The sequence below is a fragment of the Pseudoalteromonas sp. TAE56 genome (assembly GCF_000497955.1).
GTDB lineage: Bacteria > Pseudomonadota > Gammaproteobacteria > Enterobacterales > Alteromonadaceae > Pseudoalteromonas.
In genome coordinates this window covers 1-57,671 of sequence record NZ_AUTN01000078.1, presented here as the reverse complement: position 1 = coordinate 57,671, position 57,671 = coordinate 1, and the positions used below count along the sequence as shown (strand labels likewise).

Annotated in this window: 52 protein-coding genes, 1 tRNA gene and 2 pseudogenes (1 of these 55 running past the window's edge); 41 read left to right on the top strand and 14 right to left on the bottom strand. The window is 38.6% G+C overall.

Annotation, left to right across the window (positions count from 1 at the left end; translation table 11 throughout):
- A protein-coding gene (locus L656_RS0107760; RefSeq protein WP_024598763.1) for a crotonase/enoyl-CoA hydratase family protein crosses the window boundary here: on the bottom strand, positions 1 to 267 show its 5' end (the start). 525 nt of this gene lie to the left of the window's left edge; 267 of the gene's 792 nt are visible here — the first part of the coding sequence; the start codon lies at positions 265 to 267; its stop codon lies off the left edge, out of view.
- 368 nt (positions 268 to 635) lie between these two features.
- On the opposite strand from L656_RS0107760, the gene L656_RS0107755 reads away from it, so the two are divergent.
- The 3 genes from L656_RS0107755 to L656_RS0107745 are packed head-to-tail and all read left to right on the top strand — an operon-like array spanning position 636 to position 2,319.
- Positions 636 to 956, top strand: coding sequence for an HI1450 family dsDNA-mimic protein (locus L656_RS0107755; RefSeq protein ID WP_007581697.1), 321 nt, complete (start codon positions 636 to 638; stop codon positions 954 to 956).
- A gap of 42 nt (positions 957 to 998) precedes the next feature.
- A complete protein-coding gene (locus L656_RS0107750; protein WP_024598762.1) occupies positions 999 to 1,811 on the top strand; it encodes a DUF481 domain-containing protein in 813 nt (270 codons plus the stop codon).
- A 25-nt stretch (positions 1,812 to 1,836) separates the two neighbouring features.
- Positions 1,837 to 2,319 (top strand): hypothetical protein, encoded by a 483-nt coding sequence (locus tag L656_RS0107745; RefSeq protein ID WP_024598761.1) that lies wholly within the window; start codon positions 1,837 to 1,839, stop codon positions 2,317 to 2,319.
- Positions 2,320 to 2,362: 43 nt separating this feature from the next.
- Here L656_RS0107745 and L656_RS0107740 read toward each other — a convergent pair whose 3' ends face one another.
- Positions 2,363 to 2,848 carry an FKBP-type peptidyl-prolyl cis-trans isomerase gene (locus L656_RS0107740; RefSeq protein ID WP_007581704.1) on the bottom strand — a complete coding sequence of 162 codons (486 nt, stop codon included), beginning with the start codon at positions 2,846 to 2,848 and terminating at the stop codon, positions 2,363 to 2,365.
- Positions 2,849 to 2,860: 12 nt separating this feature from the next.
- The gene (gene ygfZ / locus L656_RS0107735) at positions 2,861 to 3,772 is read right to left on the bottom strand and encodes a CAF17-like 4Fe-4S cluster assembly/insertion protein YgfZ (protein ID WP_024598760.1); all 912 of its coding nucleotides are present in this window, start codon (positions 3,770 to 3,772) and stop codon (positions 2,861 to 2,863) included.
- A gap of 164 nt (positions 3,773 to 3,936) precedes the next feature.
- On the opposite strand from ygfZ, the gene L656_RS0107730 reads away from it, so the two are divergent.
- Positions 3,937 to 4,188 (top strand): FAD assembly factor SdhE, encoded by a 252-nt coding sequence (locus tag L656_RS0107730; RefSeq protein WP_024598759.1) that lies wholly within the window; start codon positions 3,937 to 3,939, stop codon positions 4,186 to 4,188.
- Between the two features lie 55 nt (positions 4,189 to 4,243).
- Entirely contained in the window at positions 4,244 to 4,600 is a 357-nt protein-coding gene (locus L656_RS0107725; RefSeq protein ID WP_024598758.1) for a hypothetical protein, read from the top strand.
- Here the strand turns inward: L656_RS0107725 and nadB are convergent.
- Positions 4,575 to 6,185, bottom strand: coding sequence for an L-aspartate oxidase (gene nadB / locus L656_RS0107720; protein WP_024598757.1), 1,611 nt, complete (start codon positions 6,183 to 6,185; stop codon positions 4,575 to 4,577). The two genes, L656_RS0107725 and nadB, sit on opposite strands and share 26 nt — an antisense overlap.
- Positions 6,186 to 6,431: 246 nt before the next feature.
- Here nadB and rpoE point away from each other — a divergent pair, with 246 nt between their 5' ends.
- The 10 genes from rpoE to pdxJ all read left to right on the top strand — a co-directional run bounded on the left by rpoE (position 6,432) and on the right by pdxJ (position 15,140).
- On the top strand, positions 6,432 to 7,013 hold the full coding sequence (rpoE, locus tag L656_RS0107715; protein ID WP_002958721.1) for an RNA polymerase sigma factor RpoE: 582 nt from the start codon (positions 6,432 to 6,434) through the stop codon (positions 7,011 to 7,013).
- Between the two features lies 1 nt (position 7,014).
- Entirely contained in the window at positions 7,015 to 7,632 is a 618-nt protein-coding gene (locus tag L656_RS0107710; RefSeq protein ID WP_024598756.1) for a sigma-E factor negative regulatory protein, read from the top strand.
- 4 nt (positions 7,633 to 7,636) lie between these two features.
- Entirely contained in the window at positions 7,637 to 8,587 is a 951-nt protein-coding gene (locus L656_RS0107705) for a MucB/RseB C-terminal domain-containing protein (RefSeq protein WP_024598755.1), read from the top strand.
- 19 nt (positions 8,588 to 8,606) lie between these two features.
- Positions 8,607 to 9,056 (top strand): SoxR reducing system RseC family protein, encoded by a 450-nt coding sequence (locus L656_RS0107700; RefSeq protein ID WP_024598754.1) that lies wholly within the window; start codon positions 8,607 to 8,609, stop codon positions 9,054 to 9,056.
- A gap of 275 nt (positions 9,057 to 9,331) precedes the next feature.
- Positions 9,332 to 11,119, top strand: a complete 1,788-nt coding sequence (lepA, locus tag L656_RS0107695) for a translation elongation factor 4 (RefSeq protein WP_024598753.1) — start codon at positions 9,332 to 9,334, stop codon at positions 11,117 to 11,119.
- A 16-nt stretch (positions 11,120 to 11,135) separates the two neighbouring features.
- Positions 11,136 to 12,071 carry a signal peptidase I gene (gene lepB / locus L656_RS0107690; RefSeq protein WP_007581726.1) on the top strand — a complete coding sequence of 312 codons (936 nt, stop codon included), beginning with the start codon at positions 11,136 to 11,138 and terminating at the stop codon, positions 12,069 to 12,071.
- Positions 12,072 to 12,073: 2 nt separating this feature from the next.
- Positions 12,074 to 12,751 (top strand): ribonuclease III, encoded by a 678-nt coding sequence (gene rnc / locus L656_RS0107685; RefSeq protein ID WP_024598752.1) that lies wholly within the window; start codon positions 12,074 to 12,076, stop codon positions 12,749 to 12,751.
- Positions 12,741 to 13,673: a GTPase Era gene (gene era / locus L656_RS0107680; RefSeq protein ID WP_024598751.1), complete on the top strand. Its 933-nt coding sequence runs from the start codon at positions 12,741 to 12,743 to the stop codon at positions 13,671 to 13,673. The genes rnc and era overlap by 11 nt, the downstream gene beginning before the upstream one ends.
- 20 nt (positions 13,674 to 13,693) lie before the next feature.
- Complete coding sequence (gene recO, locus L656_RS0107675; protein ID WP_024598750.1) at positions 13,694 to 14,386, top strand: DNA repair protein RecO; 693 nt, start codon at positions 13,694 to 13,696, stop codon at positions 14,384 to 14,386.
- 22 nt (positions 14,387 to 14,408) lie between these two features.
- Positions 14,409 to 15,140 (top strand): pyridoxine 5'-phosphate synthase, encoded by a 732-nt coding sequence (gene pdxJ, locus L656_RS0107670; RefSeq protein WP_024592969.1) that lies wholly within the window; start codon positions 14,409 to 14,411, stop codon positions 15,138 to 15,140.
- A 79-nt stretch (positions 15,141 to 15,219) separates the two neighbouring features.
- Here pdxJ and barA read toward each other — a convergent pair.
- Positions 15,220 to 17,998: pseudogene (gene barA / locus L656_RS01000000122045) on the bottom strand (two-component sensor histidine kinase BarA).
- A gap of 109 nt (positions 17,999 to 18,107) precedes the next feature.
- Here barA and rlmD point away from each other — a divergent pair.
- From rlmD to eno, 5 genes and pseudogenes are all read left to right on the top strand, one after another.
- Positions 18,108 to 19,433, top strand: coding sequence for a 23S rRNA (uracil(1939)-C(5))-methyltransferase RlmD (gene rlmD, locus L656_RS0107660; protein WP_024598749.1), 1,326 nt, complete (start codon positions 18,108 to 18,110; stop codon positions 19,431 to 19,433).
- Positions 19,434 to 19,441: 8 nt separating this feature from the next.
- Positions 19,442 to 21,598 (top strand): GTP diphosphokinase, encoded by a 2,157-nt coding sequence (relA, locus tag L656_RS0107655; protein WP_024598748.1) that lies wholly within the window; start codon positions 19,442 to 19,444, stop codon positions 21,596 to 21,598.
- A 2-nt stretch (positions 21,599 to 21,600) separates the two neighbouring features.
- Positions 21,601 to 22,398 carry a nucleoside triphosphate pyrophosphohydrolase gene (gene mazG, locus L656_RS0107650; protein ID WP_024598747.1) on the top strand — a complete coding sequence of 266 codons (798 nt, stop codon included), beginning with the start codon at positions 21,601 to 21,603 and terminating at the stop codon, positions 22,396 to 22,398.
- 162 nt (positions 22,399 to 22,560) lie between these two features.
- Positions 22,561 to 24,155, top strand: a pseudogene (locus L656_RS0107645) (CTP synthase).
- Positions 24,156 to 24,430: 275 nt separating this feature from the next.
- Positions 24,431 to 25,729: a phosphopyruvate hydratase gene (gene eno, locus L656_RS0107640; RefSeq protein ID WP_024589994.1), complete on the top strand. Its 1,299-nt coding sequence runs from the start codon at positions 24,431 to 24,433 to the stop codon at positions 25,727 to 25,729.
- 276 nt (positions 25,730 to 26,005) lie between these two features.
- Here eno and mutH read toward each other — a convergent pair whose 3' ends face one another.
- Positions 26,006 to 26,677 carry a DNA mismatch repair endonuclease MutH gene (gene mutH, locus L656_RS0107635; protein ID WP_024598746.1) on the bottom strand — a complete coding sequence of 224 codons (672 nt, stop codon included), beginning with the start codon at positions 26,675 to 26,677 and terminating at the stop codon, positions 26,006 to 26,008.
- A gap of 530 nt (positions 26,678 to 27,207) precedes the next feature.
- Between mutH and rppH the strand changes: the two genes are divergently transcribed.
- From rppH to L656_RS0107550, 17 genes are all read left to right on the top strand, one after another.
- Positions 27,208 to 27,726 carry an RNA pyrophosphohydrolase gene (gene rppH / locus L656_RS0107630; RefSeq protein WP_002958704.1) on the top strand — a complete coding sequence of 173 codons (519 nt, stop codon included), beginning with the start codon at positions 27,208 to 27,210 and terminating at the stop codon, positions 27,724 to 27,726.
- A gap of 30 nt (positions 27,727 to 27,756) precedes the next feature.
- Positions 27,757 to 30,021, top strand: coding sequence for a phosphoenolpyruvate--protein phosphotransferase (ptsP, locus tag L656_RS0107625; protein ID WP_024598745.1), 2,265 nt, complete (start codon positions 27,757 to 27,759; stop codon positions 30,019 to 30,021).
- A gap of 90 nt (positions 30,022 to 30,111) precedes the next feature.
- Positions 30,112 to 30,921 carry a sulfite exporter TauE/SafE family protein gene (locus L656_RS0107620; protein WP_024598744.1) on the top strand — a complete coding sequence of 270 codons (810 nt, stop codon included), beginning with the start codon at positions 30,112 to 30,114 and terminating at the stop codon, positions 30,919 to 30,921.
- A gap of 13 nt (positions 30,922 to 30,934) precedes the next feature.
- Complete coding sequence (gene lgt / locus L656_RS0107615) at positions 30,935 to 31,738, top strand: prolipoprotein diacylglyceryl transferase (RefSeq protein WP_024598743.1); 804 nt, start codon at positions 30,935 to 30,937, stop codon at positions 31,736 to 31,738.
- A 10-nt stretch (positions 31,739 to 31,748) separates the two neighbouring features.
- Positions 31,749 to 32,600, top strand: a complete 852-nt coding sequence (locus L656_RS0107610; protein ID WP_024598742.1) for a thymidylate synthase — start codon at positions 31,749 to 31,751, stop codon at positions 32,598 to 32,600.
- A 21-nt stretch (positions 32,601 to 32,621) separates the two neighbouring features.
- The gene (gene galU, locus L656_RS0107605) at positions 32,622 to 33,500 is read left to right on the top strand and encodes a UTP--glucose-1-phosphate uridylyltransferase GalU (RefSeq protein WP_024598741.1); all 879 of its coding nucleotides are present in this window, start codon (positions 32,622 to 32,624) and stop codon (positions 33,498 to 33,500) included.
- Positions 33,501 to 34,198: 698 nt separating this feature from the next.
- Positions 34,199 to 34,882, top strand: coding sequence for an SPOR domain-containing protein (locus L656_RS0107600; protein WP_024598740.1), 684 nt, complete (start codon positions 34,199 to 34,201; stop codon positions 34,880 to 34,882).
- Positions 34,883 to 35,002: 120 nt separating this feature from the next.
- Positions 35,003 to 35,551, top strand: a complete 549-nt coding sequence (locus L656_RS0107595; protein WP_241763424.1) for an SPOR domain-containing protein — start codon at positions 35,003 to 35,005, stop codon at positions 35,549 to 35,551.
- A gap of 127 nt (positions 35,552 to 35,678) precedes the next feature.
- Positions 35,679 to 36,308 (top strand): DUF4402 domain-containing protein, encoded by a 630-nt coding sequence (locus tag L656_RS0107590; protein ID WP_024598738.1) that lies wholly within the window; start codon positions 35,679 to 35,681, stop codon positions 36,306 to 36,308.
- A gap of 24 nt (positions 36,309 to 36,332) precedes the next feature.
- Positions 36,333 to 36,782: a hypothetical protein gene (locus L656_RS0107585; RefSeq protein WP_024598737.1), complete on the top strand. Its 450-nt coding sequence runs from the start codon at positions 36,333 to 36,335 to the stop codon at positions 36,780 to 36,782.
- Positions 36,783 to 36,808: 26 nt separating this feature from the next.
- Positions 36,809 to 37,651 carry a fimbrial biogenesis chaperone gene (locus tag L656_RS0107580; protein ID WP_024598736.1) on the top strand — a complete coding sequence of 281 codons (843 nt, stop codon included), beginning with the start codon at positions 36,809 to 36,811 and terminating at the stop codon, positions 37,649 to 37,651.
- 14 nt (positions 37,652 to 37,665) lie between these two features.
- Positions 37,666 to 40,668, top strand: coding sequence for a carboxypeptidase-like regulatory domain-containing protein (locus tag L656_RS0107575; protein WP_139016063.1), 3,003 nt, complete (start codon positions 37,666 to 37,668; stop codon positions 40,666 to 40,668).
- Positions 40,669 to 40,686: 18 nt separating this feature from the next.
- Complete coding sequence (locus L656_RS0107570; RefSeq protein ID WP_024598734.1) at positions 40,687 to 41,466, top strand: SPOR domain-containing protein; 780 nt, start codon at positions 40,687 to 40,689, stop codon at positions 41,464 to 41,466.
- Positions 41,467 to 41,514: 48 nt separating this feature from the next.
- The gene (locus L656_RS0107565) at positions 41,515 to 42,108 is read left to right on the top strand and encodes a FlgO family outer membrane protein (protein ID WP_007583140.1); all 594 of its coding nucleotides are present in this window, start codon (positions 41,515 to 41,517) and stop codon (positions 42,106 to 42,108) included.
- A gap of 13 nt (positions 42,109 to 42,121) precedes the next feature.
- On the top strand, positions 42,122 to 42,814 hold the full coding sequence (locus L656_RS0107560) for a FlgO family outer membrane protein (protein WP_024598733.1): 693 nt from the start codon (positions 42,122 to 42,124) through the stop codon (positions 42,812 to 42,814).
- Between the two features lie 7 nt (positions 42,815 to 42,821).
- Entirely contained in the window at positions 42,822 to 43,490 is a 669-nt protein-coding gene (locus L656_RS0107555; protein ID WP_024598732.1) for a FlgO family outer membrane protein, read from the top strand.
- A gap of 72 nt (positions 43,491 to 43,562) precedes the next feature.
- A tRNA-Arg gene (locus tag L656_RS0107550) sits at positions 43,563 to 43,637 on the top strand.
- 77 nt (positions 43,638 to 43,714) lie between these two features.
- On the opposite strand, the gene L656_RS0107545 is transcribed toward L656_RS0107550, so the two are convergent.
- The 4 genes from L656_RS0107545 to L656_RS0107530 form a co-directional block, all read right to left on the bottom strand.
- Positions 43,715 to 44,308, bottom strand: a complete 594-nt coding sequence (locus L656_RS0107545) for a DUF4303 domain-containing protein (protein WP_024598731.1) — start codon at positions 44,306 to 44,308, stop codon at positions 43,715 to 43,717.
- A 120-nt stretch (positions 44,309 to 44,428) separates the two neighbouring features.
- On the bottom strand, positions 44,429 to 45,361 hold the full coding sequence (locus L656_RS0107540; RefSeq protein ID WP_024598730.1) for an exopolyphosphatase: 933 nt from the start codon (positions 45,359 to 45,361) through the stop codon (positions 44,429 to 44,431).
- Between the two features lie 146 nt (positions 45,362 to 45,507).
- Entirely contained in the window at positions 45,508 to 46,956 is a 1,449-nt protein-coding gene (locus L656_RS0107535; protein ID WP_024598729.1) for a dihydrolipoyl dehydrogenase, read from the bottom strand.
- An 82-nt stretch (positions 46,957 to 47,038) separates the two neighbouring features.
- Complete coding sequence (locus L656_RS0107530) at positions 47,039 to 47,767, bottom strand: glutathione peroxidase (RefSeq protein ID WP_024598728.1); 729 nt, start codon at positions 47,765 to 47,767, stop codon at positions 47,039 to 47,041.
- 112 nt (positions 47,768 to 47,879) lie between these two features.
- Between L656_RS0107530 and L656_RS0107525 the strand changes: the two genes are divergently transcribed.
- The gene (locus tag L656_RS0107525; RefSeq protein ID WP_010553232.1) at positions 47,880 to 48,779 is read left to right on the top strand and encodes a LysR substrate-binding domain-containing protein; all 900 of its coding nucleotides are present in this window, start codon (positions 47,880 to 47,882) and stop codon (positions 48,777 to 48,779) included.
- Here L656_RS0107525 and L656_RS0107520 read toward each other — a convergent pair.
- Entirely contained in the window at positions 48,776 to 49,969 is a 1,194-nt protein-coding gene (locus L656_RS0107520) for a flagellar assembly protein FlgT (RefSeq protein ID WP_024598727.1), read from the bottom strand. The two genes, L656_RS0107525 and L656_RS0107520, sit on opposite strands and share 4 nt — an antisense overlap.
- Before the next feature lie 130 nt (positions 49,970 to 50,099).
- Between L656_RS0107520 and L656_RS0107515 the strand changes: the two genes are divergently transcribed.
- From L656_RS0107515 to L656_RS0107505, 3 genes are all read left to right on the top strand, one after another.
- A complete protein-coding gene (locus L656_RS0107515) occupies positions 50,100 to 50,558 on the top strand; it encodes an LPP20 family lipoprotein (protein ID WP_008168853.1) in 459 nt (152 codons plus the stop codon).
- Between the two features lie 130 nt (positions 50,559 to 50,688).
- Positions 50,689 to 51,396, top strand: coding sequence for a transglutaminase-like cysteine peptidase (locus tag L656_RS0107510; protein WP_024589974.1), 708 nt, complete (start codon positions 50,689 to 50,691; stop codon positions 51,394 to 51,396).
- Positions 51,396 to 53,354 carry a bifunctional diguanylate cyclase/phosphodiesterase gene (locus L656_RS0107505; RefSeq protein WP_024598726.1) on the top strand — a complete coding sequence of 653 codons (1,959 nt, stop codon included), beginning with the start codon at positions 51,396 to 51,398 and terminating at the stop codon, positions 53,352 to 53,354. The genes L656_RS0107510 and L656_RS0107505 overlap by 1 nt, the downstream gene beginning before the upstream one ends.
- A 22-nt stretch (positions 53,355 to 53,376) precedes the next feature.
- On the opposite strand, the gene L656_RS0107500 is transcribed toward L656_RS0107505, so the two are convergent.
- The 3 genes from L656_RS0107500 to L656_RS0107490 are packed head-to-tail and all read right to left on the bottom strand — an operon-like array spanning position 53,377 to position 57,544.
- Positions 53,377 to 53,964, bottom strand: a complete 588-nt coding sequence (locus tag L656_RS0107500; RefSeq protein ID WP_024598725.1) for a response regulator transcription factor — start codon at positions 53,962 to 53,964, stop codon at positions 53,377 to 53,379.
- Positions 53,965 to 53,987: 23 nt separating this feature from the next.
- Complete coding sequence (locus tag L656_RS0107495) at positions 53,988 to 55,409, bottom strand: HlyD family type I secretion periplasmic adaptor subunit (RefSeq protein ID WP_024598724.1); 1,422 nt, start codon at positions 55,407 to 55,409, stop codon at positions 53,988 to 53,990.
- Positions 55,406 to 57,544, bottom strand: coding sequence for a type I secretion system permease/ATPase (locus L656_RS0107490; protein WP_024598723.1), 2,139 nt, complete (start codon positions 57,542 to 57,544; stop codon positions 55,406 to 55,408). Before L656_RS0107490 ends, L656_RS0107495 begins: the two co-directional genes overlap by 4 nt.
- Between the last annotated feature and the right edge of the window lie 127 nt (positions 57,545 to 57,671).

Here is a 57,671-nt window from a genome sequence, read left to right as displayed (position 1 = left end):
TTGCGCTAAATTTTGATTGCCAGGTAACCATTTAAGCAATAATTTCACTATGTTCATTGGTGTAGCCATTACTGCAGATATATCAAGGCCTGCACAAAAATGCTCGCCATCGCCTTTTATTACCACAGCACGAATACTGCGATCTCTTTTTATATTTTTAATGGCTTTGTTTAGCTCTACAAACATTTCAAAGCTTAATGCATTTTGTTTTTTTGCTCTGCTAAGCGTGACAGTTGCAATGCCATTTTGTTTTTCTAGTTTTATCATTACACACTCCTCTGACCTGTTGCTTGAGCTTATGTTGTTATAGGAATTAAGTAAAGTGACGGTATTTCTTAAATAAATGGAATTTATTGCTAAAGCTGTAGTCTTAATAAATTGGTTTTAGATGAGAAAAAGCTAAATAATTAGAACTTGAGATAATAAAATTCTTCACGTTGTTATTTTAAACTTAAATTATAAAAAGTAATCTTTATATTCAATAGGTTAGATAAATTGTTATTTGTTGTTTTAGTTGTATGCTGAATAAAGCATGACTCGGTTACAAAAAAGTCAGTGTTTTAGGCTTTTTTTTATCAAAATGATGATGAGATTTGATAATATAGTCCAACTTAAAAGCTTAAGGTTAAGCACATATGTCGGGTCCACGTTTATATACGGTAGAAGAAGCAACTCACCAAGCTTATGATATTTTTTTAGAGTTAGCGCCAAATAACTTGAGTGAAAAAGATGTTGAAGACTTTAATGAGTTTAGAGAAGACCTAGGCTTCATTGAAGAAGACGAGCCAGATGATCAGTGGCAAGACTTTGTAGCCCTTGAAATAGAGCCAGAGCACTTTATTCAGGTCTTGGTTGGTTTAGAATTTGAAAATGATGATGTTTTGTTTGCTAAAATTTTGATTAGTCGTGATAAAGATGCTCCGTTTTGTCATATTTTATGGAAAGAAACTGAATAAGCAATACTGCTTATTTTTATAATTGTGTGCAGAGAGAGTGTTGTGCGTAAGTATTTATTTTTAATTTTTTTAATAATTAGCTGCCCAAGTTGGGCCGTTGATCCATTTGAAGATTTTCATGAATATGGCAAGCTCTCTGATGAAGAAATTCATGAGTTACACAAAGGTGAAATGTTTTACGGCGATACCGAATTTGGCTTTATTCTAAGCAAAGGTAACACCAATTCGACCAGTTTTAAGCTCAAAGGTAATTTATATCAAGACTTTGAAAAGTGGCGTAACCAATTCAAAATAGACTCTCTTTATAAGCGCGATGAGAACGACGAAAGCGGTGGCACTGATGTGACAGCTAATCGTATTTTTGTATCAGCGCAAGGTAACTATAAAGTAGGTGTTAAAAACTCTTCATTTTTTATTTACGGCGATTACGAAGAAGATGAGTTTAGTGGACTTGATTTTAAAAGTACGGTGGCGACAGGCTACGGTGCGCGTGTATATCAAGGTTCTAAAAACAAAGTAGATATTGATATAGGACCTGGTTTATATCGTTCAGTAGCTGATGAAGATTCGGATGTGAGCGAAGATGAAATCAATAAAACCGGTTATTTAGTACGTGTTGCAATGCAGTGGGAACGTTTGGTTTCTAAGCGTACTCGTTTTAATCAAGATGTGAGTATAGAGCAGTCGCTTTCAGGTCTTAATTCTCGCTTAAAATCGGAAACCGCACTGATAAGCCAAGTGATTGGCGCGGTATCACTCAAATTTACCTATATGTATCGTTATAATTCAAAACCCGAAGATGATAAACTCAAGTTTGACTCAGAGCTGAGTGCTACATTGGTGTACAGCTTTTAAGTATTTATTTAATTTAGAGAATATTATGTATCAGCATAAACAGTATGCGGTGTTTATCTTTTTTGTATTAGCGTGGATAGGCAGTTTTGTAGCGCTTGCATGGAACTTGTTAGGCGCTGATGGACCTTTAATGATATTTACTGGGATTTTAGTGCTGGTGGGCTTTTTGTTCCATGGTCTAACAGTAAAAGTAGATGATAAAAAAATTAGCTGGGCGTTTGGCCCAGGCGTTGCAGGGCAAAGCATTGAGCTTGGCGAAGTAGTAGAAGCTAAGGCAGTTCAAAACTCTTACAGACATGGTATTGGTATGCGAATTACTCACGATGGTTGGGTGTATACAGTATCTGGCTTTAGTGCAATACAGCTAACGCTTAAAGATGGCACTTTGTATCGAGTTGGCACAAACGATCAAAAAGGTTTACTAGCCGCTTTAAAAGAAAAGAATGTATCAATCGCGCTGCCTAGTAAGGCAAAAACTGAAACAGTTAAGCGCAACAATATGATATAAAAAAAGCGCCTTAGGCGCTTTTTTTAATTGGTATAACAGTGTATTAGTGGTCGTGACCACACCCACCTTCACCATGTACATGACCATGAGTAAGTTCTTCTTCGGTTGCATCACGTACTTCTAGTATCTCTACATCAAAGTTAAGTGTTATGCCTGCAAGTGGGTTATTACCATCTACAATAACTTCTTCATCTTGGATATCGATGATCATTACTGATTGGTCACCATCGTCTGTTGATGCACGAAATTGCATGCCGACTTCAATTTCCATACCTTCAAACATCGACTTAGGTACAGCTTGCATTAGGTTATCGTGGCGTTCGCCATAACCTTCATCAGGTTCAACTTTTACGCTAAGTGTGTCGCCTGGTTGTTTGCCTTGCAAAGCATTTTCTAGGCCTGAAATTAAGTAGCCTGTGCCAATGATAAAGTGTAGTGGCTCACCACCGAACGAATTATCAATGCTATTGCCATCATTATCCATTACCGAATAATGCATTTTTACCACTTTGTTTGCCGCAACGATCATAGTCATTCCTATTTATTCATCTTCAAGAGAGTAGGGTAGAGGCAGAATGCTTAGCTCCACCTGAGGTGTGTGTTTTGCACGAAGTACCTGAGTTACATCAGTATCGTTTGGCAACACAACAAGGCCGGTTAATTTTTTTGTTTGTTCATTAAAGCTTTGTGCAATAAGTTTACCCGCACGGCGCCAGTTTTCGCCTAATTGGGTTTCCAAATCAGGCTCTGAAAGTATCCCTTCGCTTTGACCTGAGACTATATACATTGCACGCTTATTTTTACCTAGGTACTTCATGCGAGCCACAGTTTCTTGACCGGTATAACACCCTTTTTTAAAGCTTATACCGCCAATAGCATGTAGGTTTACCATTTGAGGAACATACTCGCCAATTGCATCTGCACTTAACTGAGGTTCACCTGCAAGCATAGATGCTTGTTGCCAAGGAGCTTCGTTATCAAGTGTAGATACGTCATCAGGCATACTAAACTGACTATCAACCATTAATAAAACACGGTTATCAGCTAATTTTAGTGCTTTCCCGTTTTCAAAGTCACACGCGCTCGCATCACCTTCAAAGTTAATATCAAGTTGTGCGAGTACATCCGATAAATCATCACCAATGAGACCAATTAATCGCTTTGTGCATGCACTAATGTCAACTTTTGCAAATACGGCATACTTTTTTAGCTCGGCTAACGATTTTTCTACTTCGTTTTCGCTGCCTGTAAGGTAGTAGCTGTCTTGATAAGAAAATAATTTAAATACGCCCCAAAGTTTACCTTTAGCGCTGCAATGGCCAGCCCACAAATAATTACTGCTGGTTAATTTATTTAGATCTTGAGTGATTTGCCCGTGTAAATAAGATAATTTATCAGCGCCTGAGAGGCTAATAAGTTGATGAGATAACGGACATGCATAAACGCTCGACATAAAAACCTTCTTTGCAATATAAATGAAGTGACATAATAACGCAGTTGTTACGTATGGTACAGACAAGCGCTTATTGGTGCGGGTTTATTGTTTAATAAGAGATTAATAGCTGCTAAATAGGCTTGTGTTTGTTAAACTTAAGTCAATTAAGTATGAGGTTTAAAATGGTTGAAATTCATAGTAAAGCACGTATTCGTTGGGCCTGTCGTCGTGGCATGTTAGAGCTAGATGTTTTGTTTATGCCGTTTGTAGAAGAAGCATACGACTCTTTAAACGCAGAGCAGCAAGCTATCTTTCAGCGTTTGCTCACAGAAGAAGATCCTGATTTATTTGCATGGTTTATGGGCCATCAAGAGTGTAAAGATGAGCAACTAAATAGCATGGTTCAGCTTATCTTAGACCGAGTTCGTGTATAGGTTTACGGTTACAAATAATAAAGCTGACCACAAACCTATTGTGGTCTTTTTTTGTATGCTCGGTTTAATATTATGCCTATTTTTAAGTTCAGTATTAGCCATTATTTTTTGCTTAGTAATGAATGTGACCGCTGGTTTTGTAGTTTGGCAAAAAGTGTTAGCGATTCATCCAACCGATGGCGTTATAATATTAGAGCCTAAGCTATTTAGGTTTGAGGGCGGGAGCTTAAAAATCCAGGGTGAAATTAGTAAAAAAAGCCGCTTTTATGGCAATAGCATTTGGCTGCATATTAAGGGTTTTAGTGACAACCATTGGCTAATAATTTCAGCCAATGGTGTTAACAAACAAAGCTATGCGCGTTTAAAACGTGCTACTTTAAGCGCGATTAGTTGCGCTGAGGAGTCAAAATAGTCGGTGTTGGGTTTTCATTTTGTTCTGGGTAATCAATAGTATAATGTAGGCCTCTGCTTTCTTTTCGCTCCATTGCACTTCTGATAATGAGTTCTGACACTTGTACTAAGTTACGAAGCTCAAGCAAGTTATTACTTACTCTAAAGTTTGCATAATAATCGTGTATTTCTTGCTGTAGCAACTCAACTCTATGCAGTGCACGTTCTAAGCGTTTAGTAGAGCGTACAATACCTACATAATCCCACATAAATAAACGTAGTTCATGCCAGTTATGGGTAATAACTATTTCTTCATCAGAGTTACTAACACGGCTTTCATCCCAATGAGGTAGAGCCATTGGCTCTGGTGCTTGTTCAATTTTACTTAAAATATCTTTAGCTGCGGCGTGGGCAAACACAATACATTCTAATAGAGAATTACTTGCCATACGGTTTGCACCATGTAGGCCTGTGTAAGCGACTTCGCCAACTGCATATAAGTTATCGAGATCAGTTTTACCGTTAAAGTCGGTCATTACGCCACCACAAGTGTAATGTGCAGCAGGTACAACTGGGATTGCTTCTTTTGTTATATCAAGCCCTACACTTAGGCATTTTGCGTAAATAGTAGGAAAGTGCTCAATAATAAAGTCTTTATCTTTGTGGCTAATATCTAAATAAACACAATTAGCACCTAAACGCTTCATTTCAAAATCGATTGCGCGTGCCACTATATCGCGTGGAGCGAGTTCTTCACGGCTGTCAAAGTCTTTCATAAAACGAGTACCATCAGGTCGTTTTAAATAAGCCCCTTCACCGCGCATAGCTTCTGTAATTAAAAAGTTTTGTAGCTCTGGATGATAAAGGCTTGTTGGATGAAATTGATTAAACTCCATATTGGCAACTTTACAGCCAGCTCGCCATGCCATTGCAATGCCATCACCACTTGATACATCCGGGTTAGATGTATACAAATACACTTTGCTCGCGCCACCAGTGGCAAGGGCAACAAATTTAGCTGAAATGGTTTCTACCTTTTTAGCTTTTTTGTTCCACACATACATACCTTCAATATGTGAGCCTGTTTTTCCGGCGCTTTTATCTGTAATTAAATCAATGGCATTGTATTGTTCTAGGAGCGTTATGTTCTTATGAATTTTAACTTGGCTAATAAGTGTGGTCTGCACCGCTTTACCAGTAGCATCGGCTGCATGCAAAATACGACGATGGCTGTGACCGCCTTCACGTGTTAAATGAAAACGCTCTTTTCCTTTGCTATCAAACTCCATATCAAAGGGAACACCTTGGTCGATTAACCACTGTAGGCAATCGTGAGCATTGCTGGCAGTATAATGAACAGCGTCTCTGTCACATAAACCGCCGCCCGCATCGAGTGTATCTTCAACATGAGATTCTATGCTGTCGTTTTGTTTATCAAATACAGCTGCTATACCACCTTGAGCATATAAAGTAGAACCTTCTGTAAGCGCTCCTTTACTGATCACGGTAACGTTACAATAATTAGCGAGAGATAATGCAAGTGATAAGCCTGCTGCGCCGCTACCTATAATAGCGACATCTGCAATGTGATGTTTATTTTGGTTCATGTCAGAGGTACTTTGCGGTTACAATGCTCATATAGAGCAATATTTGTTTTTAATATCTGTAGTTGTACCATATTTGTCATACTACTACGTAGTGATTTTAAAGGCTTAGCGCCGTTATTTATCATCTATTTTATAAAAAAATAATATTAAGCAGAACTTTTTATTCATAAAGAGGTCAGAGTATTTGTGAACAATGACGACAATATGAATAACAAGCAAAAATCAGACATAGGAGTACCGGCTCGAATGAGCGAGCAGGAATTAGATTTAGTGCTAGTAAAAAGGGTCCAGCAAGGAGATAAAAACGCCTTCAACCTATTAGTAAAGAAGTATCAAAACAAAATTGCAGGTTTGATCTCACGTTATGTATCAAACCAAGGCGATATTGCTGATGTAGCACAAGAGGCTTTTATTAAAGCTTACCGTGCACTTCCTAACTTTAGAGGTGACAGCGCCTTTTACACGTGGTTATACCGTATTGCCGTTAATTGTGCTAAAAATTACTTAGTAGCCCAGGGGCGTAAGCCGCCAGCAAATGATATAGACGCCGAAGATGCCGAGTTTTATGATTGTGCAGATTCAATGCGATCTAATGCATCTCCTGAAAACCTACTTTTAAGCGAAGAAGTACGCGCTGTTATTTTTAATACGATTGATAGTTTGCCTGAAGATCTTAAAACCGCAATCACCCTTAGAGAAATTGAAGGGATGAGCTATGAAGAAATAGCAGTGGTAATGGATTGCCCGGTCGGGACTGTGCGTTCGCGTATATTTCGTGCCCGTGAAGCAATAGATAACAAATTAAACCCATTAATAGGCGAGTCTTAGTATGACAAAAGCACACCTTAACAAGTTAGATAACGAAGCGTTATCGGCATTACTTGATGGCGAGCAACATCTGACTGATGCAAAAATTGCAGAGCAAGATGTAACTACGTTTGGCCGTTATGCGTTAATTGGTGATGCGATGCGTGCTCAAAAAAATAATAACGACATACATATTGATATTAGCGATCGCGTTGCATTAGCACTAGAAAGCGAGCCTGTTTATGCTGACTTTAGTCAGTCAAAAACACAGCCTCAAGCAATCACTGAAACGGTACAAGATAGTAAAGTAGTGGCTTTTAATTGGCGCAAGCCAGTTGCTCAACTAGCAATTGCAGCCAGTGTGGCAATGTTTGCTATTGTAGGCGTTAATACGTTACCTCAAAGTAACAACGAGCAACAAAGCGAAATTCCATTACTACAAACCACACCGCTGACAGGTATGGCATCGCCAGTAAGTTACTCATCTGAGCCTGCGCTTGAAAATGCAGAGCAAGGTTTACGTGAATTACAGCAACAACGTATCGGTGCATTAGTTCTTGAGCATCAACGCCAAGCACGAGTTGCGAATTCTTTAGAAACAGCGCAAACTAATACCAAAGCGTCTGAGGAAAAAAACTAATTAAATGAAAGTAATCACTTTTGTTCTGTCGTTGGTAGTAAGCTTTAATGCATTTGCTAACGACACAAATCCTGCCAAAGATTTATTACTAAAAATGGCTAATGCCGTTCACACCCGTAATTTTGACGCTTCGTTTGTGGTTGTCAAAGGTAAAACAATGGAACCCTACCGATGGGTGCATGCTTTACAAGGTGACACAGAACTTGAGCATTTAAGTTTACTTAACGGTGCTGGGCTTGAAATGGTCCGTATTGACAACCAAGTTACTTATTTTGAACCTCAGTCAGAACCATATTCCCTAAAAACAGATTCAATAGCTGGTCCAATCCCTGAAGTACTTTTTAAAGATATAGATCGCTTAAGCGCGCACTATGATTTTGTACTAGGTGGTAAAGGTCGTATTGCAGGGCGTGCTGCACAACTAGTTCGCATAGAATCTAAAGACGAGTATAAATATAATTATTGGATTTGGCTGGATATGGAATCGTCGTTGTTACTAAAAGCCGCTTACGTTAACCACGAAGGTGAAGCTTTAGAGCAGTTACAGCTTACTCATATTAGTGTGACAGAGCAGCCAGCAGGTATGTTACTTGAAGTGCTCAATCGAAACTTTCCAACGCCGTTACCAAACGATGCACTTGTAAATGAAGATAGTACTGCTACTAATTGGCAAATCAGTTGGTTACCAGATGGCTTTGAATTACTAAAATCAGACAGACATAAGCTCGATTTAAATAACGAATTAACAGACTATTACTTGTTCTCTGATGGTTTTGTTGAAATTTCGGTATTTATTCAGCGTCCATTGCCGGGTAAGCGTTTAAGTGGTGCACTAACCTCTGGTGCAACGACAGTATATGTGCATAATGGCGGTAATTTTGATGTATCGGTTGTTGGTAATGTACCGAGTATGACCGCAAAAGCGATTGCTGAGTCAGTTACCCGCGCATTATAAACGATTCGTAAGGATTGTTATGATTGAACAAACCCTCACTGTTGTGGCCCTCGATGGCCACATTGCTCATTTAGAAGCACAACAAAAACAAGCATGTGAAGGCTGCAATGGTCGTTGCGGCTCACAAGTGTTTGGTAAGCTGTTTGGCACTGCAAAAAAAACCTTCCCTTATAAATTTGAATCCTCTGTTGAAGTAGGACAAAAGGTAACCTTGTCACTTGACGATAGTCACGTCGTTAAGCATGCATTTGCGGTATACATGCTTCCGCTCCTTCTAAGTTTGGTTTTTGCACTGATTGCAGCGCAATTGTTTATGGCTTCCGAAGCTTGGCAAATTTTAGCTGCAGCTTTAGGTGGTGTTACTGGCTTTTTTATAGCTAAAACTCGCGTGAGATCGCTAAAGCACGATATAAAAGTTATAAAAATTCACCCAATTAGTATCCCTTTAACTCAAATAGATGGTGATTGACGCCAATTAAATGTAAAATTGCCGTTTTATACCAAAGTAACTTGGAAATACAGGGAATAGTGGTTTTTAAAATTATTTTATCTAGTTGGGTTATTTAAGTTAAGAAAGCATAACTTATTGTTATTTAATAAATAAAATAATTGTAACCGATCTTAAAAAGCGTGAGTGAAGTCTGTAATTTACAAGCTGAGCTTATGGCATCCTAAAGTAAGTATTTTCAAGTCACTTAGGTATTCATATTTAGTCCATTAAAATAGAAGTATAGAATCCAGTTTATGAAGCATATCCGTAATTTTTCGATCATCGCCCATATTGACCATGGTAAATCGACCCTTTCAGATCGTTTGATCCAAGTTTGTGGCGGTTTAACCGACCGTGAAATGCAAAAACAAGTTTTGGATTCAATGGATATTGAGCGCGAACGTGGTATTACCATTAAAGCGCAAAGTGTAACGTTGAATTACAAAGCGAACGATGGTGAAACTTATCAACTTAATTTCATCGATACTCCAGGGCACGTTGATTTTACGTATGAAGTATCGCGTTCTTTAGCCGCATGTGAAGGTGCGCTACTCGTTGTTGATGCAGGCCAAGGCGTTGAAGCACAAACATTAGCTAACTGTTACACCGCTATTGAAATGGAATTAGAAGTAATTCCAGTACTTAACAAAATCGATTTACCGCAAGCAGATCCTTTGCGCGTTGCAGAAGAAATTGAAGAAATTATTGGTATTGATGCCCTTGATGCAGTGCAATGTAGCGCTAAAACGGGTGTAGGTATTGCCGAAGTACTCGAAATGATTGTTAGAGATGTTCCACCGCCAGTAGGCGACAAAGACGCACCTTTACAAGCGCTTATTATCGATTCTTGGTTTGACCCATACCAAGGTGTTGTATCACTTGTGCGTATTAAACACGGTGAGTTACGCACAGGCGACAAAATAAAAATAATGTCGAACGAGCATATACATACAGCTGACCAAGTAGGTGTGTTTACACCTAAGCAAACTAATACCGGTATTTTAAGAACAGGTGAAGTAGGCTTTGTTATTGCTGGCATTAAAGAGATACATGGTGCACCAGTTGGCGATACTATTACTCATCAAAAAAATGCTGCTCCACTTCGTTTACCTGGTTTTCAAAAAATTAAGCCACAGGTTTATGCAGGTATGTTTCCAATTGCATCAGATGAGTATGAATCGTTCCGTGATGCACTTAATAAATTAAGCTTAAACGATGCGTCGTTATTCTTTGAACCAGAGAATTCAACTGCACTAGGTTTTGGTTTCCGCTGTGGCTTTTTAGGTATGCTACACATGGAAATCATTCAAGAGCGTTTAGAGCGTGAATACGATATTGATTTAATTACAACGGCACCTACGGTAATCTATGAGATAGTTACTAAAGAAGGTACATTCCAGATTGATAACCCGTCTGATTTACCTGCAGTAAACGATATTTTAGAAATTCGTGAGCCGATTGTTGAAGCTAATATTTTGGTACCACAAGAATACTTAGGTAATGTTATTACTTTGTGTATTGAAAAACGCGGTAGCCAAACAAAAATGACTTATCACGGAAAGCAAGTAGCTGTTACGTACGAGCTACCTATGGCTGAAGTGGTAATGGACTTTTTTGATAAATTAAAATCAACAAGCCGTGGTTTTGCATCGCTTGATTATAACTTTAAACACTTTCAAACATCAGATATGGTGCGTGTTGATATTTTAATCAATAGTGAGCGTGTTGATGCACTTGCGATTATTGTTCATAGAGATGGTGCGCAGTCTCGTGGTCGCCAGTTAGCTGATGCATTAAAAGAGCTTATTCCACGTCAAATGTTTGATATTGCGATTCAAGCAGCGATTGGACAACACGTTATTGCACGTACTACGGTAAAACAGTTACGTAAAAACGTAATTGCTAAGTGTTACGGTGGCGATGTGAGTCGTAAGAAAAAGCTACTTAAAAAGCAAAAAGATGGTAAAAAACGTATGAAGCAAGTAGGTAATGTTGAAGTGCCTCAAGAAGCGTTTTTAGCTATTTTAAAAGTTGGTAAATAAAAACAAAGGATTATAAATGGCTGGTTATTTTTCAGTTTTATTGGTGCTATTAACCTTAGGCTCAGGCTTAATATGGTTAATAGATCACTTAATGTATGCACCTAAAAGACAGGAGCGTTTAGCGATAGCGCAAACGTCTGCTGGAGCTCCGTTAGATGAAGAAACTGCGGCATTAATTGCACCAGAACCAGTACTAACAGAAACAGCAAAGTCGATTTTTCCGATGATTGCAGCAATTACTATTTTTAGATCATTTATTTTTGAACCGTTTCAAATTCCATCTGGTTCAATGATGCCTACACTGTTAGTAGGTGACTTTATTTTAGTACAAAAGTATTCATATGGAATAAAAGACCCAGTTTGGCGTACTCAATTAGTTGATATTGGTGAACCTGAACGTGGTGATATTGTTGTTTTTAAATACCCTTTAGATGAAAGTGTTGACTATATTAAACGTACGATTGGTTTACCTGGCGATAAAATTGTTTATCGTGATAAACGTTTATATATTCAACCAAACTGTAAAGAAGGCGAAACCCAACAGGGTGAGCTTTTATGTAATGAATTCAATAAAATTGATTTTAAACTAATTAATGATAACGAATTTAAACAAGGCCCAATGCCTCTAGCTCGTGTGAATGAAAATTTAACAACAGTTACGCATGATATATTAATCAACCCACAAGCGCCTGAGAGAAAAGGGCGTTACTATCAGCAACCGGGTACACCTTCTGATGAATGGACTGTTCCTGCTGATCATTATTTTATGATGGGTGATAATCGCGACAACAGCCAAGATGGTCGCTTTTGGGGCTTTGTACCAAAAGAAAACTTGGTGGGTAAAGCTGTCTTTATATGGATGAGTTTTGAATTTGAGAATGGCCCTGATGATATTTTACCAGGATGGGTTCCAACTGGTGTTCGCTTTGAACGCCTAGGTAATATTCAGTAACGATGAAAAAAAATGTAACAGAATTATATAAAAAAATTGGCTATGAATTCGCTGATCAAGGTTTACTTGAGCAAGCAATGACGCACCGCAGCCACAAAGGCCAACATAATGAGCGACTAGAATTTTTAGGCGACTCAATTTTAAGCTTTGTGATTGCCAATGCACTTTATGCCAAATTTCCTAAAGCGCGTGAAGGCGATTTAAGCCGCATGCGTTCAACACTTGTGCGTGGTCAAACACTTGCCGAGTTTGGTCTTGAATTTGGTCTAGGCGATTATTTACGCCTAGGGCCGGGTGAGCTTAAAAGTGGCGGATTCCGTCGCGAGTCAACGCTTGCTGATGCAGTAGAAGCTATTATAGGCGCTGCATTTTTAGATTCAGGTATCGACAGTTGTGGCGATCTTATATTGGCGTGGTACCAATCACGTTTGGATGCTATTTCACCAGGGCTTAACCAGAAAGATCCTAAAACCCTGCTGCAAGAGTATTTGCAAGCTCGTAAATTATCGTTACCGGGCTACACGGTTGTTGATACTAAAGGCCAAGCACACAATCAAACATTCACGGTCGAATGTATTGTTGATGGAATGGATAGCATAATTTCTGTTGGTAGCTCGCGCCGTAAGGCCGAACAAAAAGCTGCCGAAAAAGCATTGAAGATACTTAAAAATGAACCTTGATACCTTAATACAACCTCATGAACGTGATGTAGATACATTTTGTGGAATGGTTGCGATTGTCGGTCGACCAAACGTAGGTAAATCGACTTTGCTTAATGAAATCATTGAGCAAAAAGTGAGTATTACCTCACGTAAACCACAAACTACACGTCACCGTATTATGGGTATTCATACTGTAGATAAACACCAAGCGGTATACATAGATACACCAGGTCTACACGTTGAAGAAAAGCGTGCTATTAACCGTCTAATGAACCGAGCAGCGTCTAGTTCTATTGGCGATGTGGAACTTATTATTTTTGTTGTTGAAGGCACTCATTGGAATGCTGATGACGATATGGTACTTAATAAAGTATCACAAAGTGGTAAGCCTGTATTATTAGTTATTAATAAAATTGACCAAGTTAAAGACCGTGATCTTGTATTGCCTCATATGAAGTGGTTAAGTGACAAGTTTGATTTTGTTGGAATTATGCCAGTATCGGCAACGCAAGGTAAAAACGTTGATTTAATCAAAGAAGAAGTAACTAAGCGCTTACCTCCTTGCGAATTTTACTTTCCTGAAGATTACGTAACTGACCGTTCGATGCGCTTTATGGCAGCTGAAGTCATCCGTGAAAAGCTAATGCGTTTTATGGGTGAAGAGCTACCGTATTCTGTGACTGTTGAAATTGAGCAGTTTAAATGGCAAGACAACGGTATTTGGCACATCAATGGGTTAATTCTTGTTGAGCGCGAAACACAAAAACGCATGGTTATTGGTAATAAAGGCGAAAAGCTAAAAACCATTGGCCGTGAAGCCCGTAAAGACATAGAAGAAATGCTTGATAACAAAGTGTTTTTAGAACTTTGGGTTAAAGTTAAGTCGGGTTGGGCTGATGATGAGCGTGCACTAAGAAGCTTAGGTTACAGTGAAGACTAAACCAAGCAGTAGCTTAGTGAATGGATAGCGACTTCTACACCGCTTATTTATTACATCGGCGTCCTTATAGTGACTCCCAAGTAATGTTAGATATGCTTGTAGAAGGCGTTGGTCAGTTAAGAATGCTGGCCCGAATTAGTGGTCGCCAGGCCACTAAGCATAAAGCACAACTTCAGCCGTTTCAGGCACTCCTTGTTAATTACAGTGGCAAGTACGATTTAAAATACATCAATAAGTTTGAACTGCATGGTAATTCGCACTTTTTAAAAGGTGATGAGCTTTATTGTGGTTTTTATTTAAATGAGCTGACTAACCGCATCGTTCCTGTTAATGAGCCAATTGAACAAGTATTTGAGCTATATAAATCCCACCTAGGAAACCTAAACAGCGGAGCTAATTTACAAGAAGTACTTCGCTCGTACGAATTTCAATTATTGGAATTACTCGGTTATGGTGTGGATTTTAGTTTTGATGCCAATGGTGAACCAATTGATGAAAAGCAGACGTATAGTTATTTCCCCGAACTTGGTTTTTTAGTACAAGAAGATACGCGTTCTGGATTTAGTGGCAAACAACTCAACGCCATAGCAAATCATGACTTTAGCCAAAGTGATGTGCTATATATGGCAAAGCAATTAAGCCGCTATTTATTAAAACCCTTATTAGGTAGTAAACCATTAAAAAGCCGTGAGCTATTTATGGCCTCTCAATAAACGTAATTTTACAGGTAAGAAAATGAAAGATATTCTTTTGGGTGTAAACGTAGATCATATTGCAACACTTCGCCAAGCGCGTGGAACAAGTTACCCAGATCCAGCTCATGCAGCCAGTGTAGCAGAGCATGCAGGCGCAGACGGTATTACGATTCACTTACGTGAAGACAGACGCCATATTCAAGATCGCGACGTTTATGTGATGGCTAAAACTATCCAAACTCGCATGAATCTTGAAACCGCTGTTACCGATGAAATGATAAAAATAGCACTTGAAGTAAAACCTGAGTACGTGTGTTTAGTACCTGAAAAGCGCGAAGAGTTAACCACCGAGGGCGGCTTAGATGTAGCTGGTAATATAGATAAAATTAAAGCCGCAACAAAAACGCTTACCGATGCGGGTATTAAAGTATCGCTATTTATTGATGCGGATAAAGCCCAATTAGATGCAGCTAAAGAATGTGGTGCTCCTTATGTAGAAATACACACAGGCGCGTACGCTGATGCAACAAATGATACTGATTTACACAAAGAGTTAGAGCATATTCGTGAAGGTGTTAAATACGCAGCAAGCTTAGGCTTGATTGTTAACGCTGGCCATGGCCTTCATTATCATAACGTTAAACCCATTGCCGCGATGCCTGAGATTTACGAGCTAAATATTGGTCACGCTATTATTGCTCGTGCAGCAATAGATGGACTCGATAAAGCCGTACGCGATATGAAACGCTTAATGATTGAAGCAAGAATGTAATACGAACTTACATAAGTATTCAAATAGCTTAATTAAAAACGCGGTAAATACCGCGTTTTTTTGTATCTAAAATAAAACCTTACCTTTGCAGTTCGGTCACACTTGCATCTGCAAGTAGGTTTTCAAGCTCGTCCTGTAACTCAAATAATTCAGGTTCAATATTCTCTAACAAGCATTTATTTTTAAGTGAGGTTTCAATTGTTTCTGCGAGTGATTTAAGTTTTGGTACACCCGTGTAGCAACATGCGCCATGAAACTTGTGGACAATACTTAAGACTTGCTGACAATCGTTACCCTCTATCGCTTTAGCAAGCAATGTAAGAGTTTCAGGGACGCTTAGAAGTAGCATATTAAGCATCTCTAGCGCTAACTCGCTCTTTCCGCCAGCACGCTGTAGGGCTTGCGCCCAATCAATTCGGCTACTTTGAAATGGTGCAGGGCTTTGTGGTGTATCTGTTTTTGTTTTATCACGATTAACCGGGGTCTGTGGACTATGGTCGCTAATAATTTGTTTAAGCATATCTTCATCAATAGGCTTAGTTAAATAGCCTTTAAAGCCATCTTTTAGTAGTTGCTCTTTTTCGCTTTGAAGGGCATGTGCCGTTACAGCTATAATTGGTGTATCTTCATTAAGTGATGATTCGCGAATAAGCTTGCATGCGGTTATACCGTCCATAATTGGCATTTGTATATCCATAAAAATTATGTCGTATTTATGACTTTTACTTAAGCTGTATGCTTGTGAACCATTATGAGCCGTTTCTATTACTTCAATTTGTTCACTTAATAAAGTATGGAGAAGTTTTAAGTTAGCATCGTTATCATCAACAACCAATACCTTTAACGGCAGCNAGCAAAGCTTGATCGTTTTGTTCAATATTATGAGTAGGGTGGTCAAGCCTGTAAGGTGCGGCAAGTACTTCACATAACTTACGGTGATTAAGTGGTTTACTTAAACACGCATCAGCACCGCTACCTATAAAGGCTTCTCGCATATTGTGCGATACAGTATTAAGCATTAAATATAAGTAATCAGTAGATTCACGCACGGCTTTTACATAGCTTTTTAGTTGCTGCATATCATCAACTGATGCCATGTGGCCAATTAAGCAAACATCATATTTATGTTCAGTATTTTTTATAGCGTCTAAAAAGCTAGTCTCGTTAAAACATGCCGTCACGCTTGATTCCCACTGAGTTAATAACGAAAGTACAGCGTGATGTGTATGCTCGTGTGGCTCTAAATACAAAATACGTTTACCAATGAGCGATTTAGTCGGTAAGTCGTTAGTAAATACATGATTTGGCAAACTAAACACACTATTAAATGTAAAACAGGTACCGTTACCTGGCGCAGAATTTAGTGTTATGCGGCCACTCATCGCTTCAACAATATGTTTGGTAATAATAAGACCAAGACCTGTACCACCAAACTTACGTGTAATGCTTGAGTCTGCTTGCCCAAATGGAGTAAATAAAGAGTCTTGCTTATCCATAGGTATACCCACGCCAGTATCTGTTACTGACACAAGTAAAGAAGTGCGTTCGTCGTCGAGTAACCGATGGCTTATATCGACCTTAATTGAGCCTTTTTCGGTAAATTTAATCGCATTACTTAATAGGTTTATCAGCACTTGTTTAAAGCGAGTGGGATCGCCCGTTAAGTCATCCGGTACTTGTTGGTTAATGTAAATGGATAGCTCTAATTGCTTATCGTGTGCGCTAGGAGCGAGTAGCGTCATCACTTCATTTACAGCATCACGAAGTTGAAACTGAATCGACTCAAGTTCCATTGCACCCGCTTCTAGTTTGGAGAAGTCTAGAATGTCGCTAATAATAGTCATTAAACTATTTGCTGATAGCATAATAGTGTCGAGATAATCTTTTTGATGCTTGTTTAGTGGTGTTTTATAAAGCTGGCGTGTAAATCCAATAACACCATTTAACGGAGTACGAAGTTCGTGGCTCATTTTAGCTAAAAAGTCTGATTTTACGCGGTTAGCATCTTGAGCTTCTTTTTTTGCAAACGAGAGCTCTATATTTGAAGTTTCGTATTGCTCTAGTGTTTCGCGGTAGTCGCTAGTTGCTTGATCAATATTTTTTTGCATTTCATCTTTTTGCATCACCATAGTGTGAGCAATGGTGTTTAAGCCTTCTCGCAATAGCTCAAATTCACCTATCATGTTGTCGTTAAGGCCAGTACTTCTTTTACCTTCAACTAACTTGTCGGTTGCAAGTACTAACTTATTAAGCGGCGTCATAAACATGCGGCTTAACCTTAAAGCTAAAATTGCTGCAAATACCAATGATAAAATAATTACAATACCGCTAATTAATAAAGCACGTTGCTGCCCTATAACTGCCTGGTCTTTGTTTAGCTGTATAATAACGGTGCCCAAAGATGACTGAAAAGCCGATGGGTCCCATTTAGAGTCGTGACTTGTATGGTTAATAATGGGCGTGAAGAATGTAACAAGCTCATCTGACTTTTGCACACGGGTCGTTTTTAAATTTATGAGCGTTTTTTGATTAATTAACTTTTCAAATGAGCGGTGATAATTACTGGTCATTAATAGCGCATTATTTTTATCAAAAATAGCAATCGACTTAATTGTAGGGGAGTGCTTGTTATGCGTGTAGCTTATAAGGCGATTCAATAGCTGTTTGTTTTTTTCGAGCATGGGCTGCTCAAGCGCAATAGCAAGGGGCTCAGAAATAGTAGTACCTTGCTGATATAAAATTTCATCAAGCTCAATGTAACGATTTATTGTAAAATAGCCACCAAGTAGTAATCCTATGATCACCGTTGGGATCAGGGTCAGTGTTAAAACAGAATCGCGTAAGCCTAATTTGGTCATAATGGGAGCGTTTTATCGTTATTAGTATGATTTGAGTATATACGGTTCAACACGCATTCTAAAGCATCTAAATATAGGTGCTTCATAAATAAACTGAAGGTAATGCCTAATGGCGCAAATTTTTAAAGCGAAAAAAAAACCGCTTAAGCAACAAACATTAGAATTAAATATAACGGGAATGGATCATCAAGGGCGTGGTATTGCGAAGCATAATAATAAAGTATGTTTTGTAAGCGGTGCATTACCAAATGAAACAGTTAAAGCGACGCTCGTTGAAGATAAAGCTAAATACAGCAGTGCAAAAGTAATTAAAGTTATTAAAGCGAGTGAATCAAGAGTAGACGCTTTTTGTGAGCACTATAATCAGTGTGGTGGTTGCCAATTACAGCATTTAGAAATAAGCCAACAAGTTGTAGAAAAACAAACTGCAGTTACTCAGTTATTTAGTAAGTTTGCTAAATTAAACAGCTTAAACTGGCAAGCTCCATTATTAAGTAAGTCTGTGCATTACAGGCGCAGCGCCCGCATAGCCGTTATGTTTGATAAAGCAGCTAAAAAAATGCGTGTGGGTTATAGAGCCAGTGGTTCAAAAAATATTGTGAGTATTAATAAATGTGCAGTACTTGATGAAGTATTTGCGGATGTTTTTACACTTTTTGACGGTTTAATTAATCAACACAAAGCGCTACACAGTATAAGCCATTTACAGTTATGCCAAAGCGATGATAAAAACTTTGTTGTTATTCGTCACACTAAAGCAATTAACGATGATACAAAGGCTTTGGTTGAGCACATAACAAAAAGCCAACAGTTTGAAGTTGTATGGCAAAGCGAGAGCGATGTAATTGAGCATTCACACTTAGCCATGCCGTTTTATTATCTTAAAGAGTTTGATCTAAAATTTGAATTTGGTTTAGGTAATTTTATTCAGGTAAATGCGCAAGTTAACGAAGCTATGTTAAAGCAAGCCGCAAATTGGCTTGATTTAAAAGGTGATGAAAATTTATTGGATTTATTTTGTGGCATTGGTAATTTCTCATTAGTGTTGGCAAAACAAGCAAAATCTGTAATTGGCGTAGAAGGTGTAACTTCAGCGGTTGCAATGGCTGCTCAAAATGCGCAAACTAACTCTATTACCAATGCGCAGTTTCATTGCTTTGATTTAACGCAAAGCATACAGAGCGCCCCATGGTTTAGTAAAAACTTAGATGTGCTTGTACTCGATCCTTCTAGGACTGGTGCAATGGCTGTATTAGAGCAATTACCTTTAAAGCAGTTTAAAACTATTTTATATGTCTCTTGTGACCCTGTTACTTTAGCCCGTGACAGCGCAATTATTTCACAAGCTGGCTTTGATCTTAATAAAATTGGGCTAATGAATATGTTTCCTCATACAGGGCATATTGAAACTATGGCGTTATTTCAACGGAGGTAGAACGCATTATGGTAGCTACACGGCAATCACATCAACAAGATGAGACAACAGATTTTAGCACTCGGCTTTCATTTCTTGCCTTGTCTGAAGAAAAAACAGAGCTACTTACTAAAGCGCAAGCGCTCTGCGTAAAATGTGATAATGAAAGCAGGCAAACTACTGCAATCGAAATGGTTGAAATTTTAGCTGAGCTAAATCTCGATCCCGAATCGTTAGCTACTGCGTATTTAACCCCGTATTTTTTAAACGATTTAATATCACTTGAAACCATAGAAGAGCAGCTTGGTAGTAATATAGCCATGCTGTTAACTGGGGTTGCACAAATGGCCACTATTAGTACTTTATCGCATCAAGGTAAAGGAACTATGCAAGTTGATAATATTCGAAAAATGTTATTAACCATGGTTGAAGATGTGCGCGCCGTGGTCATTAAGCTTGCCGAGCAGGTATGTCATTTACGTAATGTAAAAAATGCGGATGAAGAAGACCGCGTCATTGCCGCTAAAGAAACAGCTGATATTTTTGCACCATTGGCAAACAGATTAGGAATAGGGCAATTAAAATGGGAACTGGAAGATTTATCGTTTAGATATTTGCACCCAGGCACCTATAAAAGCATAGCCAAACAACTTGACGATAAACGCCTTACGCGCGAAGCCTATATGGAAGATATGGTTGAGCAAGTAAAAAGCCGTTTAAGTGAAGCGGGCATAGAGGCCCAAGTTTATGGCCGCCCCAAGCACATTTACAGCATTTATAAAAAAATGCAGCAAAAAAACTACGAGTTTGATCAGCTTTTTGATATTCGTGCAATGCGTATTGTTGTTGAACGCCTACAAGATTGTTATGGAGCGCTGGGTATTGTGCACACCAATTGGCGTCATCTAAATAAAGAGTTTGACGACTATGTAGCAACTCCAAAGCAAAACGGCTATCAGTCAATTCATACCGTGGTATTTGGGCCTGAAGGTAAAACAGTAGAAATACAAATTCGTACTAGCGATATGCATCAAGATGCTGAGTTGGGTGTGGCTGCACACTGGATGTACAAAGAAGGTGCATTACCGGGGCGCGGCTCGGGTTATGAGCAAAAAATTAGCTGGCTACGTAAGTTACTCCAATGGCAAGAAGAAGTAGTTGATGGTGGCGATTTAGCAGAAGAGCTTAAAAACCAAGTAGTAGAAGACCGCGTATACATATTTACCCCAAGCGGCGATATTATCGATTTACCACTTGGCGCTACACCGCTCGATTTTGCTTACTACATTCACTCAAATGTAGGGCATCGTTGTATTGGCGCAAAAATATTCGGCAAAATAGTGCCGTTTACGCATCAACTTACAACTGGGGATCAGGTAGAAATACTGACCCAAAAACAACCAAATCCAAGTCGTGATTGGTTAAATCCGTCATTAGGGTACATTAAGTCATCGCGCGCTAGAGCCAAGATTCATCACTGGTTTAAACAGCTCGACCGCGACAAAAACTTAAGTGCGGGTAAAGAAATTCTCGACAGTGAACTACAAAAGCTTAATTTAACATACAAAGATTTAGAGCCAGCCATCAAGCGTTTTAACTTTAAAGAACTTGATGACTTAATGGTTGCGATTGGTGCGGGCGATGTACGCCTCAATCAAATGCTTAACTTTGTAAGTGATCGGACAGAAGATGAGCCGGTTATTCGTATTAAAGCACCTAGCAAAGTAACTGGTGACAAAAACGGCATAGTGGTTGATGGCGTTGGTAGCTTAATGAGCCATGTAGCCAAATGCTGTCGTCCTGTACCTGGCGATGAAATAATAGGTTATATAACGCAAGGTCGAGGAATAGGTGTTCATAAGGAAGACTGTGATTCGTTTAATAACTTAAAAAATCAGCATCCAGAACGTGTTATTTCAGTAAGTTGGTCTGATGATATCAACGGCTCGTACGCACTAAGTATTAAAATAGAAGCCACCGATCGTTCAGGGCTAATACGCGACATAAGCTCAGTACTTGCTAATGAAAAAGTAAATGTTTTAAACATGAACGTAAATACGGTTGAGGATAATCAGTTAGCTATATTTACGATGCAAATAGAAGTACATGACTTATCGGGTACTAACCGTGTTCTTTCTAAGTTACACCAAATTGAAGGTGTACACGATGCCAAGCGTGGTCATTAATCATGAATGATAATACAGCGCTTACACAACTTCTTAGCATAATGAAAACACTGCGAGATCCCAAGGACGGTTGCCCGTGGGATCTCAAACAAAATTTTAAATCTATTGTGCCGCATACACTAGAAGAAGCGTACGAAGTTGCTGACTGTATTGAATCAGGCAACTTAGGTGAGCTTAAAGGTGAATTGGGTGATTTGTTATTTCAAATTATTTTTTATGCGCAGCTTGCACAAGAGCAAAATCTATTTGATTTTAATGATCTAGTAGAGCAATTAAACGATAAGCTTACACGTCGTCACCCGCATGTATTTGGTGACAAAAAAGAGCTAACAGACGAGCAGCTATCGCAGCAGTGGCAAACAATCAAAGCACAAGAACGCAGTGCTAGAGCGCAAACAGAATCACCTTCTTTTTGGCAAGATATTCCTGCCAATATGCCAAGTTTAAGTAAAGCCAAAAAAATTCAACAACGCGTTGCCGCTCTTGGTTTTGACTGGCCTACGTATCATGGTGCACTTGATAAAGTGAGCGAAGAAGTGCTTGAAGTAAAAGAAGCGATTGAGCAAAACCCGTTATCTGATCATACAGCGGAAGAACTCGGCGACTTACTTTTTGCCACTGTTAATGTTGTACGCCATGTTAAAAGGGATCCCGAACAACTGCTTCGTAGCGCAAATGATAAGTTTTCAGCGCGTTTTGAAAAGGTACACGCTTATCTGCACGCGCAAGGCAAAAGCTTAGATACAGCCACCTTTGAAGAAATGGACAGCGCATGGGATGCGATTAAAAAAGTAAAATAGGCTTAATGTTAAATAGTGCACATTTTTTGTGCGCGCATAAGCTAATTTTAGCTGGATTGATAAGCAGTGTTTTGGTACAATTTCGCCCCGTCTTGATGATATACCCTTAGGCTCTTCTTTGGGTGTTATATTCCTTTTAATTCCTGATATTCTAGGGTTCGCATGAGTACAAAATTTATCTTCGTTACTGGCGGNTGGCCGCTATTTTAGAAGCCCGTGGTTTAAATGTTACCATTTTAAAGCTGGATCCTTACATCAACGTTGACCCAGGCACAATGAGCCCAATTCAACACGGTGAAGTTTACGTTACAGAAGACGGCGCAGAAACTGACCTTGATTTAGGTCACTACGAGCGTTTTATTCGTACCAAAATGACTAGTCGTAATAACTTCACACAAGGCCGTGTATATGAAGACGTATTACGTCGTGAGCGCCGTGGTGAATACCTAGGTGCTACTATTCAGGTTATTCCACATATCACTAACGATATTAAGCAACGTGTATACGACGGTGCTGAAGGTTATGATATTGCTATTGTAGAAATTGGCGGCACTGTAGGTGATATAGAATCACAACCGTTTATTGAAGCAATTCGTCAGATGGGAACTGAAATTGGCCGCGAACGCGCGCTATTTATTCACTTAACGCTGGTGCCATTTTTAGGCCCTGCCGGTGAAGTTAAAACGAAACCAACACAGCACTCTGTTAAAGAGTTACGCTCAGTAGGTATTCAACCAGATATTCTTATTTGTCGTTCAGACCGTAAACTACCTAATAATGAGCGTGCAAAAATCTCATTATTCACAAACGTAGAAGAAAAAGCGGTTATTTCACTACCTGACGTAGACAGCATTTATAAAATTCCTGCGTTATTAAAAACACAAGAATTAGATAACTTCGTATGTCGTCGTTTTCACTTAGATCCACCAGAAGCTGATTTAGCTGAGTGGGAACAAGTACTTTATCAAGAGTCTAACCCAACGGGTGAAGTGACCATTGGTATGGTTGGTAAATATATTGAATTACCAGATGCGTACAAATCGGTTAACGAAGCATTAAAGCATGCGGGCCTTAAAAACCGTTTAACAATTAATATTGAATATGTAGATTCACAAGACTTAGAAAGCAAAGGTGTTGAATTACTTTCACACTTAGATGCTATTTTAGTACCAGGTGGATTTGGCGGACGTGGTGTTGAGGGTAAAATCTTAGCGGCTAAATACGCACGCGAAAATAAAGTACCATATCTAGGTATTTGTTTAGGCATGCAAGTAGCATTAATTGAATACGCACGTAATGTTGCAGGTTTAACGGATGCAAACTCTACAGAGTTTAATGCAAAATCAGAAGCGCCAGTAGTTGGTTTAATTACTGAATGGCTAGATGCTGAAGGTAATGTTGAAACACGTAGCGAAAAATCTGATTTAGGTGGCACTATGCGTTTAGGCGCACAAAAATGTCATTTAACGCCAGGCTCTAAAGTTCATGAAGTATATGGCAGCGACGAAATTGTTGAACGTCATCGTCATCGCTACGAAGTAAATAATAACTTTGTAGAAATACTTGAAAAAGCAGGCTTAAGCTTTACTGGTTTATCAGAAGATAAAAAACTGGTAGAAATTATCGAAAATAAAGATCACCCATGGTTTATTGCCGCGCAATTCCACCCGGAATTCACGTCAACTCCACGTGATGGTCATCCGTTATTTGAAGGGTTTGTAGCAGCCGCGCATATCCACCAAAAAGCGAATTCGTAATTTTAAAAGCCGTGCATATTGCACGGCTTTTTTGTTTTAAGGGCTGACTGATACCAATTTTATTAAAAACATGAGCATTGTATCGCATTAAATAACTCACTCACTGCGTTAAAAATTACTCATATAGAACAACTATATGTCATAATTTCAGCCTTGTTATTGAGCTATTTTCTTAGCGCTATAATAGCTCACTAATTAAATGCAATTGGTATAAACTATATAAAACGTAGTAAAGTTAGCTGAACTCACCATTTTGGGAATATAGAGGAATCAAGATGTCAGAAATCGTAAAAGTAATCGGTCGCGAAATTATGGACTCGCGTGGTAACCCAACTGTTGAAGCAGACGTACATTTAGCAGATGGTTCTTGGGGTCGTGCAGCAGCACCTTCAGGCGCATCTACTGGTACTCGTGAAGCATTAGAGTTACGCGACGGTGATAAATCACGTTACTTAGGTAAAGGTGTATTAAAAGCAGTTGGTTATATCAATAACGAAATTGCTGATGCTTTAAAAGGCCAAAGTGCATTAGATCAAAGCGCTGTAGATAAAGTGATGCTAGATTTAGACGGTACCGAAAATAAAGAAAAATTAGGTGCAAACGCAATCTTAGCTGTATCACTAGCAACCGCGAAAGCAGCTGCACAGTCTAAAAAAGTTGAGCTTTATGAACATATCGCTGACTTAAACGGCACGCCAGGTGTTTACTCTATGCCACTTCCAATGATGAACATCATCAATGGTGGTGAACATGCAGATAACTCTGTAGATATTCAAGAATTCATGATCCAACCTGTTGGCGCTAAAAACTTCCGCGAAGGCCTACGTATGGGCGCTGAAGTATTCCATAGCCTTGCTAAAGTACTTAAAGCTGATGGTCATTCAACAGCGGTTGGCGATGAAGGTGGTTTTGCACCTAACCTTGCATCTAACGAAGCGGCTCTTGCTGCAATTAAAGTAGCTGTTGCAAACGCAGGTTACGAGCTAGGTAAAGATATTACTTTAGCGATGGATTGTGCTGCATCTGAGTTCTACGACAAAGAAGCAAACATCTACGACCTTAAGGGTGAAGGCAAAAAGTTCACTTCTGAAGAATTTAACTTCTTCTTACAAGATCTTACTAATCAGTACCCAATCGTTTCTATTGAAGATGGTCTTGATGAGTCTGATTGGGATGGCTTTGCACATCAAACTAAACTAATGGGTGATAAAATCCAATTAGTAGGTGATGATTTATTTGTAACAAACACTAAGATTTTAAAGCGTGGTATCGACAACGGTATTGCTAACTCAATCTTGATTAAGTTTAACCAAATCGGTTCTTTAACTGAAACTTTAGCTGCAATCAAAATGGCTAAAGATGCTGGTTTTACTGTTGTTATTTCTCACCGCTCTGGTGAAACTGAAGATTCAACAATTGCTGATTTAGCTGTTGGTACTGCTGCAGGTCAAATTAAAACAGGTTCATTGAGCCGTTCTGACCGTGTTGCAAAGTACAACCAATTGCTTCGTATTGAAGAGCAATTAGGTGATAAAGCACCGTACAACGGTCTTAAAGAAGTTAAAGGTCAGTAATTACTGCTCTTTAATTTACAATTATAAAATCCTCGCTCAGGCGGGGATTTTTTATGCCAAATATTTCTACTCAAAGAGATGAAAATTTATTGTAGGCGTTTAGCTTGCTGACGCGCGCACGCAGTGCGAAAAGGGTGAACAACAAAAACGAAAACTCTTTATTTAAACCTCAAACTATTTTATTAAAAAGGTGAAATACCTTGTAGGCGTTAAGAACGCTGACGCGCACGAAGTGCGAAAAAGGATTTGCTTAACTCATAATATTTTCTGCACAGCTCAAAGCTGAAACTGCTGCTTTAAAATATCACCTGTAAAACTGGTTTTTAAGTAAAAGCCACGGGGTAGGGTTTTAATTATTTGCCCATTTGGACCAATAGCATCAGTCACTATTTTACTATGAGCAGCTTTAGGGCGTATTTGCATCGCATCGCCTAAATGGCCTGATATTTCGTCGACTCTACCTAGCGCAATTAGCTCCATTTGCTCTTCCCAGTCGCGCTGTAATAAAGCGTCTTGTTCAGGCATGGGTTGCCACAAAAAGCCGCTGCCGATGGTTCTATCAAACGGGGCAATATCACGTTCGCTTAAAATTGGCAGCCATAAAACATGATTTAGTTTTTTACGCACAGAGCTGGTATGCCAAGTCATTCCTGTAACGTTCATTAAAGGTGTAACCGATACAAACGTAGTTTCCAGTGGCCTACCTTTATAGGAAATAGGGAGTGTTTTTAGCTCAATTCCTAAATCTTCAAAATCCGGAAGTGGTTTTGAGCCCGCAGTAGCACCTAGTACGTATTCAATTAACTGGCCAGTCCAACCTTTTTCGCGCAGTAAATCATCTGGCGTTTTAAAATTATACTTGTTAGCAAGCTGCCCTAGCGTTAATCCGGCAATATTATTAACGCGTTGCATTAAATCGTTTATTGAGTGTGGTTTTGTAGGTCGCATATTCTTAATTTCGGTTGTATAAATACCATAGCCATGATAGCAAATAGGCTAAGCCGTGGATATCTTTAGGGTTGTACGTTTTTTACCCTCCCTCTGTTTGTGTTAATTTTGCACATATTGAAATTAAGCTACTTTACTTTAAGTTACTGACGCTGCAGGTTTTTTTAAATTTTCACGTTCAGTTTTGATTAAGCCATTTAAAAGTTGTAAGGATAAATACAACTATATAAACATGTTTATCCACAGAATCTGTGGAGAAGCCAAGTTTTAAGATCTAATATTGTGGATTTGTTTGCAAAATGAGCGTGTTTTACAAAAGTTATGCACAAACTGTGAGTAACTAGAGGAATACAAGAACCGCAATAGCCTTGTTAAGTTATTTTCTAAATATTTACCTATTCTCCATTAATTTATCAATGTACTAAAAGCTCAAACTTAGCTTACTAATCGGGTTGGGTATAATAGTATTTGCCGTATTGCGGCTAATGTGGAACAATCATTAAAAATCGACTTACAAATGAGGCACTAAGGTGATTGATGCCGAAGGTTTTCGTGCCAATGTCGGAATTGTGATTTGCAATAATCAGGGACAGGTTTTTTGGGCCAGACGTTATGGTCAACACTCTTGGCAATTTCCCCAAGGTGGTGTTGATGATGGTGAAACTGCAGAACAAACTATGTACCGTGAATTACACGAAGAAGTAGGGTTGCGACCAGAAGATGTAGAAATAGTCGCAAGCTCAAAACATTGGTTACGCTATAAATTACCCAAACGATTAATCCGCCGAGACTCTAGTCCGGTGTGTATTGGGCAAAAACAAAAATGGTTTTTACTAAAATTGCGCTGTAAAGACGAAGATGTAAATTTACTTAAAACCCATCATCCTGAATTTGATGATTGGCGCTGGGTAAGTTATTGGTATCCTGTAAGACAGGTTGTATCGTTTAAACGGGATGTTTATCGACGTGTAATGAAAGAGTTTGCTCCTTTCGCCATGCCTTTTAATAAGAGAGAACAACATAAAGATCATTGGCGAAGTAAAAGGTAGTAATTTCTCTATAGAATAAAGGAGCAGGACATGCTGGCTACACTGAGATCTATTGCGGAGTCTGTATCGCGACAAGCGAATTTAGACAGTGCATTAGTGTGCTTTGTGCAAATGGTTAAAGATGCCATGAAAACCCAGTGCTGCTCCATTTATTTTGCAGATTACAGCCAAGACAATTTTGTACTTATGGCAACCGAAGGGCTAAACCCCGATGCGGTAGGTAAGTTTAGAATTGGTTTTACCGAAGGTTTAGTTGGTCTAGTAGCGCAACGCGAAGAACCCATTAATATTGCATTTGCTAAATCGCATCCTCGTTTTAAGCTCTCCCCCGAAGTAAATGAAGAAGGCTACAACGCTTTTTTATCAGTGCCCGTTGTTCATCAAAAAAAAGTACTGGGCGTTATTGTTGTCCAACAAAAAATGGCACGTGTATTTAGCCAAGACGAAGAGTCGTTTTTAATAACGCTTTCTGCTCAACTTGCGTCACAGTTAGCGCATGCTGAAATTAAAGAAATATTACGCCAAGATGAGTCATCTCATCAAACGTCTGTTTTAAAAGGTGTATCGAGCGCGCCGGGAATAGGTATAGGACAAGCATTTGTTGTATTACCAAAACTTGATTTTAAATCTATTGAGCTTTTAAAAGACAGTGACGTCACTGAGCAGCGCCGTTTATTTACTCAAGCTGTAGCTGCAACGCGCAAAGAATTTAATACCCTATCGATGACGCTGAGCGATTCTATTCCGCACGAAGCTCTTGCGGTATTTGATGTGTATCAACAACTGCTTGATGCTAAAAGTTTAGGGCATAATGTTGAAATGCAATTACAAGAAGGCTGGTGTGCTAAAAGCGCCCTAAAAATTGTAATAGAGCGTTTAATATCTCAATTTAATGCCATGCAAGACCCTTATATAAAAGAGCGTGCTGTTGACGTTAAAGACATTGGTCTTCGCGTATTACACCATCTTGTAAATACCGAGCACGCTGTTAAAAATTATCCGCCCAACACTATTTTAATTGCTAATACTTTAACACCCGCCATGCTTGCTGAAGTGCCAAAAGGTCACTTAACAGGCGTTGTAAGCGTAAATGGCTCTGCAAATAGCCATGCTTCTATATTAACGCGTGCGATGGGGCTCCCTGCCATTTGGGGTATAGAAGATTTACCTCTACTACAGTTTAATGGCAAACCGATGATTTTAGATGCATTTGCTGGGCGTTTATATATATCGCCTTCACAAATGCTGATGGATGAATACACAGAGTTACAGCATCAAGATAACCTACTTAATAACCGCTTTTTAGCAGAGCAAGACTCAGAATCAATTACGCTTGACGGTGAACACGTTAGCTTATTATTAAACGCAGGCCTTGAGCTTAATACCGAGCAAAGTAGCGCACATATTTGTGACGGTGTGGGGCTTTATCGGACCGAAGCGTGGTTTATGCAAAAGGGTCAGTTTCCTTCGCAATCAGAGCAAGAAAACTGGTACCGAGAAGTACTAACTAGCTATCATCCTAACCCTGTGGTTATGCGTACATTGGATATTGGGGGCGATAAGGTACTTGATTACTTTAATATTACCGAAGAGAATCCATTTTTAGGTTGGCGTGGTATTCGTATTAGCCTTGATCATCCCGAGTTATTTTTAGATCAACTAAAAGCGATGCTTAAAGCAAATATTGGTTTAGGTAATTTAAAAATAATGCTCCCTATGATCAGTGGCACTGAAGAAGTTGATGAGTCACTTGCGTTATTTGAACAGGCTTATTTTGAATTAAGTGAAAAATACCCAGAGCAAACCATAGAAAGACCCGACATAGGTATAATGCTGGAAGTACCTTCAAGTGTATTTATGCTTCCTGAGTGGTCAAAAAAAGTCGATTTTTGCTCAGTCGGCAGTAACGATTTAACACAGTATTTATTAGCAGTAGACAGAGCTAACGCACGTGTAGCCGAACTTTTTAACCCTTATCACCCAGGTGTACTAAGAGTACTAAATAAAGTGGCGCACGAATGTGAGCAATATGAACTGCCATTTAGTTTGTGTGGTGAACTAGGCGGCGATCCTGAAGGTGCTATTTTGCTTATTGCCATGGGTTACAGGCGCCTTAGTATGAACTTATCATCGCTTAATAAAGTGAAGTGGGTACTTAGGCGTTTAAATGTCAGTGATATGGAACAACTACTAAGTGAATGTTTAGCGCAATCCACAGCCAAACAAGTACTACGTTTAACGCGAAGCTTTATGCTAGAGCATAAATTAGGTGATTTGTTTTACACCCCAAAATAAGCTCGTACGCCTAATTAATTGCAATACACAGATGCTATTAGTTTTATAATCCTTTAATATATAAACCTTAAAAAGGTATTTGAGATTACTATGTATGACTTAGGTTTGTTAGTCGCAAGCTGCGCACTACTAGGCTGTATTGTTGGGTTTTTAGCTGGATTACTAGGCATTGGCGGCGGTTTAATTATCGTTCCAGTACTAAGCACTCTGCTACTCTCATTTAATGTAACGTCGGCTGATCATGTATTAGTAATTGCTATTGCAACCTCACTCGCTTCTATTTTATTTACTTCAACGTCTTCAGCGCTGGCTCATCATAAAAATGATAACGTGCCTTGGGCAATCGCCCCGTGGGTTATGTCGGGTGTGGCTTTAGGCGCACTTGTTAGTGGCTTTGCAGCAAGTTTAATCCCTGAACAAATATTACGTACAGTGTTTGCTATAAGCGTTGTATTTATTGCAGCCAGAATGGTGCTCTCCGCGCGTAATAAACAGATGTCAGAAAAACCGTTGCCGGCAGGTCCTATTTTAGGGGGCGTTTCTGCAATAATGGGCGGATTATCAGGTTTAATAGGGATTGGCGGCGGAGCTTTAATAGTACCTATGCTTAATTATTTTTCGGTTGATATAAAAAAAGCAATTGGCTGTGCGGCAGCGTGCGGAATTGTTATTGCATTATTTGGCTCTATTGGTTACATCAGCGCAGGCTGGCATGTTACCGATTTAGAGCATGGTTTTGCCGGGTTTGTTTACTTACCTGCATTATTTGGGATTGTTATTACCTCGTGGTTTGTTGCGCCTATTGGCGCCAAAGCAACTCACTATTTACCTGTTAATACAATTAAGAAAGTTTTCGCGGTGCTGCTTGTAGTTATCGCAATTAAAATGGTTTTTAGCTAAAGGTTTATTTTTTATGGCACTTGAGTTTCCTCAAATTGATCCAATTATTTTTTCTGTTGGACCGCTAAGCGTACGTTGGTATGGCTTAATGTACTTAATAGGTTTTGCATTTGCGATGTGGTTTGCTAATCGTCAAGCGTCAAAGCCAAATTCGGGTTGGACTAAAGACCAAGTAAGCGATTTACTGTTTTACGGCATGTTAGGGGTAATACTAGGCGGGCGTATTGGCTACGTATTGTTTTACCAGTTTAGTTATTTTATAGAAAACCCACTGTATTTATTTAGAATAGATCAGGGCGGTATGTCGTTCCATGGTGGCACACTTGGCGTTATAACCGCCGTCGCAATTTTTTCGTGGACGCGTAAAAAGTCACTGCTTCAAGTGGGCGACTTTGTTGCACCACTCGTTCCTGTAGGACTTTTAGCAGGGCGTATTGGTAACTTTATAAACGGTGAGTTATGGGGCCGAGTTACCGATGTGCCATGGGCAATGGTATTTCCAACGGGCGGTCCGCTTGCGCGTCACCCATCGCAATTATACGAAGCATTTTTTGAAGGCTTAGTGCTGTTTTTAATCCTGCAATGGTTTATTAAAAAACCACGTCCAGCAGGGAGTGTAGCCGGTGTATTTTTATTAGGTTACGGCGTGTTTAGATTCTGTATTGAATATTTCCGCCAACCCGATGCACAACTCGGTTTATTTGCCGACTTTATTTCAATGGGACAAATACTTTCACTTCCAATGATAGTGGGTGGTTTAGGCTTATTAATTTGGGCATATAAGCAACCACAACACGTTACACCAGCTAAGGCATAATAAGAAAAGCATGAAACAATATTTAAAATTATGTCAGCGTATTGTTGACGAAGGTCAGTGGGTCGAAAACAAACGTACAGGTACGCGTTGTTTAACCGTTATTAATGCCGATTTAGAATACGATGTGGCTAATAATAAGTTTCCAATGATCACGACGCGAAAAAGTTACTACAAAGCAGCGATTGCTGAGTTACTAGGATATTTACGTGGTTACGACAGCGCTGAGCAGTTTCGTGAAATTGGCTGTAAAACATGGGATGCCAACGCGAACGATAACAACGCATGGCTCAATAACCCTAACCGTAAAGGTGAGGATGACATGGGGCGTGTTTATGGCGTACAAGGCCGTGGTTGGCAACGTCCAGATGGCTCAACGCTTGATCAGCTTTCCAAAGTTATTAATAACTTAAAAAATGGCATTGATGACCGTGGTGAAATAATCACGTTTTATAATCCAGGTGAGTTTGAGCTTGGTTGTTTGCGCCCGTGTATGCATACGCACACTTTCTCCTTACTTGGCGATACGCTATACTTAACGTCATACCAGCGAAGCTGTGATGTACCGCTTGGCCTTAATTTCAATCAAATTCAGTGTTTTGTGTTGCTTGCGTTAGTGGCTCAAATTACCGGCCACAAAGCGGGTAAGGCGTATCATAAAATTGCTAATGCACATATTTACGAAAACCAACTTGAACTGATGCGAGACGTGCAGTTAACGCGTGAGCCATTTGCGTCACCTCAGTTAAAAATTAATCCAGAAATTAAATCATTAGAAGACATAGAAACGTGGGTAACACGAGACGACTTTGAAGTAACAGGCTATCAATGCCACGAAGCGATTCAATATCCATTTTCAGTATAATAAAAGATTAAGGAAAACATAATGAAAGCAGTGATCCCCGTAGCGGGCCTTGGTACTCGTATGTTACCAGCCACTAAAGCAATTCCTAAAGAAATGCTGCCAGTGGTAGACCGTCCTTTAATTCAATATGTAGTAAACGAAGCCGTTGCTGCAGGCATTAAAGAAATAGTGTTAGTAACTCACTCAAGTAAAAATTCAATCGAAAATCACTTCGATACGAGCTTTGAACTAGAAGCTACTTTAGAAAAGCGTGTAAAGCGGCAACTACTTGCCGAAGTGCAAGCAATCTGCCCTAAAGACGTAACCATTATCCACGTACGCCAAGGTGAAGCAAAAGGCTTAGGCCACGCTATTAGTTGTGCTGCGCCTATTATTGGTAACGAACCGTTTGTAGTTATTTTACCAGATGTAATTATTGACGATGTAGAGAGCGATCTTAAAAAAGATAACTTAGCAGAAATGATCGCTAATTTTGAGAAAACCAAGCACAGCCAAATTATGGTAGAACCAGTACCAATGGCACAAGTTAACCAGTTTGGTGTGGTTGATTTAGGTGATGTTGACCTAAAGCAAGGTGAAAGCTCGCCAATTCTTAATATGATAGAAAAGCCGCCAGTAGATGAAGCCCCATCGAACTTAGCTGTAGTGGGTCGATACGTATTAAGCGAAAATATCTGGCCGTTACTTGCAAAAACTCCGCAAGGTGCAGGCGACGAAATTCAATTAACTGACGCAATTGCGATGTTAATGGAACACGAAAAAGTAGATGCATACGCTATAAAAGGCCGTAGCCACGATTGTGGAAGTAAAATTGGTTATTTAAAAGCAACGATTGAATTTGCACTTCGTCGCGATGAATTTGCTGATGAATTAAAATCATTTATTAAAAAACTGATTTAACAGTTAATGTAAATCATGAAAGGCGCCTATATCGGCGCCTTTTTTATGAGTTTTATCAGGCCTGTTTATCTTTCGAGGTTAAATTTGCAGCAGGCTGTTTGGTATTTAGGCAAGGCAGAGCCGATGTAGTGTGGTTATTCCCCATAAATAGGCGATAACGTAGCATAGATGCCAAACATGCGCTGCCCGAAGGGTTCTGCCTCGGGGCAATTTACTCTTTGTTGCCTACATGGATGTAGGTAAGGGGCGTGAGCAGGACGCGGAAGCTTTACTCGGTTTTTACTTATTCTTACAGGGATGTAAGTCAGTAGAATAACGCAGGAGCAGTTATCGAGCCCACTAGGTTACAAACCTCGCGCCGCGATTAAATGGCCCCTAGATTGAAAAAATTTTAATCCTGAAAGGTCAACAGGCCCTAGAATAAAATAAGAAAGGGGCCTCTCTAAAAATAAAATTTTTAGGCCATTACAGACATATTGTTATTTATGTTGTAAAGTTTGTGTTAACTGGCATTGAATTTGTATTAAATAATGCTCTCAAGGAAGGGTGGGAGTATGCAACGTTGTGTTTTACAAAACACTGACAAGCATGCGAAGAGCTAAGTTTTATAGCTCACAGCTTAAATAAAGTTAAACGCTTTCTTGTGAGAATGTTTAACTGAAATGTAGTGAAAACACTGCTTTCAGGACAGCAAATACATGTTTATATATAAAAAAAATAACATTGGGTTTTTACTTAGCTTGCTAATGCTTTTATTTGGCACAGCATGCAGCGTTACGCCTGAAATAAAAACCATTGACGAACAACCTCAAAGTAACTCGCCAGACTACGTCTCAATTACAGCCTTGGAGCTTGCTCAGCTAAAAGATGCTGCAATGCAGTGGCAACAAGCACGCGAAGGTATAGAGCGAATTTTAAGATTAGAAAAAGAAATAACTTACCTCGTAAATCATATTGATATTATAAACAGCAAAGCTATTGCGCAGTCTAATCAAGGGTATAGCAGCAAGTCTGTACGCTCACCTCGAAACACACGTAATGTTAAATCACGCCAACAAGTTAAACAAAACTACAGCAATAAAAAACAAGCTGTAAAATTAAATAAACCAAAACATGTATTTGCTTTGCAGGTAGCTTCGGTTGACTCAGAGCAAGGTGTGGCTAAAGCATGGCAAGAGCTAAATACTAAAGCAGCACCATTGTTTAGAGACAAAATACTGACTAACGTAGAAACCGCCAAAATAAACGACAAAATGTTTTATAGACTAAAGTTAGGCTCTTACCAAAACTTTAAAAATGCGAAAGCCGACTGTGACGTATTTAAGCTGTACAAACTCGATTGCATAGTAAGTAACTACACAGATAAACCGGTTAAACTTTAAAATATTGGATTATAAGGTCTTTTTTGGCTTGTTTTTTGCTTTGTTATTTTTACATAGTGCTAAATGGTTTTTAATCAGTTGAAACATTTTATTTTATACGTGGGATTAGCTCTTAGCCTTATGGGGTGTAGCAGTCAAAATACTGACACTAATCAGTTAGATGATATGGTCCGTATGCAAGAGATAAAGCCTTACCTTGAACAATGGGACAGCAGTAAAGAAAAAATAAATCGTTTAAGTGATATTGAAGAAGACCTGTTAATGTTAATTCAAGCTCTATCCGCACAAACCGATATTGATGCGGTGCCAGAGCCACTTAAAGGTGATGTTAAGCATATAAAGTACGGAAGTGAAAATATTGCTCATATAGCAACAGAATCCATAGAAAGCAAAAGTATTATTGATGCGAAAAAAATAAGTTACAGTGTTCAAATTGCTAGGTATATGAATGCTAAAAGAGCTGAAGCACAAGTGCAGCGTTTACAGCAGCAATATCCACAATTAAGTGCAATTTTGCAATATCAAATAAATGCGCAAACTAAAAATTCAGTTACGCTCTATAACCTGGTAGCTGGGCCCGTTCAAACTCAAAAGCAAGCTGCGCAGTTGTGCATGTTTTTTTTCAGGCTAGGGAATAGGTGTAAATTGACCACTTTTAAAGAAGGCTAAATACAAAAACAGTTTACTTGTTTTGAATATTTAATAAAAAATATATTTTTTCTAAATATTTCATGGACTCTGCCGATACTTAATGTAACCTGACTAAGGTTAATTAAATATATTTAAGGGACAAATTATGAACAATCTTTTTACTAAAGTAGCTTTGGCTGCATCTATCACTGCACTTTCTTTAACCTCTTCAGCAGTAATCGCAGAAACAGCGAATGCAGTTGCATCTGTACAAGTACAAAATTCATTTGACTTTGAAGTTGGGGATCCAATGAACTTTGGTATTGTTCGAGTAACTAATGGTGGAGATGCTGCAGATTTTGCTTCAGTAGTACTTCCTGCATTAGCGGGGAGTAACCCAACTTATATAGCAACAGCTGGAACTACAAATACAGATGCTGAAATTAGTGTTTTAGATTCAACGGATTTCGCACCAGCGACTTTTACAATTTCAGGTGCTTCAAATTTTACAGATATACTGATCCAAAGTGTTACTGATGTAGATATGACTACGCAAGATTCTGCACCTGGTGGGCCGGGCTTTACGTTATCTGATTTTACATATTATGTAGTTGCGGGCAGTAATACCGCAGATACAGGATCCATTGATGGCTCGACTAGCACTGTAACGACAGATATTGATGGTACGGCAACATTTAGTGTTGGAGCAACATTAACTACAGATAAAACAGTATTTACAGAGTATGGCGATGTTTCATACACAGGAGATGTAGCTGTAACTGTTGAATACCAATAAGAGAATAGTTGGGATTAGGGAATAATGTTAAAATACTCATGTTTATTGATTATATTTTCTTCATTTAGTGCTGTATCCCAAGTGACTATTTTCCAACAGCTTAATTTTGGAACCGTGGTTGTTGCCAAAAACGAGCGTGTAAGTACACTTGAACTACTGCCTAACGGGCGTAGTTCAAGTACCAATGACATTCATATAATTGAAGGTGGCGAGGTGGCTGAAGTATTAATTGAAAACTTTCCGCCTAGGGTACAGCTTATAATTTCTGACACCGTTAACGATATGCCACTTACAAGCACTAGTGGTGGCAGCTCGTTTATTCTTAATAAGCTATTATATCGAAATGACATAGTAACCAATGGGTTAGGAACTGCAGAGGTTCATATTGGAGGCCTAATTAGCACATCAGGTAATAACAGTGATTATTTCGATGAACAGTTTAAATCAATAATTCAAATAACAATAGAATATTAATTATTTAATAGTAAAGGACTTTACTAATGAAGCGACATTTTGTCATCGTAATTTTACTTCTACAAATTTTTTTTAGTTTTTCAACCTACGCAAATCTACTTATATCTCCAACTAGGATTGAATTTGACGATCGTCAGCGAGTCGCTAAGATAATACTTATTAATAGCAGCGATGACTATAAAACTTACCGTTTAGAGTGGCAAGAAAAACAAGCTAAACAGTCGGGTGGGTACAAAACCTTAAAGGCGGTTGCTGAAAACCCAAAATCGTTAAGTAATATGATACGAATGAGCCCCTCACAAGTGAGATTGGCTCCAGGCGAACGCCAAATTGTAAAGCTTGCATTGCGTAAACCTAAAGGTCTGGCTATTAATGAATATCGCTCTCACCTTCTATTCAAAGCTTTACCCAGTGATAGTAAGGTAAAAGAAAGCGAAGGAGTAGGTGTTAATGTTAATTTTATCTTAAGTTATTCTATTCCTGTTATTTTACGACAGGGTAAATTGGCTTCCCCAAATGTACATATAGAAGAATTAAAGCTTGCGAAAACTAAATCAGGTAAAGTCGATTCTATTGAGTTTACTATGGCAAGAAATGGTAAGTATAGTTCATTTGGTAAACTGGAAGCGTATTTCAAAGCTAAATCAGATGAAAAAGAAAAAAAGGTTTCAATACTTAACGACTTCAGTATCTACCCTGAGTTAAATACAAAAAGTTTAAGTATGTCTTTATTAAAGCCTGACATGTTAACCCCCCCAGGTACTCTTAGAGTTATATATAAAGGGTTAAATAAATATAGCAAACATACTTTTTTTAATGAAGTTTTTTCTATTGATGAAAGTGGTTCTGTCACTGCTATAACTAATTAATATTGATTATAAAAATGCGTATATATTTACTTTTTACTCTTTTACTTATAATGGCACTTCCTACGTGCGCTAAAGATAGTAAAAAGCAAATTAATGTAGACGACATTTTACTTAATATAGAAAAAAAATGGTCTTTATATGAGTCATCTAAAAATTTTAATTCAAGTAATAAAAACTTACAGATTAGTAAAAATAATAAAGCCGATGAACCTTTAGTTGGTATACCCGCAGGTGAACTATTAGTGTTATCGGCGAGATTGGATGATTTATATTTAGGCGAAATTATCGCTATAAAAAGCCCTAATAGCGCATGGATTGAGCTAAGTAGTTTTATTGAACAGCTGGATTTTGCGATTGAGGTTAATAATGAAATTAAACAAGCTAAAGGGTGGTTCATTAGCGAAGAAAACCACTTTGAACTGGATGTTAGTTCTCAAGTTGTGAGAGTTAAAAATAATACATTTTCAATTAAGCCAACTGATTATTATATTGATAATGGCGATGTTTTTATTTTAACAGAGCAGTTAAATAATTGGTTTGGGACTGGCATAAAATTAGACTTTGGTGCATTAAGACTAGATCTAAACCCTAGTACCACTCTACCCATTGAACAAAAAATTCTTCGTGAACAACGTTTGTTTTTTTCTAACAGCAACAAAACTAATCCAACCCTTCCATGGAAAGCCAGCCCCTACAAGATGCTTTCAAACCCTGTTGCTGATATTCAACTGAGTTTGACAGCGAGTAATTCGCAAAACAATTTTTCCTATTCCGTTTTAGGCGCTCAAGATTTAGCTTATATAAGTACTGAATATTATCTAGCTGGGCAAAGTAGTGATTTACTGAATGACTCACGATTAAGTTTTTTACGGCAGATTGAAGGTGAAAACCTGTTTAATATTAGTAATATTGAGTTTGGGGATATATTACCAGTAAGAGTCGCCGGAGGACCGAGTAGCTATTATTCTCGGGGCCTTAAAGTTGGCAACAAACCATTAAACAAAGAAATAAATGGCGACTTAATAACGCTTAGTGGTGCAATTTCTGCTGGCTGGGATGTAGAACTATACAGAAATAATATTCTGATTGATCAACAGCTAAGCCTAGCTGATGGACGATATTACTTTGAGGATGTCGAGCTATTATTTGGTGCTAATACATTTGAGCTGATTTTTTACGGTCCACAAGGGCAGATTGAGCGAAAATTAGAAGAGTTTATTATTGATGGCAATAGTCTGAACAAGGAAGATGTTTATTATGAATTATCACTTACTCAGCAGGGTGACAAATTATTAGAAGAAAATGTAAATAATGATAGTGGCTGGTTGTTGTCTGGACGTTATGAGCAGGGAGTGACTGATTATTTATCTATTTATACTGGTGGGACTAAATTGTTTGATGTTGATAGGCCTGATGAAGAGTTAAATTCTTACACATTTGGCAGTAATCTTAGTTTGTTAAATAAATATTTGATAAATTTTAGCTATAACAGAAATAGCGAAAGTGAAACAGATTTAGGGTTGTCACTTCGAACTGAATATAATGAGCAGTCATTGCGATTTGGAGTTACAAAATATTCAAGATTAACAAACAGCTCAGTTTATCCAAACCACTTAAGTGATAACCAATCAATCTCATTTAATATGTCAGGGAATTTAATGCGTAACTCTTTTGGCAGTATCAATTACCAAAATAGCTTTTATAGCAACGAAGTCGATGAAGGAAATAATTCGTACACATTTGGTAATATTCTAAATTATTCACTAGCTGGCTTCAGTATAAATAACAACCTTCAATTCAGTCATTTTAGTAATGACTCAGATGACACTGTGTTTGGTCGAAGTATATTACAAAAACGTTTTGGAGCACTAGGTACTCGCTTTAGTTTAGGTTATTTAATAGACCCTGACACCGAAATAACTGATTATGAAGTTCAATTAAATCGCTACTTTTTCAACTTTTTAGATGGTGAGTTAAAGTTAAAAAAACAATTAACCAGTGGACTGAAATCAGCTGAATTAGGGTTAAATTGGTATACAGATTTTTTAACTTTATATAGCAGTATTGACTACAACTCTAAAGGTGAGTGGAAAGTTGGCTTATTTAGCCGCTTTAGTTTAGGTTATGATAGCAATAATAATGATTATTATATTAATAAGCGCAGCTTGGTTAATAATGGCTCGTTACTAGTTCATGTGTATATTGATGAAAATAATAATGGTGTTTATGACGAAGGTGAAAAAAATCTCGAAGGAATTAAAGTTAAAGGTTTACAGAACTACCGAAGAGCAATTACAGATGAAAGCGGTATGGCTTTATTATCTGGAATGCCCGCTAATTTAACCACCGATATAGTGATTGATTCTGACAGTATTAGCGAACCATTTTTAGTTGCAGCAAATGATGGCTTTTCTATAACCCCCCGTGCAGGTTTTGTTGAATATATGGAAATACCGCTTAATAATAGTAGCGAGGTTGAGGGCACTGTTTACAAACAAAGTGAACAAGGTAACAGTGAAGTACAGCCGTTCGCCACGATTAAATTACTCGACAAATTAGGTAAACAAGTGGCGCAAACACAAGCGGCTTATGATGGGTATTATTTATTTACAGATTTACGGCCAGGTCAATATAAAGCCGTAATAGATGATGAGTTTAAAGAGCGTAAATCCTTAAAAAATACACAACAAGTAACTGTAAACTTACCAGCGCAAGGTGAGGTAGTGATGGGGGTTGACTTCGAACTGAGAGAAAAGACACAAACGCCAGCGTATATTGCTAATGCAGGTGGTTTTTCATCGTTGTCAATTATGAAAGCGTATTACCAATTGATAAAGCGCCATTTGGATGAACAATCAAGGCGTGATGCGTTTTATATAAAAGATAACGAACAAAATCGTTATATTTTAGCTGTTGCTTACGCCGATTCAGAGCAAGAAAAACTTGAGCAGGTATGCAATAAATTAACTGCTAAAGGGCTAAAGTGTAAAATTCAAGCGCAACTTATCAGCCACTAATACTAACAAGGTTTAACCATGTATTTCATTAATTTATCTAAACACAATTTAGTAGTTATGACCTCTCTTGTAATGCTTGTTTTATCGGGCTGTAGTAGCACAACTAAACCAAGCGAAGTAGCAGCGACAAATCAAAAAGGCACACGTATTTCAGCAGAAGAATTGGCACAGTTAAAGGCTTCTTCTCAGCAATGGCAGTCTGCAAAAGAAGGCGTTGAGCGGTTATTAATTATAGAAGAAGATTTAAAATTATTAATAAGCCAACTTAATGCAGTGGTAAAGCAAGAAGGCGACTCAAATGAGGCAGTGCGATCAGTAACAATTAGCCCGTTAAAAAAAGTAGAAGAAAAACCTCAAACAGCAATAACAAAACCGGCAATAAAAATAGAAAAAACATCCCAAATGCTATCGTCTCCAGTAATAGCAAAAGCAGAAAAACCAGTATTAAAACCTGAAGTTGATGAAACTAATAAGGTAAAAAGAATAACACCAGCCAGTAGTGAAAAAGCTGAATATATACCTGCAACAGCACGGTACGCACTACAAGTTGCAGCTGTTACAGATAAAACGCGCTTAAAGCAAAGCCTAAATGAAATAAAAAATAACAGTCCAGAGCTATTTCAGGGACCGTTTATTGCCAATATAGAGAGCGTCGACATTGGTGGTGTAACTTTTTATCGTTTAAAGCTAGGCGCTTATGAAACCCAAGCTAATGCAAAAGCGGGTTGTGATAAACTTAAAAAACGAGAGATTAATTGTGTAGTTAGCCACTACACGCAAGCACCATTAAATAACTAGGCATAATAATTGCTTCATCCTAATTATGTTTTAATGAGGATGGCAATTATGCGCCTTTTACTGCCTTTATTATTTTTAAATTTAGCTGCTTGTAACTTGGTGCCACCGCCAGAACCAAGTGTGCCTACAGATGCACCTAAAGCGGCCATGGCTCCTTTTACGGTTAATGACTATGTAGTTAATTTAACGTCGCAACTTAACCACCTAAACGGAGCATTAAATGCTAATGCACGTGTTGGCGTTAGTAGCTTCTTTTATGCAGATGCACTAGATACAAAATTGGTGACAGGGCAGGCCTCAGGATTAAGTCAGCAGATCCAAGAAAGTCTGCTTACACAATTTACTCAACTGGGTTATCACACCGTTGAATACAGACTTGGGAATAACCTCTCTTTATCAGAAAACTCAGACAGTATTTTAAGTCGCGATTTAAGTAAATTACGTAATCGCCAAAATATTGACTTAGTTATCACAGGAACAGTGACTCGCCAGCAGCATGCATACATAGTTAATGCACGGCTTGTGAATATAGAAAATAAACAGGTGCTCTCTGCGGGAAGTACCGAGATCCCAATTAATGTAATGTGGGGCAATGAGAAAATTCAGCAGCGTGACGGACTTTTATACCGAAGCGAATACTAATTTGGAGCACAAAATGAAAAACCTATTAATTACATTATGCTTACCACTGGGCTTTGGTTGCTCTCAAATACTAGGCACAATGAATACAGACACCACAACACCACAAAGTGAGCAAAGCAATCAACTGGTGAGTAACCAACGCGACGTTGCAGCGCCTGTTTCTGACGATAACTTATTTCAGTCAGGAATGGCTCCACAGGATAACTACACAAAAGCAACACCGCCAATGCGCAAAAATATTAACCATTATGTGCGCGGCATAATGCAAGACATGGTTGAAAACTTACAGTACGTAAGTGAACAAACACCGTTAGCTGTTTCGAGTTTTGTTTTTTTAGATGAAGACTACAACGATGGTAGCTTACTAGGGAACCAAATTGCAGAAAGCTTCATGCATGAATTACACAGCTTTGGTGTACCCGTTATTGATTTTAAAACAACTGATTATATGCGTGTTACCTCAACAGGCGACTTTGTATTTAGTCGCGACTATTTAGAGCTAAATCAAGATCAAAACTTTAAATATGTACTTGCCGGTACGCTTGTAAACCATCAAGGTGGTGTACTTGTTAATGCACGTATTGTTGGGCTAGAAAGTAAGGCCGTAGTAGGTTCTGCACAAGGGTTTATTCCACAGTCGGTTGTTGATGCGCTTAATAGTAGTTATCGCACTGATGGCATAATGTTAAAACAAGCAAGCAAGTGAGATAATTATGTATAGTAAATTATTTAACCGCTTTATCGTTTTTTTTGCTTTAGCTAACTTAGCAGGTTGTGCCTTTACTCAAAATAGTGGAAGTGCTGAAATTAATACGCCTTCAACCACACAAGTAAATTATGACCTAGCAAGCATGCTTAAAATAGCCGAGCAAAAATCAACTCAAGATGATGTTAACGGTAATCAATTTACACCACTTCAGCACCATAAAACACTTGCTAACTATGTAGAGCAAATGGCACTTGATTTGGTTGATACGCTTGAATTTGAAAGTGATACCGACACCAATATTAATATTGCCGTTACTACCTTGGTCGATCTTGATTCATCGCTTACTAAAAGCAATCAATTGGGTAATCAAATTTCTGAAACGTTAATTCATCAGTTACAAAAGTTTGGTTATGGCGTGGTTGATTTTAAAACAACCCAAACAATAGATGTAAATAGCCGTGGTGATTTTGCTTTTTCGCGCGATATTGAAAAGCTTAGCGAAGAGCAAATGGCGAGCCATGTATTAGCGGGTACATTAATTTATCGCAATGATGCTGTTGTTGTAAATACACGTGTAATTAACGCGCATACAAAAAAAATCGTCGCGAGTAGTCGAAAACTAATCCCAATTTATGTACTAAATAAAGAAGATATATACTTATCAAGCAATTAAGTTCAGTTGTTGCTTGATATAAAAAACCAGATGCCGTTATAATTCACATCTCTAAGCACACAGCTTATTTGTGGCCTCTTAGTTAAATGGATATAACGGCCCCCTCCTAAGGGGCAGTTGCAAGTTCGATTCTTGCAGGGGCTACCAATTAAATCAATGAGTTATATTTTAACTTCCCTTCCTTATACTTTGTGTATAGCGTATATGTAGTAGTGTTGCACTTTTTAATTAAAGGCGTTTAAAGCTTCTTGCTCACATTTTTCACGCTCTGAAACCATGGCTTCAAAGTCGGCTTGAATTTGTGCTAGAACAGTTGGTGGGTTAAGTCGTTTGATTCTTTTAAATTGAATGCTTTCTTCTTCATCATAGGCGAGTATTGCTAAAGTGATTTTTTCGCGTTCGATACCATTTGAAAATATTCCTTCGGCATCTAATTGTATGAGCACTTTTTCCATTGTCGTTAGCCATTGATGCCAATTATCCATTGCTTCTATATCTGATTGAAACAAATCAATGCTGTCTTCTAGTTTTTGGCACTCTAGAGTTGTTTCATCAAAGTATTCGGAATAATCCTCAAGCATCGGGTAATCCTCAGGGTTCCATTTAGCCATGTAAAAGCTACTTACATCGTTGTTGTACTCTGCTTCAAATACTTTTTTTAAATCCGATAAGGTATTAAACATTGGCAGTAGTGAGTAGCTACCTGTGTGGTAAAAGCCCATTACATAAAGATCGTTACCGTATTTTTGTATAATGTTTTTAAATGCTTTTTTAGTATCTTGATAAAGTGTTTTTTCGAAGTTTTTAGTATCTAACATGAGGTCATTATTTCTTTTATTAGTACAGAAATTTATATGAAAAAGAGAGCGATTAAAACTCACTCTACTAAAATGAAATAACCAGAGCTATTATATAACCCTGGTTATTGTAAGTTAATATTAACCATCACTTGTAATTGTATCAATTAATTCACTAAGCACGGCTTCAGATTGACTTGTTTCTACTTGGCAAGTACCTGCATTTAAATGACCACCACCGCCGTATTTAAGGCACAGTTCGCCAACATTGGTGTTTGAACTGCGGTTAGTTATTGATTTACCTATGGCATACACTACGTTTTGTTTTTTAAGGCCCCACATTTTATGAATCGAGATATTGCAGTCGGAGTACATGGCATAAATAACAAATCGGTTTGTGGCGTAAATTGTTTCTTCTTGGGTTAAATCAAGAACCACTAAGTTTTTATGAACGATAGCGCATTGAGAAATTTGTTCTTTAGCTTTTTCGTTATGCTCGTTATATAAAGCAACACGTTCGGCTACGTCTTCCATTTTTAGGATTTCTTCGATGCTCTGATCTTTACATGCATCAATGAGTTTCATCATTAATTGATAATTTGAAATTTTAAACTCGCGAAAACGGCCAAGGCCTGTTCGCGCATCCATAATAAAGTTCATTAATACCCAATCTGTTGGGTTTAATATTTCGTCTTTTGAAAACTGAGCAGCATCGCCTTTATCAACAGCGTCCATCATTTCAACAGAAATATTTGGAAGTTTTTCAGCGCCGCCATAATAGTCATAAACTACGCGTGCTGCTGATGGCGCTTCTGGATCAATAATATGATTTTTTATGTCGCTTGAGTTACGAACGGTTTCGCTAAGATGATGATCGAATGCTATGTGGCAGCCTGCAACGTAGGGGAGGTTGGTCGTGATGTCGTTTTCGGTAATGTCTATTTTGCCATCTTGCATGTCTTTTGGATGAACAAACAAAATATCATCAATTAGGTCTAAGTCTTTAAGCAATACGGCACAAACTAAGCCATCAAAATCGCTGCGAGTGACTAGTCTAAATTTATTATTGGGCATAGCTATTCCATCTTTTTTAATTGAATTATCAATTAAGTGTAACAGCTAAAATTTTTTTTGAGAGGTCAGCTTAAAAAAATTATAAAAAAAAGCCAAAACGTTAGTTTTGGCTTTTGCTTAGCAAGTTTGTATGTGTGGTAAATAGGTTATGCGCCTGGGCCACATTCCATACATGAATTTACAATGTCTGGGCCAAATTTAAGTTTGGCATTTAAGTCGCGAAGGGCGGTACGTAACCCTTCTTCAATTACTGGGTGGTAAAATGGCATATCAAGCATTTCTGGTACGGTCATTTTGTTTTGTACAGCCCATGCTAGTAAGTGAGCAATGTGTTCGGCTTGTGGGCCAATAAACTCAGCACCTAAAAATAAGCCTGTGCCTTGCTCTGCATATACACGCATATGACCTTTGTTTTTAAGCATTACTCGGCTTCGGCCTTGATTTTCAAAGCTGACTTCGCCTACTTCAAAACAACCGCATGGGCCTAAACGGTCGGTAATTTGCTTGTAGCTTTCGCCGACCATTGCTATTTGTGGGTCGCTAAATACGGCTGCAATTTTTGCTCTACGCAGACCTATACGTACATCTGGGAAGCGCCCTGCATTTTGACCTGCAATAGCACCTTGGTCAGATGCCTCGTGTAACAATGGGAGCATGTTACTCGCATCGCCTGCTATAAATATGTTTGACTCACCACACTGCATTGTGTGTGTGTCTGCGTGCGGTACGCCGCGCTCATCAAGTTCAATGCCGGTGTTTTCAAGGCCTAGTTTATCTACGTTTGGTACTCGGCCTGTGGCTGCAAGTACGTAGTCAAACTGTTCGGTGTGTTTTTCACCTTGTTTGTCGGTGTAAGTTAGCTGTGCTTTATCGCCAACTTGCATCATGTCAGATACGTTTGAGTCGGTATCTACAAAAAATTCTTCAGCAAAAACAGTATTCGCATAGTCTTTTACTACAGGGTCTGTAAGTGGGCCAATTGCGCCGCCTACACCAAATAGTTTTACATTTACGCCTAGTCGGCTAAGTGCTTGGCCAATTTCAAGACCTATTACACCAGGGCCAAATACAGCGACTGATTCTGGTAGGTCATCCCAATCAAATACGTCGTCGTTTATAATAAGTTTGTCGCCAAAGTTATTAAATACGCCGGGGTATGAAGGGCGTGAGCCGGTTGCAATTACAAAGCGTTTTGCTGTAATAATTGTGTGGTCGTCTATTTGTACGCGGTTTGTGTCTAAAAATTTAGCGTAACCACGAATTTTATCACCCTCTGGTAATTCATCTACGGCTTCTACTACGAATCCTGCAAAACGATCTCGTTCACTTTTAACGCGTGCCATAACTGCTTTGCCATCAATAACTGGCTTTGAGCTATGAACACCAAATGCAGGTGCCATTTCAATTGCGTGTGCGGCTTCGGCGGCTGCAATCAATAACTTGCTTGGCATACAACCAACACGTGCACATGTGGTGCCGTATGGGCCTGATTCGATCATTAATACATTTTGTGTGAACTGTTTAGCATTACGATAAGCACTTAAACCAGCAGTGCCTGCGCCTATAACAACAACATCGGTTTGCAATTCTTTCATAGTATTTTTTCCTCTAATAAATAGGGGCATAAAAGCCCCTATTTTTTACCTACTTACGTTAGGCATTTAATTTACTTATTGATTAAGCAAAGTATTTTTCTAAGTCGTCTGAACCACCGATGTGTTTACCACCAATGAATATTTGTGGAACAGTTTCACGACCAGATACAGCTTTTAGACTTGTTAGTGATGCGCCTGCACCCATAACAATCTCTTCATATGCGAAACCTTTCTCTGCAAGAAGCTCTTTCGCTTTTTTACAGAAAGGACAGCCAGGTTTAGTAAAGATGCTTACTGGTTCTGGTTTAGCTTGCTTAGGGTTGATGTAATCAAGCATTGTGTCTGCGTCAGATACTTCAAACGGGTCACCTGGTAAATCTGGTTCGATGAACATTTTGTCAATCACGCCATCTTTAACAAGCATAGAGTATCTCCAGCTGCGCTTACCAAAGCCTAGGTCGTTTTTGTCTACTAACATGCCCATGCCGTCAGTAAATTCGCCGTTGCCGTCTGGTAATAAAGTAATGTTTTGCGCTTCTTGATGCTCAGCCCATGCGTTCATTACAAAGGTATCGTTTACTGATAAACATACAATTTCGTCAACGCCGTTTTGCTTAAGTACGCCTGCTAATTCGTTATAACGTGGTAAGTGAGTTGATGAACATGTCGGTGTGAATGCACCTGGTAGTGAAAACACTACAACAGTTTTACCTTTAAAAATGTCATCTGTTGTTACTGATTTCCAATCATTATTTTCGCGAGTTGCAAATGTAACACTTGGGATTGTTTGACCTTCGATATTGTTTAACATAGTTTTTGTTCCTCTTGATTTGTTGATAGCCATTATGGTGAATAATTAAATATAGTTCCAATCGTTTGTTTGTATTAAACTGATAGTTATAAACTATCACGTAGAGCTGAATATGAACTTAAAAGATTTTGAATATGTAAAAGCAATAGCGCAATATAAGCATTTTCGCAAAGCTGCCGATGCATGTTTTGTTAGCCAGCCTACATTAAGTGGTCAAGTAAAAAAACTCGAAAATGAGCTTGGCGTTACTTTGTTTGATCGCTCAACCAAACAAGTCACCTTAACAGCAAAAGGTGAACGTTTGTTGACGCAAATAGAAATTATTTTAGAACAAACGCAAATACTCAAAGAACTTGCTGCTACTTCTAACGAGCCTCTACAAGGTAAATTAACTATTGGTATTATCCCTACCATTGCGCCTTACTTGTTGCCTGCGTTATTAACATCAATGAAAGCGGCATTTATTGATAGCCAGTTTTCGTTTATTGAGATGCAAACAGCAACAATTTTAGAAGCTTTAAACAAGGGTGAACTCGACTTTGCTATTCTAGCTGATGTGCCAGAGCTTATTAATTACCATACGGTTGCTTTATACAAAGAAGATTTTTTAGTGGCGGTATCACACGATAACGCGCTTTCTAAGCATAAAAAAGTAGCGCTGAGCGATCTTCAAGGATGCAGCCTATTAATGTTAAGTGATGGTCATTGCTTTAAAGATCAAGCCCAAAAGTTTTGTTTTTCCGCAGGGGTCGATGTATCTAACCAGTATAAAGGTAATAGTTTAGAAACATTATTAGCGTTAGTGGCTATGGATGACGGTATTACATTTGTACCAAAGTTAGCATGTACCGACCGTGTAGGGATTGATTACTTGCCTATATTCCCTAATCAGCAGCGTAATGTGGTGTTTGCATGCAGAAAGCATTATCCGCATTTATCTGGTGTAGAACAATTGGGCGAGTGGTTATCGGCTCACCCTAATTTAAAAGCTAAATTGAGTAAAAAACTCTAAAGATCTTGGCTGATTATTTCTACTACATCGTTAATTTGCACGCCAGGTAGTGGTTTGTCATCAATACTGACTGCTACTGCGGTTTGCTGATAAAGCTGCTCTACGCGAATTTTATTAAGCGTGGTGATGGTGTGCGGCATTACATTACCTGCCGCGTCGGTTAAATAGTTATGGTGCGCAATGCTTAGCATTTGGCCTTTTTTTAACCCATGAGCTTTACCCAAGTTAATAACGATTTTGCTATTTTCCATATGCATTATTTTACCTTGTGTAGGTAGGCATGCCATGGCTGCTTGAATATCATAACTCACTGATTGGTTGATATCGGTTATGCTTTGCCCATAAGGCGATTGCCAAAACCTATCACTATTAACATCCACTATGGTTGTTTTTTCAAATGGCCAAATTGCTTGAGTATGGTAACTATTTTGCCAAAGCTGCTCATAGGTAGTGCCATCAAATAGTGCAAACTCAATGTTGTAACTGCGCTCATACGCCTCGTCCTGCCAAAATGCATAATCGTTATTGAGTTTGTCGCTAGTCGAAAGGCTGGTTATTTGGCTAAGCAATACATATTGAGCGTTACTGCGCGAAGATATTTCTTCTAATTTAGCGTTTGAATAGTCGTGCTGCTGCGAAAAGTATTTATCAACGCTTATTGCATTATTATAGTAAGCAATAGGCACTGCGCTCATTTTTGATTTTTGCAGTGAGGTAAAAATATTTTTGCTAATCGCTTTACTTACGTCAAATATTTGACCCATTTTAGCGTGTTCACGATGAACAAGTTGGCTTTGTGTAACGGCCACAAACTTATTAAAACTATTTTGTGGGCATTGCTCTGTTTGAGAAAAAATATCGAGTCGTAATGTAATAGCAAATTTATTGTCGTATTTATTTTCGCTGACCAGTTCAATTTTTTGAATTTCGCCGTGGCTGCTAATTTTTAGCTGATCTTGCATTAACACGCCATCTACCAAGGTTTGCACCGAGCTAACCCGTGCGCCAGAGAACACTAACGCTTGTGTAATCGCATCTTTTATAGCGGCAGATTTGGCAGCGCTCGTATCACCATTTTGAACGTTCGCATGGCCCGTTGATTCATACCACTGCGCTTTAGTAAAAGGGGAGAACGTTAATAATGCCGTTGCACTTAACCCTGCAAATGCCAATGATAAAAACGACTTCATACTTTTACTCCAATTAAACGTTAGCTATTAACTAGGTAGAGCAAGGACTGTACCAATGTTATTTGGTAATACTATAAATGGCATTAAACGTGCATATGTACTGCTAATTACTATACAAGGGCTAGATGCTATGCGAGCGATTTCATTACTTATTACACTTGGGTGTTTAACCTTAGGTGGTTGTAGCAGCGTTTTTGATAAGCATGTTGAATATAAATATGTAGAGCCAAATAATTACCCAGTTTTAAAAGCGATAGGGTATGCACCTATTAGCTTACAAAAAGGCGCTAACGCGTCGCAAAAGCAACTTATGGCAATTAAAGCTTCTAAGCTTGAGGCTTACCGCGAGCTTACTGAACAAGTATATGGGCAAAAAATTACCGCAGGAACAACGGTGGAAGGTTCAATTGCTCAAGACGATTACTTAGAAAGTAAAGTGCAGGGGCTCATTAAAGGTGCGCAAATTATAAAAACGTATGCTGTTGATGATACCTATGTAACCGAGCTTGAGCTCAACATGAAGCGTGTGCACGATTTATACATAGGTGAAGTAAAACCACGCGAAGTTAAAAAAGTAACGTACTACTAAAAAAGTTATTCAAAATATCTCATCCTCTTATATTGAGTGCTATGCTGTTGTTAGGATTAATTTTTAAGCAGATTGCGTAGTGCTCAACAGATGTATTTTATTGCCACTTATATTAACAGTGGCTCTGTAAATGGCGTTTAAGCCAACTCATTTAAATCCTAAATTATTTATATGGTGCAAAGCCAATTTGCGCTACCTATTGTTGTTTTTTGTACTCTCTAGTGGCGTGCTTGCAAGCCGACTAACTATTCAATTTAATACCTTTATTGAGCTGATGGGTCAAAAATATGGACCTGCGCGAGCGGCTGTTGCACGTAACTGGCAAAGTATGTTGGTACAAACTCAAAATAAACCAGAACAACAACAAATTCTTATTGTTAATGATTTTTTTGCGCGTAATTTACGCTATCAAACTGATATTTTGCTATGGAAACAAAACGATTATTGGGCAACCCCTTTAGAAACGTTAGGCAGAGGCTTAGGTGATTGTGAAGATTACGCAATAGCAAAGTATATAAGCTTAAGAGCCCTAGGGGTGAGCGACGACAAGTTACGTCTTATCTATGTAAAAGCAAAAATTGCGGGCACTAACAAAACGCAAGCACATATGGTGTTAGGTTATTTTGCTACACCAAACGCTCAGCCACTTATTTTAGACAGTTTAATAACAAAGGTTTTACCTGCTGCAAAACGTGTAGATTTAAGCCCAGTGTTTAGCTTTAACAGCCAAGGTTTATGGGCTAATAATTCAACCAAAAGTGTAGCCAGCCCAACAGCAAGACTTTCACGCTGGCGTAAAATTTTGGAGCAGACAACCAAAGAAGGAGTTATGTGGTAATGGCATCATTTTCCTTATCTAAGTACCTTAAAAAACGAAAAATAACACTCAGGCAAGAGCTATGGATTGCTCTTTTAATTGTTATTTTTGTAGGCTTTATAAGTAGTGTTTTAATTAGCACTAATTCGGCTAAAAGTTATTTTTCGACCCAGCTGTACTTAAAAAATGTAGATAACGCCAGTTCACTTGCGTTAATGATTAGCCAATTAGACAAAGACCCCGTTGAGCTTGAATTATTAGTATCGGCCACATTTGATACCGGTCACTATAAGCGAATAGAACTACAAGACCCTAATGGTGAGGTGATTGTTAAACGCACGTTTACCGATGAACTTAAAGCGACGGCTCCACAGTGGTTTAGATCAATTTATGCATTAAATGTAGAGCCAGGGGTTGGGCAAGTAAATGATGGTTGGCAGCAGTTTGGTACTTTGTTTATAGAAAGCCATAGTCAATATGCTGAGCAAGCCTTATGGGAAAGTGCGCTTAAACTATTTTTCAGTTTTTTAATTGTTGCTTTTTTTGCTTGTATAGTTAGTGCTTACTTTTTAAGTAGGATATTAAAACCACTTGATGATGTTGTGTATCAGGCTAATGCATTTGGTGAAAAACGTTTTATTAAATCGAGCGTTCCTCGCACTTTTGAGTTTGCCCGTTTAGTGCAATCAATGAACCAGTTATCTACTCGTTTTAGCCGTATTATTAAAGAAGATAATAAACGTTTAGAAGAGCTTAGATTTAAATCGCAACACGATGAGCTAACTGGTTTAGCAAATAGAGAATACTTTGGTGCAACGCTTGAGGCTCACTTACAAAAATCGAAAGATCATGCCCATGGGGCCTTGTTTTTATTTAGGGTTGTTAACCTCGATCGAGTAAGTGAGGAAGTGGGACGAGTAGAAATGGTTAACTTTCTACGTCGATTTTCACAGATGTTGGTTAGCTTTTTAGAGAGTAACCAAGAACACTTTTCTGAAAATTACATTGCACGTATTTCTCACAGCGATTTTACAGTTTTATTTAGTGATATTGATAATATTCAAGCAATCAGTGAGCGTATTTTATTGATGCATCAATCGTTTGTTGAAGAGTATAAAAACGTTAAGCTAGCCATACCTCACAGCTGTACTTATATTCAAAAAGACGATACACGATTTGACGTACTAAAACGTGTTGATGAATTACTAAAAGCGGGAAATATAAAACAAGGCGTTGTAAGAGCTAAAATAGTTGAAAATAAACAAAAAAGTAATTTGTTTGATGATGCTGATAGCTGGAAAAGTGAAATAGAGTCAGCCTTAGATAACCAAACACTCGAAATAAATACCTATCCAGTTATGAGCTTTTCAGGGCAATTAATACAAAGTCAATTAGGACTTAGCTTAGAGTTAGGCGGAAAGTTATATCGTGCAAGTTATTATTACCAGTGGGCTAACCGACTAAAGTTATTAGCGCGTTTAGATTGGGGTTTAATCAAGGCGTTGGTTGCCCAGTACAACGCTGAACCACCAAGTGAACTGATTTCGGTTGAATTATCTGCACAAACACTACTTGATGATGCTGCGCTTGCTTCGATACTTACATACTTGTCAGCGTTTCCTGATTTAGCCTCTAAAATTTGTTTTGATATTCGTGAAAGTATTGCCGTTAGCGAAATTGAGATATTCAAAGATTTTTGTGAGCAGGCACGGTGCATGGGCGCTAAAGTAGCATTAAAACGTGTAGGCCCTGAATTTACTAAAATTAATAAAATTCAGGAGTTTGGTCTTGAAATGATTAAGGTTGATAGCGTTTACGGCCACAATATTAGTTACAGCCAAGATAACCAAACATTCCTGCGAGGAGTGTGCACGTTAGCGCATTCAATTGGCATTAAAGTGGTGGCTCAAGGTGTAACAAGTCAAGATGATATAGATACGCTTATTAACTTAGGTTTTGATGGGGTTATCAAAGAGTAAGTAACAGGCATTAACCGTGCGGTTAATGCCCCTTTACAACTAACATTAATTGAATGCGGTCGCGTACTTTTAGCTTATTAAATATAGAGCTCATATGCTCTTTAATTGTACGCTCCGTAATACTTAAAGATTCTGCAGCTTGCTTATTAGTTGCACCTGTTACAACAATATCAACTACTTGGCGTTCTCGTTTTGTGAGTAACTCAAGCTCGCATGTGCTCGCATATTTAAACGGTGTGTTTGATAAAGCCCCCACTAAGTTAGAGAGCAATTGCCCCGGTAACCATATTCCGCCAGAGCAAATAGTCTCAAGTACTTGTTCGATAATTACTTTAGTAGCTAGCGCTTCTACGTAGCCCCTAGCTCCTGCTTCAAGCGCACTTCTTAGTTGATTTATTTCTAGTTCGTTGGTCATAACAATAACCAGTAAACGTTGCTGAGAATACTTTTTAACAAGCTCAAGCCAATTAGGTGTTCCGGCCAAAACCCAAATAATACTTGATGCCGTGACTCTGTGTGGTTCTTTTGTGCATATCAAACAACCAGGAAACGCTGTATGCCAGTGTTTCGATTCAAATTCAGGCTGTGTAATAAAAATACTTTGGCGCATTACTTCTCCATTTATAAAATGTTTTAACGCTCTGTCATTGCTTGCGATGTAGCTCTAAGAACCGGTTTTAAAATATACTCAAGTACGGTTTTTTTACCGGTAATAATATCCACTTGAGTGGTCATTCCTGGAATAATAGTTAGTTCTTTCGAAAAATTATTTTTGGTAGTTTTTAGCTGCACTAAATAAAAGGTGTTTTCGCGGTCATCCGTAATTGTATCGGCACTTATATGTAATACTTCGGCTTCTAGGCCACCATATACGGCAAAGTCATAAGCACTAAATTTTATCATTGCAGATTGCCCAGGGCGTAAAAATGCAATGTCTTTAGGTGGTATTTTTGCCTCTACAACAAGTTGATCGTCAAGCGGCACAATTTCCATAACATCACTACCGGGCTGTAAAATACCGCCAACAGTATTAACTAATAATCGTTGTACAGTGCCTTTAACAGGAGAGCGTATTTCAGTTTGAGTTACTTTATCGGCTAAGCCAGATTCGGTTTCTTTAATTGAATCTAATCGCAGTAGCGCTTCAGAGAGTTCATTGTTCCAGCGGTTAATCATAACGAGCTCAACTTCAGTTACCTTATTTTTAGCTTCGTTAATGGCCGAAAGACTCCTATTTATAACGGCTTTGGTTCTGTTTATCTCGCCGTTTAAATCAACTATTTGACGCTCTAAACGAATAATATCTATATCCGAAATGGCACCGGTGCGTAACAATGGGCGGGTCACTTTAAGCTCCCTGTTTGTTAAGCGTAGCGCACTGGTATGCTGCTGAAGTGCCGCTTTTGCTTCAATATAATCTTGGTGTCGCTGTTCTAGTTGGCGTTTGTGAATGCTTACCTGTTGCTCTAGCTCTTGGCTGTTACTTAAATAAAGAGAGCGTTCGTGTTGAACCACCTGAGGTGCATTTTTTATAACATCTTCGCTAAATACGAGCTCCTTTTTTTGAGTGAGGGCTCTGAGCCTTGCAACTTTTGCACTTAACGATTCAACCTTGGATTGGTTTTCTCTAAAGCTAGAAATAAAGCGGGTAGGGTCTATCTTAATAAGTACATCACCCTCGTTTACTATTTGACCTTCTCGGACATTTATTTTTTCGACCATACCGCCGTCATAAGATTGAATTAGTTGTAGTTTATTAGAGGGAATAACCCGTCCCTCGCCACGAGCAACTTCATCCAAATTAGCAAAGCCAGACCACACAATAAGGCATATAAACGTTAAACAAATTAAATAAAGCAGTAACCTAGCGCTTGCTGGCTCTTGCTGCATTTTTTCCCACTGTGCATCTACTACCCAGTCTTTAGTATTTGGCGGTGAGATCCATCCTTTAAATAGTTTATTAAATACGGATGGCTTCCCTTGTTTTCTTGCCTCAATTGCTTTGCTAACAGATTCAAAAGAGCGTTGTTCAAGTGGTTTTTTGTTATCACTCATGAGGCTTGCTCCACGGTTTTATTATTTAACGCCGCAATTACTTTTTGTTTTGGTCCATCAGCAACCACCTTTCCGTTATCTAAAACTATAATACGGTCAACAAGCTCGAGTAATGATGAGCGGTGAGTCACCACAATTAGGGTTTTATCTTTAGAATAATCTTTTAAATTGTTAATAATTTTACTTTCACTATTGTGATCTAGCGATGAGGTTGGCTCATCTAGTAATAGTATTGGCGGATCGTTAATTATGGCTCTTGCCATACCTACAGCTTGGCGTTGCCCTCCTGATAATTGGCGGCCTTGCTCGCCTACTTGTAGATCAAATCCGTCTGGGTGCGAATTAATTAAATCAAATAATTGGCTTCGCTCACAGGCTTCAATAATTTGCTCGTCTTTGGCATGCCAAGCGCTTATCGTAAGGTTGTCTTTTAAGGTCCCATAAAAGAGGGCAACGGTTTGCGGTACATAACCAATATTATGGCGAAGCTCTGCAGGGTCAATTTGATGTATATCGTTATTGTCCATCAAAATTGCTCCAGAACAGGGTTCGTATAGCCCTAAAATAAGCTTTTCTAATGTACTTTTACCTGAGCCATTACGTCCTAAAATAGCGACTTTTTCACCTGCTTTAATTTTAAAACTAACGCCGTTGAGTGCATTATGAGATTCGTCAGAGTATTTAAAACAGACGTCTTTAAATTCTATATCACCTTTTAAAATTGGGTGGCTTAGCCAGTGCTTACCCGGTGGACGTTCAACCTCTTTTTCCATAATTTCGTTCAGTGATTGCATTGCTATTGCCGCGTGATGATACTGCGCTAATACGGCGGCTGACTGCCCAATAGGCCCCATAGCACGAGATGATAATAAGTAAGCTGCAATTAATCCGCCTTGAGTTAGCTCACCTTCAATAACGAGGTGTACGCCTATTATCATTATTATCACGCCTACACATTGCTGTATCCACGATGCTGTATTTGATATGGAGCTTGAAACGAGTCGGCTTTGTGCGTTTACTTGCGCAATGTAAATGGTCGACTTTTCCCATACAGATTGTGTTTTACACTCTGAGTGAAAGCTTTTTACATCTTCAATATTGGTTAAACTTTCTACTAATACTGCATTTCGCATTGAGCTTGCTTTCATTGTTTGCTCTGAAAGAGCTTCAAGTTTGCGGTGTGCGGCTATAGCGTAAGCTAATAATATAAGTGCGCCCGCTATAATGGGTAAACTTAGAGGTACGCCAATAATGGCGATAACAATTAAATATAAAACTACGAATGGTAAGTCGACTAATGCGACAAGCGTTATGGAGCTAAAAAAGTTACGTACAGCTTCAAATGATTGAATATTGCTAGCAAAGGAGCCCGCTGATGATGGACGGTTTTTTAGTTTCATACCTAATACCCGCTCCATAATTACAGCCGATACTTTTACATCTATTCTACTTGCAGCAAGCTCTACAAAGTAGCCTCTTACTAAACGCAATACAAAGTCAGCAGTGAGTGCTATTAAAATACCAATGGCAAGTACCCACAGGGTTTCTGTTGCATGGTTGGGCACAACGCGGTCATATACGTTCATTACAAATAAAGGCATAGCAACCGACAAAAAGCCCAAAGCAATAGCCGAAATGATCACGTCTTTATAAAGTGAGCGGCATTCTTTAATTACTCCCCAAAACCATCCGTCTTTTGATAGTTTTTCAAGTACAGGTGTTCGCTCATCAAATGCAAATTCTGGTTGAGCATAAATAACTAAACCAGCACTGTTGCCTGCTAACTCATCAATGTTTTGTTCGACAACTGATTCAGTAAGTTCTGGGTAAATTACGCTCACCAGTTGCTTATCGTAATCAATAGAGTTAATAACACAGGCTTGGTTATCTTTTAAAATTAAGATGGCAGGTAGCAGTGCTGTATTAATTTTTTGTAGTGGCTTATTAACAACTTTTGATTTAAAGCCAATGCGCTTTGCTGCGCGCGAAAAACCTGATGGAGTGAGGTTTCCATCAGTTAGAGGAAGTCCATTTAATAATGCTTCTCTTGAAAACTCTTTATCATGATGACGACATAAAACTGCTAGGCAGTCCACGAGTATGCCACCATGATCAAGTACATCGTTTAATTCCATAAACCATCCAATGTTATGTAGAACTGCATGCGGTTGTTATACCAACCTGCATAAATCTTTGATCAATTTAACGAATTAAATTGCACTATAACGTCGTTAAAAATTTTTTATTTAGAACAACTAGATA

Bases quoted from the DNA above. Each gene is read 5' to 3' on its own strand.
- L656_RS0107495 (WP_024598724.1), bottom strand. From the start codon at position 55,409: ATGAGTGATAACAAAAAACCACTTGAACAACGCTCTTTTGAATCTGTT.
- lepA (WP_024598753.1), top strand. From the start codon at position 9,332: ATGAAGCATATCCGTAATTTTTCGATCATCGCCCATATTGACCATGGT.
- relA (WP_024598748.1), top strand. From the start codon at position 19,442: ATGGTAGCTACACGGCAATCACATCAACAAGATGAGACAACAGATTTT.
- L656_RS0107610 (WP_024598742.1), top strand. From the start codon at position 31,749: ATGAAACAATATTTAAAATTATGTCAGCGTATTGTTGACGAAGGTCAG.
- L656_RS0107545 (WP_024598731.1), bottom strand. From the start codon at position 44,308: ATGTTAGATACTAAAAACTTCGAAAAAACACTTTATCAAGATACTAAA.
- L656_RS0107500 (WP_024598725.1), bottom strand. From the start codon at position 53,964: ATGCGCCAAAGTATTTTTATTACACAGCCTGAATTTGAATCGAAACAC.
- L656_RS0107515 (WP_008168853.1), top strand. From the start codon at position 50,100: ATGCGAGCGATTTCATTACTTATTACACTTGGGTGTTTAACCTTAGGT.
- L656_RS0107705 (WP_024598755.1), top strand. From the start codon at position 7,637: ATGAAAGTAATCACTTTTGTTCTGTCGTTGGTAGTAAGCTTTAATGCA.
- nadB (WP_024598757.1), bottom strand. From the start codon at position 6,185: ATGAACCAAAATAAACATCACATTGCAGATGTCGCTATTATAGGTAGC.
- L656_RS0107530 (WP_024598728.1), bottom strand. From the start codon at position 47,767: ATGTTAAACAATATCGAAGGTCAAACAATCCCAAGTGTTACATTTGCA.
- L656_RS0107730 (WP_024598759.1), top strand. From the start codon at position 3,937: ATGGTTGAAATTCATAGTAAAGCACGTATTCGTTGGGCCTGTCGTCGT.
- L656_RS0107560 (WP_024598733.1), top strand. From the start codon at position 42,122: ATGAAAAACCTATTAATTACATTATGCTTACCACTGGGCTTTGGTTGC.
- L656_RS0107580 (WP_024598736.1), top strand. From the start codon at position 36,809: ATGAAGCGACATTTTGTCATCGTAATTTTACTTCTACAAATTTTTTTT.
- L656_RS0107570 (WP_024598734.1), top strand. From the start codon at position 40,687: ATGTATTTCATTAATTTATCTAAACACAATTTAGTAGTTATGACCTCT.
- L656_RS0107535 (WP_024598729.1), bottom strand. From the start codon at position 46,956: ATGAAAGAATTGCAAACCGATGTTGTTGTTATAGGCGCAGGCACTGCT.
- rlmD (WP_024598749.1), top strand. From the start codon at position 18,108: ATGGCGCAAATTTTTAAAGCGAAAAAAAAACCGCTTAAGCAACAAACA.
- L656_RS0107505 (WP_024598726.1), top strand. From the start codon at position 51,396: ATGGCATCATTTTCCTTATCTAAGTACCTTAAAAAACGAAAAATAACA.
- L656_RS0107755 (WP_007581697.1), top strand. From the start codon at position 636: ATGTCGGGTCCACGTTTATATACGGTAGAAGAAGCAACTCACCAAGCT.
- L656_RS0107740 (WP_007581704.1), bottom strand. From the start codon at position 2,848: ATGATCGTTGCGGCAAACAAAGTGGTAAAAATGCATTATTCGGTAATG.
- galU (WP_024598741.1), top strand. From the start codon at position 32,622: ATGAAAGCAGTGATCCCCGTAGCGGGCCTTGGTACTCGTATGTTACCA.
- L656_RS0107745 (WP_024598761.1), top strand. From the start codon at position 1,837: ATGTATCAGCATAAACAGTATGCGGTGTTTATCTTTTTTGTATTAGCG.
- L656_RS0107520 (WP_024598727.1), bottom strand. From the start codon at position 49,969: ATGAAGTCGTTTTTATCATTGGCATTTGCAGGGTTAAGTGCAACGGCA.
- L656_RS0107540 (WP_024598730.1), bottom strand. From the start codon at position 45,361: ATGCCCAATAATAAATTTAGACTAGTCACTCGCAGCGATTTTGATGGC.
- L656_RS0107595 (WP_241763424.1), top strand. From the start codon at position 35,003: ATGGGGTGTAGCAGTCAAAATACTGACACTAATCAGTTAGATGATATG.
- pdxJ (WP_024592969.1), top strand. From the start codon at position 14,409: ATGAAAGATATTCTTTTGGGTGTAAACGTAGATCATATTGCAACACTT.
- lepB (WP_007581726.1), top strand. From the start codon at position 11,136: ATGGCTGGTTATTTTTCAGTTTTATTGGTGCTATTAACCTTAGGCTCA.
- rpoE (WP_002958721.1), top strand. From the start codon at position 6,432: ATGAGCGAGCAGGAATTAGATTTAGTGCTAGTAAAAAGGGTCCAGCAA.
- ygfZ (WP_024598760.1), bottom strand. From the start codon at position 3,772: ATGTCGAGCGTTTATGCATGTCCGTTATCTCATCAACTTATTAGCCTC.
- L656_RS0107555 (WP_024598732.1), top strand. From the start codon at position 42,822: ATGTATAGTAAATTATTTAACCGCTTTATCGTTTTTTTTGCTTTAGCT.
- recO (WP_024598750.1), top strand. From the start codon at position 13,694: ATGGATAGCGACTTCTACACCGCTTATTTATTACATCGGCGTCCTTAT.
- L656_RS0107620 (WP_024598744.1), top strand. From the start codon at position 30,112: ATGTATGACTTAGGTTTGTTAGTCGCAAGCTGCGCACTACTAGGCTGT.
- L656_RS0107700 (WP_024598754.1), top strand. From the start codon at position 8,607: ATGATTGAACAAACCCTCACTGTTGTGGCCCTCGATGGCCACATTGCT.
- L656_RS0107710 (WP_024598756.1), top strand. From the start codon at position 7,015: ATGACAAAAGCACACCTTAACAAGTTAGATAACGAAGCGTTATCGGCA.
- ptsP (WP_024598745.1), top strand. From the start codon at position 27,757: ATGCTGGCTACACTGAGATCTATTGCGGAGTCTGTATCGCGACAAGCG.
- mutH (WP_024598746.1), bottom strand. From the start codon at position 26,677: ATGCGACCTACAAAACCACACTCAATAAACGATTTAATGCAACGCGTT.
- lgt (WP_024598743.1), top strand. From the start codon at position 30,935: ATGGCACTTGAGTTTCCTCAAATTGATCCAATTATTTTTTCTGTTGGA.
- L656_RS0107600 (WP_024598740.1), top strand. From the start codon at position 34,199: ATGTTTATATATAAAAAAAATAACATTGGGTTTTTACTTAGCTTGCTA.
- L656_RS0107525 (WP_010553232.1), top strand. From the start codon at position 47,880: ATGAACTTAAAAGATTTTGAATATGTAAAAGCAATAGCGCAATATAAG.
- era (WP_024598751.1), top strand. From the start codon at position 12,741: ATGAACCTTGATACCTTAATACAACCTCATGAACGTGATGTAGATACA.
- L656_RS0107490 (WP_024598723.1), bottom strand. From the start codon at position 57,544: ATGGAATTAAACGATGTACTTGATCATGGTGGCATACTCGTGGACTGC.
- L656_RS0107585 (WP_024598737.1), top strand. From the start codon at position 36,333: ATGTTAAAATACTCATGTTTATTGATTATATTTTCTTCATTTAGTGCT.
- L656_RS0107590 (WP_024598738.1), top strand. From the start codon at position 35,679: ATGAACAATCTTTTTACTAAAGTAGCTTTGGCTGCATCTATCACTGCA.
- L656_RS0107565 (WP_007583140.1), top strand. From the start codon at position 41,515: ATGCGCCTTTTACTGCCTTTATTATTTTTAAATTTAGCTGCTTGTAAC.
- rnc (WP_024598752.1), top strand. From the start codon at position 12,074: ATGAAAAAAAATGTAACAGAATTATATAAAAAAATTGGCTATGAATTC.
- L656_RS0107575 (WP_139016063.1), top strand. From the start codon at position 37,666: ATGCGTATATATTTACTTTTTACTCTTTTACTTATAATGGCACTTCCT.
- eno (WP_024589994.1), top strand. From the start codon at position 24,431: ATGTCAGAAATCGTAAAAGTAATCGGTCGCGAAATTATGGACTCGCGT.
- L656_RS0107510 (WP_024589974.1), top strand. From the start codon at position 50,689: ATGGCGTTTAAGCCAACTCATTTAAATCCTAAATTATTTATATGGTGC.
- mazG (WP_024598747.1), top strand. From the start codon at position 21,601: ATGAATGATAATACAGCGCTTACACAACTTCTTAGCATAATGAAAACA.
- L656_RS0107725 (WP_024598758.1), top strand. From the start codon at position 4,244: ATGCTCGGTTTAATATTATGCCTATTTTTAAGTTCAGTATTAGCCATT.